The following is a 46,908-nucleotide window of genomic DNA, read 5'->3' on the forward strand; positions in this document are numbered from 1 at the left end:
TTATTAATTCTAATTTATATATATTAAATAAATTTCTTTTATTATATCCTAGTTTATAACCTTATTAGATTCTATGTCAATATTTTGTTCACAAATTGTTAACATTTATTTTTTATATAAAAAAGATTGCATAAATGAAGGTATGAATATTACAATCATATTCATACCTTAAATTTGATGCAACCTTTAATAAATAAATTTTATAATAATATTATTTTCAATATAAATACTACTGCTAAAACATACATTACCCAGGAAATTTTTACTTTATCTCCCTTTTTGTTGAATAAATTATATAATAAATTAATTATAACGTATGATAATATTCCAAGAGTTAGACCATCACCAATACTATAAGTTAAAGGCATAGCTGCAATTGTTAGAAATGCTGGTACTCCTTCTGTTATATTATCAAAATCTATCTCCTTAATAGCTCCAAGCATTAAATAACCAACATAAATTAACGCAGGTGCAGTTGCACAACTAGGAATAGCTATAAATATTGGTGAGAAAAACATAGCAATTAAAAACAATACTCCTGTTGTAATAGAAGTAAATCCTGTTCTCCCCCCAGCAGCAACACCAGTAGAACTTTCAACATAAGTAGTAACTGTAGATACTCCTAATACTGCTCCTGCTGTAGTTCCTATAGCATCCACTAAAAGAGCTCTTCCGGCATTTGGCACATTACCTTCCTCATCTAACATCTTAGCCTTAGAACAAACACCAACTAAAGTTCCTACTGTATCAAAGAAGTCTACAAATAAGAAAGTAAATACTACAGTAATAAACATTCTAATATTTTCACCACTAAATACATATCCTAAATCAATTTTTCCTGCAATTTCTCCGATACCTTCAAACTTAAATACACCAGTTGGTAAATAAATTCCCAATGCTGCAGCTGCTTCATTATCAATTAAAGCAAAGCACCATCCTATAATAGCTGAAATTAATATTCCCCAAAGAATAGGCCCTCTTACTCCTTTTTTATCTAAAACAGTTATAATTATAAGTCCTATAATTGTTATTATTACATTTGGCGTAAATACCCCTAATGAAACCATTGTTGATTCATTTGCAACAACTAATCCTGAATTAACCATTCCAATAAATGCTATAAATAATCCAATACCACCTGTTACTGCTAACTTCATATTTTTAGGAATAGCATTTACAACTGCTTCTCTAATTTTAAATAATGATAAAATTATAAATATAATACCCTCAACAAATACAGCTGTTAAAGCAACCTTCCACGAAATTCCCATTTGCCCTACAACAGTATAAGCAAAATAAGCATTTAATCCCATTCCTGATGCTAATGCAAATGGTAAATTAGCAAACAACCCCATAAGTATACATGCTATTGCAGCAGCTAAACATGTTGCTGTAACTAATGGCCCAACAGGCATGCCTGAAGCTGATAAAATACTTGGATTAACTGCAATAATATACGCCATTGTCAAAAATGTTGTTAGTCCTGCTAGCATTTCTTTTTTAATATCAACATTTTTGTTTGAAAAAATAGGTAATAACTTTTCTTTTTTAGTTAAAGTTTGCATTAAAAATCCCCCTTTTTATTTATATATTTAAGTTTAAGAATAAGATAAGGCTAATTAATCCTTGTCTATCCTAAATAACTTCAAAATAAAATAAAAAACTGCAAAGCGCTATCAAGATAACACTTTACAGTTATTTCACATTTTAGAACTCATAGTCATAATTTTTACATCGTAATAGGTATATAATAAATATCCCTGTTTATCATTAGAATACGAGTTATCTTATAGTCAAATTATATCTCATAATTTTCCATAAGTCAATATTTTCCGTATATTCCTATTATTATATTATGTAATATTCGTATTATTAAAATTGTTTCTTAATTTCTTCTTTATCTATTGTGCTATTTATTGCTAAAGCTAATTTTATTCTTGCTTTTTGTCCTGGAAGGGTATCTCCAAAAATCACACCTAGATCTTTAAGCATCTTCCCTCCACCTTCATAGCCATAAGATTCATGAACTCTTCCTTCAAAACATCTAGAAACTACAACTACAGGTATTCCTTTATTTAAGGCTGATTTTATGCCATCTACCATTTTAGGCGGAACATTTCCTCTTCCTAATGCTTCAATAACTATTCCACCATAACCTTTCTCTATTACAAAATCAATAAACGAAGAATCCATATCTGCAACACATTTTATTAATGCAACATCCCTTTTTATTTCTTCTACATCATATTTTTCAGTATTTTTAGTTTCTCTATAAAACATTACTTTATTATTATCAACTATTCCAATAGGTCCAAAATTAGGTGTTCTAAAGGCATTTAACGCCATAGAGTTTGCCTTTGTTACTTCTGATGCTGAATTCAATTCACCATTAAAGCAAACAAGCACTCCTCTTTTCTTTGCATCATCTGAAATAGCAGTACAAATTGATGCTGCTAAGTTTGATGGTCCATCATAGCCTAATTCTGATCCACTTCTCATAGCTCCAGTAATTACAACTGGCTTTTCACTTTTTATAGTTAAATCTAAAAGATATGCAGTTTCTTCTAAAGTATCAGTTCCATGAGTTATTACAACTCCATCAATATCATTTCTATCTAATAAGTCTTTAGTAAATTTGCTTAATTCTAACATAGTTTTAAAAGTCATATGTGGTGATGGAAGGCTTGAAAAGCTATAGGATTCTATATCTGCGAATTCCTCTATTCCTGTAACCATTGACATTATCTCTTCTCCAGTCAAACTTGGTACAGCAGCCTTTATTCTTTCATCCACCTTCATTGATATTGTTCCACCATTAAATACTACTGCTATTTTCTTCATTTTTTCCTCCAGTTTTTTAAATTCTTCATCTACTATCGCAATATAACTAAATTGTTCGTTACGTGGAAGCGAAAAAATGAAATATTTATTTTCCAGTAACCGTGAAATTTTCACCTAGAATTTATATAATTGATTGCGTAAAGTTTGCTAAAGTTTTTAAACTCGCTATTCGCTCAAACAGTAAAAACTTCTTTACGCAACTTTACTCCATCAATTATTAAATTCTACGGCTTAATTTCAATGGTCCTTCCAAATTAATATTTCATTTTTTCTTTTTTTCACGTAACTACCTATAGCATAACACCTTGCAGTTAATGTCTTTTGCTACATGTTATATGACAAGTCGTTAACTAAAAGTATTTTAACCTGGATAAAACAAAACTTTTTAAATTAAAAGATAATTATTCTATCAAAATAATTTATAGCACAGAACATTAACTTTATGAGTATTTCTTTTTTTAATTGCAGACCTAATCTTTAAAGCTAGTGATAGAGAAAAATTAATGATATAACCGGAAGAAAGTATTATATAATAAGCTTTAGCTAATTTTATGGAAATAATAATATAAATTCTTAGCGAAATTATATGACTTAATGGAGGTTATATCATTAATTTTCGGCATCACGGCATTAACGCTTTAGTTCGCAATATTTTTCAGTTTGATTATTGGCAGGTCGACATTTCCTGCATCTCTGTTTACTGAAATCTTCAGCGTATGAGGAGCCCTTTCTCACCTCAATAATCATTGTTATTTACATATACATATTATACATTTTGAAAAAAATTATATCAAATAAATTATTTTTTTCCTTTAATATCAATTAACTTACCACTATAAATTCTGTTCTCTATCTTCTTATCAGTTATTGGGTACATTGTTGTTACATAGATATACTGATTTTCCTTATCTACTTCAACTCCTAAAAGCAAATTAGTATAAACTCTCTTAATAAATTCTACAGCAGTCTGTCCCCCTTCATTTTTATAAATACCAATATAGTCGGGTTCTTCTAATATTTTTTTCATCCACTCAAGAATGCCATCTCTAGTCCTTCTATCTAACTGCCTACCATGCCTCTTTATAATATGCTTAAGCACTCCTGGGGATGCATATATTACTCCAGTAAACTCTATACCTAACTCATTGGCTACTTTTTGCCTTAAATATCCTACTCTTTTATAGGTACAAAATCTGCTTTCCATACTATCCCTCTTCACTATAATATATTAAGCATAATACTATCTGCTTAATATATTCTATTCAGATAATAATGTACTCTACACTAAAATATGAAAAAAATTAGTTTTTTAACTTATTTATAACATAAAAATAACCTACCACTAATTATCTTAGTAGTAGGTTATGTTTATGTTATAGAATTATACAAATCAACCCGCCATTTCCTTCGTTAATAATCTTTTGAAGAGTCTTTTGAATTTTCACTTGAACATCTTCTGGCATCTTATATAATTTATTTTGTAATCCCTCTTTAACTAACACTTCTAAAGACTTACCAAACATATTACTTTGCCATAATGATACCGGGTCTTTATCAAATTGTTCCATAAGAGCATTAACTAACTCTTCACTTTCTTTTTCTGATCCCATTATCGGACTAATTTCAGTTTTAATATCTGCCTTAATGAAATGTAATGATGGAGCACTAGCCTTTAGTTTAACTCCAAACTTAGTTCCTTGTTTAACTATTTCAGGCTCTTCAAATTTCATTTCACTTAATTGAGGTGCAACAAGACCATATCCTGTTTCCCTAACATCAACTAAAGCATCCTTAATCTTATCATATTCACGTTTTGCGATATTTAAATCTTTCATAAGAGCTATTAAATCGCTCTCACTTTCAATTTCAGAATCGCAATTTTCACTAAGTACTTTATAAAAAATAGTTTCACTTGGTTTAAGTAATATTCTTGCAGTCCCTTCACCAAGATTTATTTCACTTAAATCTGATGCACTTAAATTTTCATTTTCTTTGGCTTCACTAAAGGCTGGTTTTATGTCTCTTATTTTATCTACACTTTGACACATTCCCTTAACAATCTTAAAAAATTCTTTTTTCAACCAATGTTCTGGCTCTAAGTTTTCAACCCAAATAGGCATGTCTATATTTATTTCTTTCACAGGGAATTCCTTAAGTACATGCTTAAATAAATTCTCAATATCTTTTTCTGTCATATTATAAACATCCATAACCTGAACTTCTACATCATACTTTTTCTCTAGCTCACTCTTTAATGCATCTGTTTCAGGAGAGTTTATGTTTTTGGTATTAAGTACAACTATGAAAGGTTTATTAATTGCTTTAAGCTCTTCTACTACCCTTTCTTCAGCCTCTAAGTATTCCTCTCTATCTATCCCTGTAATGCTACCATCAGTAGTTACTAAAAGTCCAACAGTTGAATGATCTGTTATAACCTTTCTTGTCCCTATTTCAGCAGCATCTTCAAATGGTATTTCATATTCATACCATGGAGTATTAACCATCTTAGGTTCTTCATCTTCTAAATATCCTAAAGCCCCCTTAACTATATACCCCACACAATCTACCATTCTAACCTTTAATTTAATATCCTCATCAATAGTTATTTCTACAGCCTCATTTGGAACGAATTTAGGTTCCGTAGTATGGATAGTTTTACCTGATCCACTTTGTGGCAATTCATCCTTAGCTCTTTCCTTTTTATAAGCATTATCAATCTTTGGTATAACCATAAGGTCCATAAATTTTTTAATAAATGTAGACTTTCCAGTTCTAACTGGTCCAACAACACCTAAGTATATGTCACCTTGAGTCCTTTCTGCAATATCCTTATATATATTGAAATCGCCCATAAGTACACCCTCCTATTTATTTTTAACACTATATATATATTCCTAATCCAAAAAAAGTATACTATTTTTTAAACTTTATTCCTTTAAATCAAAATTTTAATTTTTAGGATTCTTGTACTAAAGTTAACTTTCTTCTTAAGTATCTATATACTTAACAATATGTTACAATCTAACTATTTATGATGTACTTTTAAATTTTATTTTTACATAATACAATATTATTTTTATTACTATCTTAATCTACTAGTAAAGCTAAGTAAAAATCCCATTACACCTAATAAATTCTAATAAAAAAGGTGAAATTACAGTTTTGTAATTTCACCTTTTTATTAATAGTTTTCAGCTTTTTTATCTCTTTCTAATAGCTCACCAACCATTTTCTTTGCATCTTTACCTTCAAAAAGAACTTTATAAAGAGCATCTGTTATTGGCATTTCAACATTTAACTTTTCTTTTAAATTATAAAATGCATAACAAGCTTTTATTCCTTCAACAACCATTCCTACTTCTTCTACTGCTTCTTCTCTAGTTTTACCAGTTCCTATTAAGTAACCAGCTCTTCTATTTCTTGAATGCATACTAGTACAAGTAACTATTAAATCTCCCATACCAGTAAGACCTAAGAATGTTTCAATTTTTCCACCAAGCTTAGTACCTATTCTTACTATCTCAGCCATACCTCTTGTCATTAATGCCGCCTTTGTATTATCTCCATAACCTAAACCATCACATATACCAGCAGCAAGAGCTATAATATTCTTAACAGCTCCTCCAACTTCAACTCCAACTAAATCATCATTAGTATATACCCTAAATGTTTTAGTCATAAATAAATCTTGAACTTCTTCAGCTACTTTCATATTTCTAGCTGAAGTAAGTACAGTGGTTGGAATATTAAATGCAACCTCTTCTGCATGACTTGGACCAGATAATACTACAACAGGGTTTGCAACCTCTTCTTCAATAACTTCAACTAAAGTTTTATTAGTACCTTCTTCAATTCCCTTTGCAATGCAAATTACAGGTATTGTTTCATCTATTAATCCTTTAAGGCTTCTAGAAGCACTTCTTATTACATGGGATGGAACAGCTAATACTACATAATCACTATCTACAATAGCTTCTTCCAAAGTATTATAAGCCGTAACATTTTTAGGCACATCTAATCCCTTAATAAACTTATCATTTCGTCTGTTTATATTAATATCCTCTACAACAGTGTTATCTCTATCGTATACCGCTACTGTATTTCCTTTGTTTGCTAATAAAATAGCTAAAGAAATCCCGAAACTTCCTCCGCCTAAAAAAGTCACTTTACTCATAATTAACTATCCTTTCTCTCCCTATATTCTATTTGTATTCCAGTTCCACTGAAATCAAAATTATCCCTTAATTGATTCTCTAAATATCTTTCATATGAGAAATGTCTTGCATTTACATCATTAACAAAGAATACAAACTTTGGTGGTTTTGTAGCTACTTGAGTAGCATAATATATCTTTAATCTCTTTAATGCTACAACTGGCGGCTCTTTCATTAATATAGCTTTACTAATAACATCATTTAATACACCAGTTCCAACTCTCTTATCATAATTATCATAACACTCTTTAGCAACTTCAAGAACCTTATGCGCTCTTTGTCCTGTTAATGCTGATATAAATAAGAACTTAGCATACTTTATAAACTTAAGTTTGCTTTGTAAATCTTTCTTATAGTTATCCATTGTCTTATCATCTTTTTCAATAAGATCCCACTTATTAACTATAACCATTATAGCTTTATTTAACTCATGAGCAAATCCTATAATCTTTTCATCTTGCTCTGTTACACCTTCTGTTGCATCTATCATCAATATACAAACGTCAGCTCTTTCAACTGCAGCAAGTGTTCTAATAACTGAATATCTTTCAATTTCTTCTTTAACTTTGCTCTTTCTTCTAAGACCTGCAGTATCAATTAAAGTAAACTTTCCAAGTTCATTTTCAATTTTACTATCTATAGCATCTCTTGTAGTACCAGCTATATCAGATACTATTAGTCTATCCTCACCTAATAATCTATTTATTAATGATGACTTACCTACATTAGGCTTACCTATCATAGCAATTTTTATGTCTTCTTCTTCTTCATCTTTACTTCCAATAGAATTAAAGTGAGATACTACCATATCAAGCATATCTCCAAGACCTTTTCCTTGACCTGCTGATATAGCAACTGGATCACCTATACCTAAATTATAGAATTCCCAAGCATTTTCTTCATCCTTTAAGTTATCAATTTTATTAACAACTAATACAACTGGTTTTTTAGATTTTCTAAGCATTGTAGCAACTTCATTATCAGCTGCTGTTAAACCTTCCTTACCATCAACTACAAACATTATAACGTCAGCAGTTTCTATAGCGATATTTGCTTGTCTTCTCATTTGTTTAACTATTATATCTTGATTTTCTGGTTCTATACCACCTGTATCAATCATAGTAAAAGTATGATTTAGCCATTCAGCTTCTGCATATACTCTATCTCTTGTTACACCTGGTGTGTCTTGAACTATTGAAATTCTTTTTCCTGCTAATTTATTGAATAATGTAGACTTACCTACATTTGGTCTTCCAACTATAGCTACTATTGGTTTTGCCATTATTCTTCTTCCTCCTGACACGCATCATTTATTATGCTTACTATATCTTCTCCTGTATGATCACATACAAGAACCTTAACACCTAATTCTCTTTCTATATCATCTATCTTTGTATCATCTAACATAATATATTCAGCCGGCCCTAGCTCATATCCTTTTCTAAACATATTATTAGGCATAATTAAGTACTCGCTATTAATCTTTCCTTTTAATTGTCCTATAATATCAGTTCCTGTAAGAAGTCCTGCAACAGTTATTGTTTCTCCAAAGAAATGATTAATAATTTTATATGTATCTATTTTAATATTAGGGTTAACTTTCATTAACTTTTTCATTCCATTACTTACTTCATCAAAAGCAAGTTGTCCTGTTGGAATTGAAAAAGTTCCTTTTATATTTTTATTTAAATCTTGAGCAGTATAGTTTATGGCTTCTCTAAAGCATCTAATCATACCTATTCCATCTTCTATTTGCTCATATCCATTATAAAAATCTTCTTCAGGCACATCTATACCTGAAACTAAATAAAACTCATCAGAAAATCTTACAAATGGGTCATTTATTTCTTCCATAAACTTCTTTTGAAGCTCCATGACCATTTCTAATTCTTTTCTTGCTGATTCTTTATTAAATGTTTTTACTTGAACTAATCCTTCTCTATATTTAGTAACTCCAATTGGTACCACTGCAATATTGGCAACTGATGGATATAATTCATATAATTCGGCAATAGTTCTTTTTAACTCTTCTCCATTATTAACTTCTGGTATAAGAACTATTTGACAATGCATTTCTATCCCTGCATCTGCAAGTTTTTTCATTCTTTCATATACTGACCCAGCAAATCTATTACCAAGCATTTTAACTCTTAAATCTGGATTTGTTGTATGCACTGAAATATTTATAGGGCTTATTCTATATCTTATAATTCTTTCTATATCCTCATCCTTCATATTTGTTAAAGTAACAAAATTACCTTGTAGGAAGGAAAGACGTGAATCATCATCCTTAAAATAAAGTGTTTCTCTCATACCTTTTGGATTTTGATCTATAAAGCAAAACATACATTTATTACTACATCTTTTCGCTTTATCCATAATACCGCCACCAAATTCAAGACCTAGTTCTTCTCCATAGTCTTTTTCTATTTCATAGTCCCAAATCTCTCCATTCGGTTTTTGTATTTCTAATACTATTTCTTCATCGTTAGTTAAAAACCTGTAGTCTATAATATCAACTATCTTTTCTCCATTTACTGATAATAAAATATCATTTTCTTCAATGCCGACTTCTTCAGCAATACTATCAGGCATTACACTTGTTATTACATTCTTCATAATGTCCACTCCTATAATTACCTATCATCTCTATGATATATTAACCTAATAATTTTATTCAGTCAACTAACAGTTAATTTAATTGCTGAAATTAAATTTTAAAATACCTATATATAATTTTTCAAATTATTAAATAAAAAAAGAATATAGGTTACCCCATATCCTTTATTATTACTCATTTAAGTCTACATAATCACCTTTGGCAGAAAAAATTATCCACTCACAAATATTTGTTACGTGATCTCCAACTCTTTCAAGGTATTTAGACGCAAATAATATTTGAGCTCCTTTGTTGATTATAGTCTCATCCTTTGCCATCTTCTTTAACATATCGTTAAATAATCCACGGTATAATATATCAACTTGATCATCCATCTTACATATCTCATAAGCTGCATCTACATCTCCTGCAACAAATGCTTCAATAGATTTATTAATCATTTTTCTTAATATATCTACCATTTGCCAAATAGGTTCACATTCTTCACCTAATACATCTAGTTCAACTCTTTTAGCAATCTTACATATATCAACTGCATAGTCAGCCATTCTCTCTAAATCTGTTACTATTTTAGAAGTTGTAAATACCTTTCTTAAATCCGTAGCAACTGGTGATTCCATAGCCATGAACTTTAAACATTGTTCTTCGATTTTTCTATTTAACTCATCAACTTTATCGTCATTTTCCATAACTTGCTTTACAAGTTGCATATCTTTATTTTTAAAAGCTTCTATACTATTATATATTTGCTTTTCAACTAAACTCCCCATTTCAGCAAGTTCGGATCTTAATAACTTCATTCTCTTGTCTAAAAGATTTCTTGTCATAATCTCACTCCCTATCACAAATTGAATTTTATCCAAATCTTCCAGTTATATAATCCTCAGTTCTCTTATCCTTAGGTCTGTAGAAAATATCTTCTGTTTTACCATATTCAACAACTTCTCCTGATAAGAAGAATGCAGTCTTATCAGCAATTCTTCCAGCTTGTTGCATATTATGAGTAACAATTACAACTGTATATTGCTTCTTTAATTGATCCATAAGTTCTTCCATTTTATTAGTTGAAATCGGATCTAATGCTGATGTAGGTTCATCCATTAAGATTATTTCTGGATATACAGCTATAGTTCTAGCTATACATAATCTTTGTTGTTGTCCTCCTGAAAGTCCTAAAGCAGATTTTTTTAATCTATCTTTAACTTCATCAAAAAGCGCAGCTCCTCTTAAGCTTTTTTCAACAATTTCATCTAAAGTCTTTTTATCTTTTATTCCATGTATTCTAGGTCCATAAGCTATATTATCATAGATTGACATAGGAAATGGATTCGGTTTTTGGAATACCATTCCAACTTTTTTTCTAAGGTCTATTTCATCATAGTCCTTATATATATCTTTCCCATCAATTAAAATTTCACCATTAATTTTAACACCTTCAATTAAATCATTCATTCTATTTAAAGTTCTTAAAAATGTAGATTTCCCACATCCAGAAGGTCCTATTAACGCTGTAACTTTTTTTGATTCTATATCTAAATTAATATTCTTTAATGCTTTATTATCACCATAAAATAATTCTAAGTTTCTAACTTGAATTTCTGGCTTTATTATATTTGACATATTTACACCTCAAAATCCTATGATTTTCTTTAATCTATATATGTAACTTCTTAGAATTAAGAAGCTACAAATTTAATGTATTACTTTAATACTATTCTAACATTTCATTTAATATTACTATAATTTATATTTTCTAATAATTTGCTTTATTAAATTTCTTACTAACAAATTTCGCTAATAGATTTAACACTAAAATCATTACAATTAAAACTATCCCTGCTGCTGCCGCAGAAGCAATATCTCCCTTTTCCTTAGTTTCAAGGAATGCATGAACAGTTAAAGTTCTACCGCTTGACATTATACTTGTTGGTATTTTATATACTGTACCTGCTGTTAAGAATAATGCTGCTGACTCTCCAATTACACGCCCCATAGAAAGTATTACACCTGAAAGTATACCTGGTATAGCGCTTGGGAGTATTACTTTATATAAAGTTTGGAATCTTGTTGCTCCAAGTCCAAGTGATGCCTCTCTATATGATGGAGGAACTACTTTTAAAGCTTCTTCTGTAGTACGAATTATTACAGGTAAAATAATTATTGAAAGGGTTAATGATCCTGCTAAAAGTGAATAACCAAACTTTAATGCACTTACAAAAAATGCTGCTCCAAATAATCCATAAACTATTGATGGTATTCCAGCCAATGCTTCTGTTGAATATCTAATTACTCTAACAAGCTTTCCTTGCTTTGCATACTCTTGTAAGTAAACAGCTGAAAGTACTCCTATTGGTGTTGCTATAAGCAATGATAATCCTACAGTATATAATGTAGAAATAATAAATGGCTTTATTCCACCACCACCTGATGGTTTATACTCCCCAAATAAGTAATTTAAATTTATTAATTTATAACCTTTTATAAATATGAATCCTATTATAAATACTAAAATTCCAACTGTTATTATTGCTGATAAATATAATAATATCTTTAAGATATTTTCTTTTATTTTTCTCATTTTTATTTACCTTCCTTACTAGAAAGTTTTGAAATTACTAGGTTTAATATTAAGATAAATGCAAACAGTACAACCCCTGTTGCAAATAACAATTCTTGATGTGATTGTGTTGCATATCCCATTTCTAAAGCTATATTACTTGTAAGAGGTCTTACCTTATCAAAAATAGATGTAGGTATTTGAACAGAGTTACCTCCAACTAAAATTATAGCCATTGTTTCTCCAATTGCTCTACCGCAACCTAATACTATTGCTGCAAGTATACCTGATTTTGCTGCAGGTACTACTACCTTAAAAGTTGTTTCTATATGTGAAGCTCCAAGTCCTAGCGAACCTTCTTTATAACTTTTTGGCACAGCCTTTATTGCAGTAGTTGAAACTGAAATTATTGTAGGTAACATCATAACTGCTAATACAATAATTACTGCTAATAAACTTTGTCCCTGTGGTAAATTAAAAGTATTTTGTATCCATGGAACAATTACTGCTAAACCAAATAATCCATATAATACAGATGGTATTCCAGCTAAAAGTTCAACTGCTGGAATTATAATTTTAGATATCCCTTTTGGTGCTATTTCTGCAATAAATATAGCAGTTAGTAATCCTATTGGTACTCCAATTATTAGAGCCCCTAGTGTACCCAAAACAGATGCTATTATCATCGGTAATATTCCATATTTTTGGTTTTCAGATGTTGGATACCACTCTGTTCCAAAAATAAATTCAGTAAATGATTTTCCTTCTGCGAAAAACGGTCTTAATCCCTTATAAAATACAAATCCTATTATTAATATTAAGCTTATTACTGCAATAAGTGCACACACTAGAAATATTGCTCTTGTAACTTTATCTATAATATATTTACTTTTATTATTTTTATTTTCCTCTACCATTTTAGTCCTCCTAATGGTAATAAAACACTTTGATTTATTTATATAGTAAAAATGCCTCAATACCAGAGGCATCTTTAAAGTTGTTTTAAAATTACTCTATTGTTATTAATTTATTTTCTTCTACTATTTGTTGTCCTTCAGCACTTAATGCGAAGTCAATTAATTTTTGACCATTTTCTGTTAAGCTATCTTCTTTAGTTATTAATATAAATGGTCTTGAAAGTTTATAGCTACCAGCTTTAACATTGTCAGCTGTTGGTTCTACTCCATCAATACTTAAAGCAGATACAGTATCGTCGATGTACTCAAAAGAAGCAAATCCTATTGCATTTTTATTTCCAGCAACTGTAGTTTTAACAGATCCACTACCATCTGAAATTGTAGCATCTTTTAGTAACTCTTCTGATTCATAACCAACTATTTCTTGGAATGCATCTCTTGTTCCTGAACCTTCTTCTCTTGAAACTACTACTATTGGAGTATCATCCCCACCTAATTCTTTCCAGTTAGTAATTTCTCCTGTATATATTTTTTTAACATCTTCTAAAGATATGTTTTTAACTGGATTATTTGGATTTACTAATAAAGCAATTCCATCATATGCTACTATTGTTCCTTGAACTGACTCTTTTTCTTCATCTTTTAATTCTCTTGAAGACATTCCTATTTCTGAAATTCCAGAAATAACATCTTTTATTCCAGCTCCTGAACCATTTTGTTGTATTTCTAATGTTACATTACCGTTTTCTTCCTCATATTTTTCTTGAATTTTTTCCATTAATGGACCTACTGAAGTTGACCCTGAGATTGAAATTGTTATTGCATCTTTGCTAGAAGCTGTATTATTTCCTTCTCCGTTTGATCCACAACCTACAAATGTTGCGCCAATCATAGTTACCAATAAAGCTCCTACCATTAACTTCAACTTTTTACTTCTCATTTTTATTCCTCCACTTTCATAAATGAATTTTTTATTCATATACCTTACACAAATAATATTATTCCTCTAAAGTTAAAGTAATATTACTTAAATGTTAAATAACGTTATGTAATTGTTAAGAGAATGTTAAATGTGTATATTTTTTGTCATTTTAAATATAATATTGTAAAAAAAATAAGATAAAAATACATTAAATATTCTTACCTTATTTTTATTTACAATTTTCTTATATTTTATTATTAAATTTCTTATTTATTTTTATCTTTACAGTAAATGTACTTCCAACCCCTAATTTAGACTGAACTATGATATCCCCATTAAACAATTTAACAATATGCTTAACAATTGCAAGCCCAAGCCCCGTTCCCCTTGTTGATCTTGATTTATCCACTCTATAAAATCTTTCAAATATTCTTGGTATATCATTTTCAGGAATTCCTATACCATTATCAATTACTTTAAAAACAAAATATTCATTCTCAGAAGTTATAATAATTTTAACATTTCCAGTTTCATTAGAATATTTTATGGCATTTTCTATTAAATTTAAAGCTAACTGATGGAATTTGTCCTCACTTCCAATAATTTCATTATTAAATTCATTTATAAATTCTATCTTAATCTGTTTTTTCTCAGCCTGCTTTCTAACTATATCAATTATATTTTCTATAACTTCTTTTGGCCTAAAGTTACCACTCTCCATTTTATGAAGCTTTTCAATATTGGAAAGTATTAAAATATCATTAATTAAATTAGTTAACCGCTCTGCTTCTTTGTCAATAATATTTAAAAACTTATTCTTCGTTTCAGAATCATCAACATATCTTAAAGTTTCAGAAAATCCTTTAATCGATGTTAACGGCGTTTTAAGCTCATGGGAAACATTAGCAACAAATTCACTTCTCATATTCTCAAGGCGCTTAATATCTGTAATATCCTGAATAGCTATTACTATACCTATTTGATTTTTTGATCCACTTATAATAGGAGCTTTTTTTACCCTTATCTCCCTTTCTACAGGATGAAATAATTTTATCTCCTTAGTATTTATATCAGGTAATTCTCTTATAAAATTAATAAAATCATAATCAATAACACAAGCTGATATCTTTTTTCCTATTACATCTCCCTGTAAATCAAATATTTTTTTGGAATATGGATTACTTAATATAATTTTTTCATTATTATCTAATGCTATTACTCCACTTTCCATACTCTCAAGTATGGCCTCAAGCTTATTTTGTTTATCTAAGGAATCATTTATCTTAGTTTCTAATTGATCCGCCATATTATTAAATGTTTGTGCCAATAAACCAATTTCGTCATAATTCCCAATTATTGCTCTTTTATTTAAATTACCATTTGCAATTTTAGCTGTTACTTTTTCAAGTTCTTTAATTGGATATACAATTATTTTAACTAGTTTTACTGCTAGTGCTAATGACAATAAAAATACTGCAATTACGATAGCAATATAATACTTTAATGCCCCTAACGTAACTATCTTTATATTATTAACAGGAACTGAACTTCTAACAACTATATCTTCATTTATCTTAGTTGCATAATATACCATATCAACAGATAATGTTTTACTAAATCTAACACTAGTTCCTGTCCCATTACTGAATGCCTCTATAATTTCTTCCCTATCTTTATGATTATCTAAGATTGATGTCTCATTATCAAATATTACATCTCCATCTTTATTTACCACCGTAAATCTAACGGAATTACCTTTGAATTTATATATAGACAAATCCTCATTAGTATAATCACCCCTTGAAAAGCATACATTATATATAGATAATACTTCCTTTGCATCATTTATATTATTTATATTTAATAATACAATAAAGGAGCTTGTCACTATAATCAATGCAAATATAACTGTAATTACTACTGATGTTATAATACGTTTTTTCATAGAATACTAATTAGGGTTAAATCTATACCCTACTCCTCTTATAGTTTCAATTAGCTTAGGATTTTTATCATCCAGCTCTATTTTCTTTCTTAAATATCTTATATGAACATCAACAGTTCTTGTTTCACCTATATATTCATATCCCCATATTTTATCTAACAAAGTATCTCTAGTTAAAATTTTCCCTTTATTTCTAATTAAAATTTCAAGAAGTTCAAACTCCTTAAGTGTTAAATCCAGTTTTTTATCGTTAACAAGAATCTCTCTCTTATCAAAATCAGCAGTTAAATTTCCAAAAACTAAAACATTACTTTCTGGTTCTGAAATAGAAAATCTTCTTAATACCGCCTTTACTCTTGCAAGTAGTTCTCTTACAGAAAAAGGCTTAGTAATATAGTCATCTGCTCCAAGCTCTAAACCTAATATCTTATCAAGTTCTTCACTTTTTGCTGTAAGCATTATTATTGGAGTATTTCTAATTTCACTATTACTCCTAACATCTTTACAAACATCATATCCATCTTTTCCTGGTATCATTAAATCTAATAAGATTAAATTTGGCTTTTCTTCAACTGCAAGCTTTACGGCATCATTCCCATTATTTGCTGTAATTACTTTATATCCATTACTGGTAAGATTATAACTTATTAATTCTGCAATATGTTCTTCATCATCTACTACTAATATTTTTTCATTTGCCATTCCTATCACCCCAACAATTTATTTAATATATGAAAATGAAAATAATCTTCCATATGTCCCATTACTTGCTCTATAAGAAAATAATTTATTTTCTTTTTCGCAATGAGTACATAAATTGAAGGAATAAATATTCTCACCTTTAATGCCAATATCCTTTAAATCTTCTTCAATACACAGCTCCATACTTAAATTTCTACCATTAAAAAGTTTTTCACTAGATACATTAAATTTAGAAATGAACTTCTCCTTTAATTCTTCTGAAACTTCATAACAACATTGTCTAATATGAGGCCCTATATATGCTTTTATATTTTTCACATCACAATTAAAATTCTTAATCATCTTCTCTACAGCATTCTTGCTTATATGATTAAAGGTTCCCTTCCATCCACTATGTATAGCTGCTATAGTAGATGTACTTTCATCAACAAGTATTACCGGAACACAATCAGCAGTAAATGCTCCAATAATTACTGACTTTTCATTAGTAACTATGGCATCGCCTTCATTTTCAATAAAATCTTTTTGTCTTTTATCATAAACTAAAACTTTATCACTATGTATTTGTTTTATATACTGAACTTCATCAACTCCAAAATCATCTTTAAGTGATAGTAAATTATTAACTCCTTCCTCTGTATGTCTGTTAAAGCTTCTGTCCAATTTTGCATTAGAAAATACAATATTAATATTTTCACCTTCTAATATCCAAAAATCCTTAAATTCCCTAAAATCATTAATATTTAATTTTTTCATAATCCACCTCTAAATTTTCCTAAATGTATTTTATCATTTAATATTAACTTTTACCATTTATTATGTATATTTTTTAACATGATTTTAACTTTATTCATACATTTAATCAATAATAATTATAACATAAAAAAAGACTACCTTTTAGGCAGTCTAATTAATTTTTATTTGTCATTAACCCTTTAATTTCATCTAAAAAAGTGTTAATATCTTTAAACTCTCTATATACAGATGCAAATCTTACATATGAAACTTCATCTATAGCTTTTAATCTATCCATAACCATTTCACCAATAACTCTAGATTCAACTTCAGTAAGCATATTATTTGAAATACTCTTTTCAATATCCTCTGCTAATTCTTCTATTTGTTTTCTAGAAATGGGTCTCTTTTGACAAGCAATAATAAGCCCATTTACAATCTTTTCTCTGTTAAAATTTTCTCTTGTTGAATCTCTTTTTACCACTAAAATTGGAATATCCTCAATTTTTTCATATGTAGTATACCTTCTTCCACAACTAGTACACTCTCTTCTTCTTCTAATTGTTGTATTATCATCTGTAGATCTTGAGTCTACAACCTTACTTTCATCAAAAAAACAAAAAGGACACTTCAAACAAATCACGCCTTTCTCCTATAGTTATATTTGTATTATACAATCTTTTTTTATTTTATTCTATATTTTATTTTCATCTGTATTTAATTGTATACCTGAAGCATCAACAATTAGCACATCAATTCCTATTTTAACTACTTTTTCCCACGGTATCTCTATATCATCTTCCTTTGAAAACCACCCTTTAGAACTAGATGGTAAAAATAATGAAACTACTTTATTATTAGATAAATCAACTTTATAATCTCTAACATATCCTAATTTACTCCCTGTTGACACATCTATAACTTCCATACTTCTTATAGCATTTACTGAATATAAAATTAAATCATCTTCCATAACTATCCCCACCCCTTAAATATGTATTTAAATCATTTACCATAATTATATATATGATATAGCCTCTTATTTTATTAAAATAATTTTTATACACCTAAATTATGATGCAACTTAGAATTAAAAAATTAGAATTTCAATAAAAAAAAGGACCCTTAGGGTCCTATACATATTTCTTCATGTGTTTCAATGCTGTTTTTTCTAATCTTGAAACTTGAGCCTGAGATATGCCAATTTCATCTGCAACTTCCATTTGTGTTCTTCCATTAAAAAATCTTAATGTTAAAATTAATTTTTCTCGATCATTTAATTTTTTCATAGCTTCTTTTATAGATATATTCTCTAACCAACTATCATCACTATTTTTAGAATCACTTATTTGATCCATTACATAAATAGCGTCACCTCCATCATGATATATTGGTTCAAATAAAGAAACTGGATCTTGAATTGCATCTAAAGCAAAAACTACTTCCTCTCTTGGTATATTTAGTTCTTTAGCAATTTGAGAAACTGTAGGTTCTTTGTTATTATCCTTAATAAGCTTATCACGTACAAGCAAAGCCTTATATGCAATATCCCTTAAAGATCTACTTACCCTAATAGAGTTATTATCTCTTAAATATCTTCTTATCTCACCTATTATCATAGGTACTGCATAGGTAGAAAACTTAACATTTTGTGATAAATCAAAATTATCGATAGATTTCATTAATCCAATACAACCTACTTGAAATAAATCATCTACATTTTCCCCTCTATTATTAAATCTTTGAATAACACTTAAAACTAACCTTAAATTTCCCTTAATAAATGTTTCTCTCGCTTGTGTATCTCCGCTTCTCATCTTTAATAAAAGCTCTCTTTTTTCCTTTTCCTTTAGTACTGGTAATTTTGAAGTATTTACTCCACAAATCTCAACTTTGTTAATAATCAAAGTTAATCACTCCTTCAGAAGTAATAACATACTGCATTTAAAATTATTTCCGTTAGAGGATTCTTTTATACTAAAGACAACCTAAATCATTTTATTTATTTCTTTTTTTAATCTACTTATTATTTTCTTTTCTAATCTAGAAATGTATGATTGAGATATCCCAAGGATGTCTGCAACTTCTTTTTGCGTCTTTTCACTATGTCCAGAAAGCCCAAATCTTAATCGTACTATTTCTTTTTCTCTTTCGTTTAAATTTCTTAAAGCTAAAAATAATAATTGTTTATCTACTTCATCTTCAATTAAATTATACACAGTATCATTTTCAGTTCCTAAAATATCAGATAAAAGTAATTCATTTCCATCCCAATCTATATTTAATGGCTCATAAAAAGATACTTCAGCCTTCACTTTACTATTTCTTCTTAAATACATTAATATTTCATTTTCAATACACCTTGATGCATAAGTAGCTAATTTAATTTTCTTTTCTGGATTAAAAGTATTTACAGCCTTAATTAATCCTATAGTTCCTACAGAAATTAAATCTTCAACACCTACACCTGTATTTTCAAACTTTCTTGCTATATATACAACAAGTCTCAAATTTCTTTCTATAAGTGTATTTCTGACACCTTCTCCACCAGTACTTAGTTTATCAACTAATTCTTCCTCTTCATCCTTCTTTAATGGAGGTGGTAAAGCATCATTACCTCCTATATAATCTACTCTTTTCCTAAAAATATTAAACTTTGATAAAAATTTATTAATAAATAAAACTAACTTCCCCATATCTACTATACCTCCTATACTATACCTCTTGATAATAAGGCTTGAAATTCATCTTCCTTACTTAATTTTCTTTCACACCCACATATTATAGCTTCTACCTTTCTCCAATTATTTGCTTCTTCATTTCTAATCATTATATTTTGTCCTTTAAAGCCTCTTACTTCACCTACTTCATTAATAGTGTCATACTTTATAATAAACTTCTTATCATCAGCTATTTCAAATTGATTAAAATAAGTATTTTCAACTATTATACAAGGCAAATTAGTTACTGGCTCCCTTAATTCATTTCCAGTATCTAAAAATCCTTTTACTAGTACTGTTCTTGTTCCTTCTGTAATATATATATCATATAAAAAGTTCTTTACCATTGCTCTATCTTTAAGTAAGTCTACAATTCGAGTTATAAATATAAAAGTAATAGCCACCGATAAAACTATAAATTTGGCTGAATTATTTTTAATAACAAACTCTTGTCCAACTAAATATGTATTTTGCATTTGTACTGTGCTAAAACATATACCACTTAACATAAAGGCTAGCATAAAAAATATTACAACTGATTTAAAAATAAATTTTAAATTTCTTTTTTCCATAGAAATATATATCATAATCGTTGGAACTAATATTTTTAATACTACAGAACTTAAAATCTTTACATTACAAAAAATAACTAACCCATATATGCCACCTAATAAAGCCGCTAAATATACATTTCTTTTTTTATAATCCAGCCTCAATAGCTTAAAAGTAAGTAGCAATAAGAATAAATTGATTATTATATTTTCTAATAAATATATATCAATATAAACTTCCATATACTCACCCCCTCAATATATAAATTATACCTTTATATGTATTTTTTTTTTGTCACATTGAAGGAGTTTAAACCAAGTTTTAAACCAACTTTTTTTACATTTTACCCCCTGTTTTTTCTTTATAAATTTTAATATTTTTTTTATTTCTTTTTTTTATGTCTTTTTATGCAAACAATATAAATATTTTAATAACAAAAAAAATAGATAGATGATGTAATTTCTATTTACTTCATCTATCTATTTATATTAATAAAATTTTATTACTTTCTTGATCTTAAGAAACTTGGAATATTTACACTTTCTCTATCTAAATCTAATAAAGGATCAGTATAAGATGTTGTAGGTTCTTCCTCTCTCTTTACAGTTTCAACTGTCTTAGGTTCTATTCTAGATTCACTAGTACTTGATACAATATTACCATTATCTTCTTCAAATCCTGTTGCAATTACAGTTAATCTAATTTCATCATTTAAACTTTCATCAATAACTGCTCCAAATATGATATTAGCGTCTACATCAGCTGCTTCTCTAACAATTTCAGCTGCTTCATAAACTTCTATAGCACCTAAATCAACTCCACCTGTAAAGTTAATTATAACTCCTGTTGCACCATCAATAGAAGTTTCTAATAATGGAGATGATATTGCCTGTCTAACTGCATCTTGCGCTTTATTATCACCTTTCCCATAACCAACTCCCATATGAGCTAATCCTTTATCTTTCATTACTGTTTCAATATCAGCAAAGTCAGCATTAACTACCCCTGGGATTGTGATAAGGTCAGATATCGCTTGTACACCTTGTCTTAAAACACCATCAGCTAATTTGAAAGAATCTAATAATGTTGTTTTCTTATCTGCCATAGCTAAAAGTTTTTCATTTGGAATTATAACTAATGTATCAACATGTTGTTTTAAGTTTTCTAATCCCATTTCAGCATGTCTCATTCTTCTCTTTCCTTCAAATGGGAAAGGCTTAGTAACTACACCTACTGTTAAGATATTCATAGACTTAGCAATTTCAGCAACTACTGGAGCGGCACCTGTACCAGTTCCACCACCCATACCAGCAGTTATAAACACCATATTAGCACCTTTTATCGCTTCTGCTATTTCTTCTCTACTTTCTTCAGCTGCCTTTTTACCAATTTCAGGATTAGCCCCAGCACCAAGTCCCTTAGTAAGCTTTTCACCTATTTGAATCTTAGTGTTTGCTTGTGAAAGCAATAATGCTTGCTTATCCGTATTTACAACAATAAACTCAACATTCTTTAACCCTTCAATTATCATTCTGTTAACGGCATTACCACCGCCACCACCACAGCCTATTACTTTTATATTAGTTAATTCTTGCATATCTAATTCAAAATCTAACAAAATAACTCCTCCTTAAAACTCTCTCTATTAGTAATTTAAATACTTTCATAAAATTAACTTCACTAATTCATTTTGCAACTATAACTTAAAATAAAAAATTATTTAGTAATTTAATTTTACATCATTAAATATATGTTAACAATAGCAAATTGCAATTGTTGAAGAATTTTGTAATGATTTCTTCACTTTTGTAAAAAATAAGTATCTAAATTTGCCAATTTATCCTAGTTAGTCTAAAATTAAATTTCTTCGGCTAAAATATAATTAATTTATTAAGACAATATTATATTTTAATGCTTTCATAAATATAATTCAACGTATTTTTAAAAATCCCTCTATTTTTTAACATATTTTTAAAATTTTATAATATAAAAGAGCGTAAAAATTTACGCCCCTCTACTTTTTTATAAAATCATCATTCTTTTTAAAGTTTCTCTATCTACAGCATATGTCATTGCCGTCTCCATTGAAATAACACCTTTCTTATATAACTCAGAAATTGCCATATCCATAGTTTTCATCCCATATTTATTACCAGTTTGAACTGCCGATTCAATTTGCTGAGTTTTTCCTTCTCTAATAAGATTCTGAATTCCAGGAGTTATAACCATTACTTCAAGGGCTGCAATTCTTCCATCTCCATTTATATTAGGTAATAATTGTTGTGAAATAACCGCTTGTAATACTGATGCCAGTTGAATCTTTATTTGTTGCTGCTGGTGTGGTGGAAATACATCTATTATTCTATCAATAGTCTTTGGTGCTCCAATAGTGTGCAATGTTGATAAAACTAAATGTCCAGTTTCTGCAGCTGTAATAGCTATAGAAATTGTTTCTAAATCTCTCATTTCTCCAACTAAAATAACATCTGGATCTTCTCTTAAAATTGCTTTTAATGCACTTTTATAACTTTTACTATCTTTCCCGATTTCTCTTTGATTTATTATGCACCTATTATGTTTGTGTAAATATTCTATAGGATCTTCCAATGTTATTATATGCGCTTGTCTCGTATTATTAATTTCATTTATCATAGCTGCTAAAGTCGTACTCTTACCGCTACCTGTTGGTCCTGTTACTAATACAAGTCCTCTCTTTTTTTTAACTATTTCTTTAAGAACTGTTGGATGTCCTAGCTCATCTAATGTAGGTATTTTAAGTGCAATAACCCTTATTGCTATAGCGTCGCTATTTCTTTGTTTAAAAATATTAACTCTAAATCTACCTACTCCTTGAACAGAATAAGATGTATCAAATTCACCGATTTTCAAATATTCATCATATTTTTCACATAAAATTTCCTTAGAAAACTCCTCCATATCATGTGGTAATAATTTATCTACCCCAAGCTGAATAAGGTTTCCATTACTTCTTATAGTAGGCGGTAACCCAACTGTTAAATGTAGGTCAGATGCATTCATTTCTATAGTTTTACTTAATAGTTCTTTTAATAAATACATTTTTTTCTCCCTTTTTTATTTCATCTATAGGTATATTTTAATTCTATTTTATTAAAATATATTAAAAATTTCAACTTTTTCAATAAATTTATTATTGTGTGGTTATTTAAATGTTAATTCTTTCTTCAGTTTTTTTAATGCTTTTTTTTCAATCCTTGAAACATAAGATCTTGATATTCCAAGCAAACTTGCTATTTCTCTTTGGGTTTTGCACTTTCCATCAATTAGCCCATATCTCATTTTAATAATTTCTCCTTCTCTCTCATTTAAAGAAGTATTTATTTTAGAGTACAAAGCTTTAATTTGTAAATTAGTTTCAACTTTATCAATAACAGAATCCTTATCACTACTTAATACATCTATTAAGCTTATTTCATTTCCTTCTTTATCTACTCCAATTGGATCATGAAGAAAAGTTTCTCCTTTTTGCTTTTTACTACTTCTAAATAGCATTAAAATTTCATTTTCAATGCATCTAGATGCATATGTAGCTAATCTTGTACCCTTCGATGCATCAAATGAATCAATAGCCTTAATTAAACCAACTGTACCAATAGATATAAGTTCATCTATATCTTTATTAGGTATTTGATATTTTTTCACAATATGTGCAACTAATCTAAGGTTTCTTTCTATTAACACACCTTTAGCTTTTTTATCACCAGCTTTTAACAATTCTAAATACTTCTGCTCTTCTTTTTCATCTAAAGGCTGTGGAAACGTATTATTACCTGAAATATATCCAGCCAAAAACACATTAGTACACAATAATTCTAATATATTACCAATAACTATCACTAAGCTTCCTCCTAGTAGTGCTTATTATATAATATGATAGTTTTTGAAAATATTGCTTAAAGAATTTAAATTAATTTTCTTGACAACAATTTAACTAAATTCTTCGTTAAAGCTTAAGTGCCGTGATGACGAAAATTAATGATATTACCTCCAGGAATTAGTGTAATTTTCGTTAAGAATTTAATTATTTTCTCCGGAAAAAGTGCTAAAGCTTCGAAAGTCACTTTGTTCCCTCAGCTTCTTAACGCCCTTTTTCCTCCCAAAATAATTAAATTCTAAAACTTAATTACAATATTCCTTCCGATAATATCATTAATTTTTCTCTATCACTAGCTTTTAAGCTAAAGGATACAATTTCTTGCGTAACCACCTTAAGAATTAACTATAAAGTGTGTAGTATAAGCATATATATGGAGAAAGAAAAATGAAATATTTATTTGGAGGTATCATTGAAATTAAGCCGTAGAATTTAATAATTGATGGAGTAAAGTTGGCGTTAAGAAGTTTTTACTATTTGAGCTAACAGCGAGTTTAAAAACTTTAGCAAACTTTACGGAATCAATTATATAAATTCTAGGTGAAAATTTCACCTTTACCGGAAAATAAATATTTCATTTTTCGCTTCCATGTGGATGCGCAATATTATTCCATTAGAGATTTAATAATATCTCTATAAATAGGTGCAGCTGTATTTCCTCCACCTAGATCATTTCCATTTGCATCTACACCATTTATATTAGGTGCTACAACAACTAATGTGTACATTTTATCATTTAACTCAAAATATCCAGCAAACCAACCGTGAGTAGTGGCACCACCTTCACCTGTAGCAGTACCTGTTTTCCCACCTTGTGTTATACCTTCTATTTTAGCTGCTGAACCAGTTCCTTTCCAAATAACATCATACATACTATTTTTAACTAATTTTGATGTAGTCGAAGTAAATATTCTATTTTCTTCATTTTGAATACTTTCTATAACATTATTGTCTTCATCAACAATAGCCTCTATAAGTGATGGTTTAATATATATTCCATCATTTACTACAGCATTAATAGCTCCTGCAATTTGAAGCGGTGTTACTGTAATGCATTGACCTATTGCAAAGTTACTAATTCCATCACTAGGTTTAGCCATTACCCCTATAGCTTCTTCTCTATTTTCTCCAGCTAGCCCTAGTACTTTATTATACAATCCTAAATTAGTAGTGTATTTTAACATCTTTTCATAACCTATCATTTGACCTATCTTTGCAAATATATCATTACATGAAACCTCAAAAGCTTGATTTACTGTTAAATTTCCATGAGCATATGATTTACCTCCATTACTACAAATCTCACCACTACAATAAAAGGTATCATCCATATTAATTAATCCTTCATTTAAAGCAATAGCTTCTGTTATAACTTTAAATATAGATCCAGGTTCAAGACCTAATTGTCCTATACCTAAATTAACATTTGCTTCAGATTCATCCTTCTGCACCATAGCTTTTATTTTCCCCGTGCTGGATTCTAAAAGAACTACCCCTACATTATCTAGATTACTATAATTATCACCATTTAAGACATCTTTTATTTTATCTGACCAAGCTTCATCAATAGTCAACCTTATATTTTTATTATTTTCCCCATAATTTGTCTCATTGCTCTTATATATAGATTTCTCATCTAAATGGAAGCCTATTGTTGGTCTTTTATTATCTTTAATTATATCTAAAATACTCTCTTCAAATGAATCTTCTAATGCGTTATCTTCATTTATAGATGCAATTATATTTTCTACACTCCATCTTTCCTTTAAATCTAACTCATTATAAACATAAGTATATATTCCCTTTATATCATTTAACTTGTTTATCTTTTCATAAGTCTCCTTGGTTATAGTATAATAAAGCTTCCCACTTTGGTTCATTATATCAGTAAAATTAAACTCTTCATCTTCTGACTTCATTATAAAATTTAAAGCTAATAAATCTTGTAATGTTTCTTCATAGTTATTTAATTTAAAAGGCTTAGTATCAAGAACCATAATATACTTATTTTTATAGTTTATAAGGCTATTTCCATTTGTATCAAATACCTTATAATTAGTATCACTAGTATATTCCACTTGATGATTTTCAAGTTCCCCTTGAACAGAAGTTGTTGGATATATCATTAATACATATAATCTTATAGTTAAAGCAATAAAAATGCTGAAAAACACAATGCAAACAATTAGTGATTTTTTATTATCAATTTTATATCTATACAAAAAAACACCTCCTTTAGCTAAATTCTAGACTAAAATGAGGTGTTTTATTCAAATTACTTAAGTATATCTCTAATTTTTGCCATTAATAAATCTATTGCAACATAATTATGTCCACCTTCTGGAATAATTATGTCAGCATACTTCTTTGATGGCTCTGTAAATTGAAGATGCATAGGTCTAACAATGCTTAAATATTGATCAACTACTGATTCAACAGTTCTCCCTCTTTCATTGATATCTCTTACTAATCTTCTTAAAATTCTTATATCAGCATCAGTATCTACATAAACTTTTATATCTAGAAGATCTCTTATTCTTTCATCCTCTAATATTAAAATACCTTCAACTAAAATTATATCTCTTGATTCTACAGTAGTAGTTTCTTTAGCTCTATTATGAACAGTAAAATCATAACTTGGCTTTTCTATAGATTCTCCTTTTATCAACTTCTTTAAATGCTCAACTAATAAATCATTATCAAAAGCCATTGGATGATCATAGTTAGTCTTAACTCTTTCCTCCATAGATAAATGACTTTGATCTTTATAATACATATCTTGTTGTATCATTGCTATACAATCTTTTGAAAAATTAGAATATAAAGCATCAGCTATTGTACTTTTACCTGATCCTGTTCCTCCAGTAATTCCTATTAAAATAGGTTTATTCATTTGTTAGGCCTCCTTAGTTATTATTAATATTAATAACGTTGTTTGCTTTTACAAGCATATCATTAACTTTTAATGGTGTATCTACCTTAATAGTAAACATCATATGTGCTCTATTTGCAACATCTGTTTTTCTATCTTTATCTAAATCATACATATCTTCAAGCTTAATCTTAAAGTATGGTACATCTGGTCTTAAAATTTCAACTTCTTCACCTTCAAATACTCTATTCTTTTGAAGTACTGTTGCAGTCTTAGTTTCAGGATCATAAGATTTTACCATACCAACAATTTCATAATCTCTAACATATCCTGCATCGTCATAATTTTGTTCTCCATTTATACCTAAATAGAATCCAGTATGATATGGTCTATGACTTACTTTTCTAAGCATATCCATCCATTCATCTTTAAATTTATAATTAGATGGGTTTTCCCAATAACTATCTAAAGCTTCTCTATATGCTTTAACAGTAGAAGCTACATAGAATTCGCTTTTCATTCTTCCTTCTATTTTGAAAGAATAAATACCACTCTTTACAAGTTCAGGTATGTAGTGAATCATACATAAATCTTTTGAATTCATTATATATGTTCCATTATCATCTTCTATAACAGGATAATATTCACCTGGTCTAGTTTCTTCAACTAAATGATACTTATATCTGCATACATTTCCACATATACCCTTATTAGCATCTCTTTTAATCATATAATTTGATATTAAACATCTTCCAGAATATGCAACACACATTGAACCATGAACAAATGCTTCAATATCACATCCCTTTGGAATATTTTCAGTTATTTCATTTATTTCTTTAAAAGTTAATTCTCTTGCTAATACTATTCTCTTAACACCTAAATCATACCAGAATTTAGTTGCCATCCAGTTAACTGTATTAGCTTGTGTACTTAAATGTATTTCTAACTCTGGTGCAACTTCTTTACATATAGCAATTAATGATGGATCAGCAACTATAACTGCATCTATACCTATATCATAAAGTCCTTTAATATATTCTCCTGCTGAAGATAAATCATGATTTCTTGCAAAAACATTTAATGTTACATAAATTTTCTTTCCTCTATCATGACAATACTTAATTCCTTCAATCATTTCTTCATTTGAAAAATTATTTGAAAAGGCTCTAAGATTTAATTTACCTCCACCTATATATACGGCATCTGCTCCAAAGTCTATAGCTATCTTTAGCTTTTCTAAATTACCAGCTGGCGCTAATATTTCAGGCTTTCTCATTGTATTCCCTCCTTTAAGTTAATCCTCAAATTTTTTATTTGATTAGATCAACTTACTCCTACTTAAGTAGGTCCTTTCTTCTTGTAATTGCAATTCCATCACCCATAGGAATTACTGATGTTATTAAACTATTATCTTGTGATACTAAATCTAGATAAGTTCTCATTCTTTTAACTATAGTTATCTTTCTTCTCTTAACTAATTCATCACTTGCAACCATACCTCTAAATAAAACATTATCGGCAATTATTATACCATCCTCTTTTAAAAGTCTTAGGCAATGTGGTAAAAAGTGATTATAATGTCCCTTACCTGCATCCATAAAAATTAAATCATATGGTTCTTGTAACTTCTCTAATATCTCAAGACAATCGCCCTCTTCAATAACTATCTTATCTTCAAGTCCAAAAGATTTTATATTTTCTTTTGCATACTTTATCATTTCTTCACTTCGTTCTATGGTAGTTATATGAGGATCTGTTCCTGCTGCATCATGCATTATAATTGCAGAATAACCAATTGCAGTACCAAGTTCTAATATTCTTAATGGTTTTTTCATACTAACCATAAACTCTAAGAATTTTATTGTTTCTTTTTGAGCTATAGGCACACCATTTTCTTTAGCAAATACTTCTAACTCTTTTATTCTTCCTTCACTTTCTGGTATTAATCCTCTTATATATTCTTCCATATAATCGTAGGTAATTCCACTCATACTAAACCTCCGTATATGTTAATATCCTAATTCTTCTTTTTTCTTTAAAAAGTCATCATAATTATCAGTAAAATAATGTTCATCATCTGATGCTAATAGATAAAATAAATAATTTGTAGTAGCTGGATTTAATGCAGCTTCTATAGATGGAGCACCAGGGTTACATATTGGACCTACTGGTAATCCTTTATGCAAATATGTATTATACTTTGATTCAATTGCTAAATGTCTGTTTCTTACATTCTCTATATAATATCCATGTGCATAAATTACCGTTGCATCAATTTGCAATGGCATATCTTGGTCTAATCTATTATAAATTACAGATGCTATTAAAGGTCTATCTTCATCCACTCTTGCTTCTTTTTCAATAATAGATGCTACATTAATTACCTTTTCAATATCATCTTCTTTAATATCAAGCCCTTCTGTTATTTTACCCCATACTTCTTCAAATCTCTTTATCATTGTTTCTATTATGTATTCTGGTTGAACTCCAACTTCAAAATTATATGTATCTGGGAATAAAAAACCTTCTAAATTATATCTTTTATCTGGATTATCCTTTACATAAGATGGCAACGGATAACTTTTTACTGCATTTAAAAATTCATCTTTTGTGCAAACACCTTTTTCTTCAACTCTAGCTGCTATATCTTCCACGTTAAATCCTTCTGGAATAGTTATAGTTATTGCATTTGCATTATTGGTATCCTTTAAAGTTTTAGCTATATCATTTATTGACATACTTTTATCTAAAGTATGACTTCCTGGAATCACTTCTAAATCAAGTCCTGTTAATTTAGTATAAATTTTTATTATAAGTGGACTTTTAATCTTATTTTCACTAGAAAGCCTATTTATAATACTATAAAAACTATCGCCCTCTTGAACATTTACTACTTCTGAGTCCGAAATTTTAAGTGGTTTTTTAACTGTTGATATAAATACAGAAGCTAAAGCTATTATAATAATTAATAATAAAATAATTAAAGTTCTTCTAGTATTTTTAGCTCTTTTCCTTCTTAAAGGTCTGCCAGTATTTTTAGCTTTTTTTTTCGTTAAAGGTCTACCGGTATTTTTAGTTCTTTTTTTCATAAATACCCCCTGTATTTAAAAGTGAATAGCTAAATACTTTAGCTATTCACTATTATAATACTTTTATATGAAATTATAAACAATTTACATAATTATTTTTTACTTCTGCTTATCATTCTCTTTCTTTCAGCAGCATCTAAGTATCTCTTTCTAATTCTAATGCTTTCTGGAGTAACTTCAACTAACTCATCATTTGCTATAAATTCAATTGATTGTTCTAATGTTAATGTAGTAACTGGTACTAATTTAACAGCATCATCAGATCCTGAAGCTCTTGTATTAGTTAATTTCTTACCTTTACAAACATTTATATCTAAATCTTCAGCTCTAGAACATTCTCCAACAACCATACCTTGATATACTGGTGTTCCTGGAGTTATGAATAATTTTCCTCTTTCTTGAGCATTGAATAATCCATAAGCAATTGCTTCACCTTGTTCAAATGATACTATTGAACCTCTACTTCTTGATTCGATTTCTCCCTTATATGGAGCATATCCTTCAAATACATGGTTCATGATACCATTACCTTTTGTATCTGTCATAAATTCATTTCTAAATCCTATAAGACCTCTTGCTGGAATTACGAATTCTAATCTAGTATATCCATTAACTGCTGATGTCATATTAACCATTTCAGCTTTTCTTGGTCCCATTTTTTCCATAACAGCACCCATGAACTCTTCTGGTACGTCTATAGTTAAGTATTCCATTGGCTCTAACTTCTTACCATTTTCTTCTTTAAAGATAACAGTTGGCTTAGAAACTTGTAACTCAAATCCTTCTCTTCTCATTGTTTCAATAAGAACTGATAAGTGAAGTTCTCCTCTACCTGATACTTCGAAGCAATCTGGAGTTATTTCTTTAACTCTTAAACTTACATTAGTTTCTAATTCCTTCATTAATCTATCTCTTAAGTGTCTAGATGTAACGAATTCACCTTCTTTACCTGCAAATGGTGAGTCATTAACCATGAAATTCATGTTAAGTGTTGGCTCATCTATTTCAACGAATGGTAAAGCTTCTGGATTAGATGCATCAGCTATAGTTTCTCCTATATTAGCATCCATAATACCACTTACTGCAATAATATCTCCAAGACCAGCTTCTTCAACTTCTTCTCTCTTTAATCCATTATAACCAAATACAGCAGTTATTTTATAGTTTGCCTTACTTCCATCTTGTCTAACTAAAGCAACATTTTGATTTTTCTTAACTTTCCCTCTATGTACTTTACCAATTGCAATTTTACCAACAAAGGCATTACTATCTAAAGTTGTAACTAGCATTTGGAAAGGTCCATCTATATATCCCTTTGGTGGTTCAACATGTTCTATAATAGTCTTAAATAATGGTTCCATTCCCATATTTGTATCTTCTACATTATATCTTGCAAAACCTTCTCTAGCAGAAGCATATATAATTGGGAAGTCTAATTGTTCATCATCAGCACCTAATTCTAGGAATAAATCAAATACTTCATCAATAACTTCTTCTGGTCTAGCATTTGGTTTATCTATCTTATTTATAACAACAATTGGCTTTAACTTTAGCTCTAAAGCTTTCTTTAAAACGAACTTTGTTTGTGGCATTGGTCCTTCATAAGAATCAACAACAAGTAAAACTGAGTCAACCATCTTAAGTACACGTTCAACTTCTCCACCGAAATCAGCATGTCCTGGTGTATCAACGATGTTTATTTTTATTCCATCGTACATAACTGCAGTATTTTTTGAAAGAATTGTAATTCCTCTTTCCTTTTCTAAATCATTAGAGTCCATTACTCTTTCATCCATTTTTTCATTTGATCTAAATACGTGACTTTCTTTAAACATAGCATCAACTAATGTTGTCTTACCATGGTCAACGTGAGCTATTATTGCTATATTTCTAATATCGTCTCTAGTTATTAATTCCATTTAATTTCCTCCATCAACTTTTATTAATGAATTTAAAATATTAATATTTAAATCCATTTTTATTTTAAAGGCTTATCTTACTTTTGAAGTAAAGCAGGCTAAAGGTAATAAAACCTCTGCTACGCTATATCATTGAAAGTTCAAATTACTAAATATAAAACTTAGCTTTTTACTTTTGTAAACCTATAAATATTTTGCCCAAAAAGAAAATTGGATACACTCGTATCCAATTCCCAAATCTATCAATTATTCTACTATTAACTTTGTTACTTGTCAACTAGTACTTATATTTCCATAATGATTGGTAAAATCATAGGTTTTCTCTTAGTCTTTTCATAAAGATAAGATCTAAGTTCATCTCTTACATTTGACTTTAATGTTGCCCAATCACTTATATTCTTTTCTTCACAATCAAGCAAAGTATTTCTAACAATATCTCTTGCTTCATCCATTAAACTTTCAGATTCTCTTACATAAACAAATCCTCTTGATATAATATCTGGACCTGCAACTATAGTTTTGTTTTCTTTAGATAAAGTCACAACTACTGTTAATATACCATCTTGAGATAAATGTTTTCTATCTCTTAATACTATATTTCCAACATCTCCAACTCCAAGTCCATCAACAAATATTTGTCCTGAAATAACACTTCCGTTCTTTTTAATACCATTTCTAGTAACTTCAATTACATCTCCAACATCAGGTATAACTACATTTTTAGAATCTAGTCCTAATTTTATAGCTAATTCTCCATGTTGTTTTAAGTGTCTATATTCACCATGAACTGGTATAAAATGTTTTGGTCTAACTAAAGTTTGCATAAGCTTTAACTCTTCTTGGCAAGCATGACCTGAAACGTGGATATTCTCCTGTGATCCATATATAACTTCTGCACCTTTTTTAAATAATTGATTAATAACTTTTGATACAAGCTTTTCATTTCCTGGAATTGGTGTTGCTGAAATAATTATTGTATCACCTTCAACAATATTTACTTTTCTATGCTCTGAGGCTGCCATTCTTGATAATGCAGACATTGGCTCACCTTGACTTCCAGTAGTTATAATAACAACTTGATCATTATTATACTTATTAATTTGATCAATAGATACTAATGTATCTTTATCAACTTCAATATAACCTAATTCTATAGCTACATTCATTATATTTTCCATACTTCTTCCGGAAACAGCAACTTTTCTGCCATATACTGAAGCAGCATCTATTATTTGTTGAATTCTATGAATATTTGATGCAAATGTTGCAATAATTATTCTTCCTTTAGTTTTTCCGAATATTCTCGTTAAACTTTCTCCAACAATTTTTTCTGAGTTTGTATACCCAGACCTTTCAACATTTGTAGAGTCTGCCATCATTGCAAGAACTCCTTTTTTACCTAGTTCTGCAAATCTTGCAAAATCCATAGGTTCACCATCAATTGGTGTATAATCCACCTTAAAATCTCCTGTATGAAGTACAACTCCTAACGGAGTGTGTACTGCAATTGCAACAGAATCAGCAATTGAATGGTTAGTTTTTATAAACTCTACAGATACTGAATTTAATCTTATTACATCTCTTGGTTTTACTCTTACAAGTTCTGTTGAACTTAATAAACCATGCTCTTTAAGTTTAGTTTCTACTATTCCTAATGTTAATTTTGTTCCATATACCGGAACATTTAATTGTTTTAAAACATATGGTAACGCTCCAATATGATCTTCATGACCATGAGTTAAGAATATTCCTGACACCTTTTCTTTATTTTTTATAAGGTACGTTATATCAGGTATAACCAAATCTATTCCGAACATATCTTCATCTGGAAACTTAAGTCCACAATCTATTACAACTATATCATTTTTATATTCTATGGCTGTTAAATTTTTTCCGATTTCATTGACCCCACCTAAAGGAATAATCTTAACCTTTGCTTTTTCATTTTTCATATGTCCCCTCCTTCTCTTTTCCATTATGTATTTCAAAGTATATAACTACTCTTTAAAATATCCCTTTAATCACCTTTTTGTTTTTCGCAACATTTAGAACATATCCCAAAAAACTTTACACTATGATCTAAAATTTTAAATCCATATGTATTTTCAATTCTATCTTCAAGCTCATCTAAAAGATCATCTTGAACCTCAAATACAGCTTTACATTCATTACATACTAAATGATGATGTCTATGTTCCTCTTCACTATGAACAAGTTCATATCTACTGCATCCATCATTTAAATCCAACTTAAAAATAACACCGATCTCTTCTAATAATAATACAGTTCTATATACTGTTGCTAAACCTATATCAGGACATATTTTCTTAACTTCATCATAAATTTCTTCTGCGGTTAAGTGTTCTCCCTCTTTTTCAATGATTACATCTACAATAGCTCTTCTTTGAGGCGTTAACTTATACCCTTTTTGTTTTAGATTTTCTTTTAATAATTCAATATCTATATTAACTGTGCTCATATACTTAACACCTCATTTCTTTTTTATTCTTCGTCCATGAAAATAGTATTGTAAGCTTCTTCTATAGCCGCTAACTCTACTTCATCTTCAATTAATTCAAAGATATCATTATCTTCTTCATCTTTTATTACTTTTAAAGCAAATGGATTTTCATCTTCATATCCTTGTTCTTGAACTATAACATACTCACTTTTCTCTTCCGTCTCAGGATTTACCATATCAAAGAATGCTATTACGTTTAAATTTATCTCATTTCCATCTTCATCAAATAATTGTATAGTTTTTAAATCTTTTTCCATTTTATAGACTCCTTTTTCATCTAAATTGTTTATTATATTATTACATAAAATATTAAAACTGAAAATATCTTAATTTAATTAGTAGCAAATTAATCTCCCTTTGGTAGACTATTTACTTAGTCTCAACTTATCAAGATATCCTTGCAATATATATGTTGCTGCTATTTTATCTACAATTTTCTTTCTTTTATTTCTTGAAAGATCTGCTTCTAGCATGGCTCTATGTGCAGCTACTGTTGTTAGTCTTTCATCCCACATTTCTATTGGTAATCCAGTCTTTTCTTTTAATAACTCTGAAAACTCAAGAGCTTTTTCTCCTGCTTCACCGATAGTTCCATTCATATTTTTAGGCAAACCAACAACTATAGTTTCTACGCCATATTCATTACATATTTTATGTATTTCTTCTAAATCTTGTTCCTTTTTAGTACGTCTTATTGTTGTAATTCCTTGTGCTGTCCAGCCTAAAGGATCGCTTAAAGCAACTCCTATAGTTTTTGATCCCATATCAAGTCCTAATATTCTCATAGAAACTCCTTTGTTTAATTAAGTAATTAAGAGTTTATCTTTGGTAAATATTAACGTTTCCACAAATAACCCTTAATGTTTTTTTGAACCAATAACCTGTATTCAAAAATTAATTTCTTAATTTATTTATTTTTATCAAATTAATTTTTAATAAATAAAAGTGCCCGATTAACGGGCACCTTTTATTTTATTTCTAGATAAGATTTTATTACCTCTTCAAGTATTTCATCTCTTTCAAGTTTTCTAAGTAAAGCTCTTGCTCCGTTATAACTAGTAATGTAAGAAGGATCCCCTGAAATTAGATAACCTACCAATTGATTTATTGGGTTATATCCCTTTTCCTTCAATGCTGTGTATACATCATTTAAAATTGATTTAGTTAAATCTTCTTTGTTAATGTTTAAGTCAAATTGCATTGTTCTGTCAAGATTATTATCCATACCGTTTGCTGCTTTCTTAGCAGCTTCACCCCCTTACGAAAGTTTTTTATTTATTTTTAATCATTAGAAATTTTTATACAACTTTATTATTTATATTATACCCTAAATTAACATAATTGTATACTCTCTAAAAAACTATTTTACTAAATTTTCTATTGTTTGGAAAGCAACTTCTATAGATTGTGGTATATTTTCTGGTTTCTTACCACCGGCTTGAGCCATATCTGGTCTTCCACCTCCGCCACCACCAACAACAGTAGCTACCTCTTTAATAATTTTACCACAATGTATTCCCTTATCTAATACATCCTTAGTTGCCATAGTAACTAAATTAACTTTATCTCCTAATTTACTTACTAATACTACAACACCTGAATTCATCTTACTTCTAATTTTATCTGCTAAATCTCTTAAAGCATTTCCATCTACACCTTCAAGTCCATAAGCTATAGCTTTAACTCCATTTATTTCTCTAGCAGAGTTTAAAATATCATCTAATGCTCCACTTGTAAGTTTAGATTTAAGTTCAGCAATTTCTTTATCTTTTTCCTTAAGCTCTGAACTTTGAGTTGATATTTTCTTTAAAACATCTTTTTCAGTACACTTAAGTGCTGCACAAGCTTCTTTTAATAATCTTTGCTTTTCTTCCATGTATTTTATAGCAGCTCTTCCTGTTAAAGCTTCTATTCTTCTGATACCAGCAGCAACACCTGTTTCAGAAACTATTTTAAATAATCCTATTTCTCCAACATTAGATACGTGAGTACCTCCACAAAGTTCTTTAGAGAACTCTCCTGCAGCTACTACTCTTACCTTATCTCCATATTTTTCATCAAATAATGCTGTTGCTCCAGATTCCTTAGCCTCTTCAATTGTCATAAGCTTAGTTTCTACAGTATCAACTTCCATTATCTTATCATTAACTAAATCTTCAACTTTTTGAATTTCTTCAGCTGTCATAGCTTGGAAGTGAGTAAAGTCGAATCTTAATCTTTCATTATCAACAAAAGAACCTGCTTGGTGAACATGAGATCCAACAACTTCTTTTAATGCAGCTTGTAGCATATGAGTTGCTGTATGGTTTTTACAAACACTAGATCTTCTTACTTTATCTACAGTTAAAGTAACTTCTTCACCACTTTTTATGCTTCCAGTTTTAACTTCAACATAATGAACAGTCTTTCCACCAACATTTTTCTTAGTATTATATACATAAGCTGTTCCGTTAGCTGCTGCAATCATACCAGTATCACCAATTTGACCACCCATTTCAGCATAGAAAGGAGTCTTATCAGTTAAGATGTAACCTTTATTACCTTCAGTTAATTCATCAACAAAAGCTTCATCAGTTGCAAGAACTACAACTTTTCCAACACCTTCTGTAGAAGTATATCCTGTAAATTCAGTTTCAACATCAGCTTTTACTTTATTTATTGGATTTTCATCAGCTCCCATGTAAGAAGTTTCTCCTCTTGCACTTCTAGCTCTCTCTCTTTGAGCTTCCATTTCCTTTTTAAATTCTTCATGATCAACAGTCATTCCTTTTTCTTCAAGAATTTCTTCTGTTAATTCTAATGGGAATCCATAAGTATCATATAATTTAAATGCTTTTTCTCCAGAAAGTACTGTAGATTTAGCTTCTTCTAACTCTTTAATATATCCATTTAAGATGTTCATTCCACCATCAATAGTTTCATTAAATCTTTCTTCTTCTAAAGTTATTATCTTAGTTATATAGTCTTTATTTTCAACTAATACTGGATAATTTCCACCATAGTTTTCAACAACAGCATCTACAACATCTTTTAAGAATAATCCCTTAATTCCAAGTAGTCTTCCATGTCTTGCAGCTCTTCTTAAAAGTCTTCTTAAAACATATCCTCTACCTTCATTACTTGGTTGAACACCATCTGATATAAGCATAGTTACAGCCTTAACGTGGTCTGTTACTATTCTTAATGATACATCGCTATTAGCATCTTTTCCATATTCTACACCTGATAAAGAAGATACCTTATTTAATATATTCTTTACTGTATCAATTTCAAATATGTTATCAACACCTTGCATTATAGTTGCAATTCTTTCAAGTCCCATACCAGTATCTATATTTTTGTTCTTTAATGGAGCATAGCTTCCATCTTCTTGTTTATCAAATTGAATAAATACTAGGTTCCAGAATTCAACTATTCTATCAGCATCAGAAGCAGCTACAAAATCATCTACGTTTGTAACAGGAGCTACATCTACACCTCTATCGAAGTGAATTTCTGTACAAGGACCACATGGACCAACTGTTCCAACTTCCCAGAAGTTATCGTCCTTACCTAATCTAAATATTCTATTTGGATCTATATCTGTTTTAGTAGTCCAAATTTCATATGCTTCATCATCTTCTAAATAAATTGTTACATATAACTTATCTTTAGGTAATTTTAAAACTTCTGTTACATATTCCCATGACCATGGAATAATTTCATTTTTGAAGTAATCCCCAAATGAGAAGTTACCTAACATTTCAAAGAAAGTACCATGTCTTGAAGTCTTTCCTACATTTTCTATATCACCAGTTCTAATACACTTTTGACAAGTTGTAACTCTAGTCTTTGGTGGTTTTTGTATACCTGTGAAATATGGCTTAAGTGGTGCCATACCTGCATTTATTAATAATAAACTGTTATCATTCTTAGGTACTAATGGAAAACTTTCCATTCTTAAATGTTCCTTAGATTCGAAAAAGCTAATAAAACTTTCTCTTAATTCATTTGCTCCCATGAATTTCATGATTTTTTCTACCTCCAACTTTCTTCTATTAGTAATTTAATTATAAATTAAACTAATTCTTAAATTTTATTTATATTTGGGAATTCAACCAATAAAAAAAGTCTCCATCCCTAAAGACAAAGGGACGAAAACTTATAATTTCCGCGGTACCACCCTAATTATGTATATAAATATACATCACTTAAAGTAAAAAAAGCTCCAAGATAGCTTCAATATGCTAAATAAGAAGTTTTCACCACCCACTTCCTCTCTTAATATTTACATCATATTTACTCATTCTTTTCATCGCTCTATGCTATAGATTTATGACAAAATTATATTTCATTTAAGTATTTCTGTCAATAAACTTTAGCAAGTATGACTATAAGTAACTTTAAAATCACAAAGTTCCCTTCAAAAGAACCTCGTTACCCCCTTAACTATTAGAATTAACTTTGACTAACTAAATCAAAATTTATAGCCTCACTTAAAATAAATAATAGTCTATATCATCATATATAACCTTAATAATTACGGCAATTGGAACAACTAAAACCATACCTATTACTCCACCTATTTTCTCACCTAATATTAATAAAATAATAATTATTATAGGATGCATATTAGTACTATCCCCTGTTATTTTAGGTGCTAAAAAGTTACCTTCTACTTGTTGTATTAAAAATACTCCTATAGCTGCTAATAATCCCTTTGTAACAGATCCTGTAAGAGCCATAAAAATTATAGGAACCCCTCCAATAATAGGGCCAAAGTAAGGAATAATATTAGCAATAGCATTTATTATAGATAATACTAAAGGAAATTTTATTCTAAGTACTAATAATAAAACAAATGATAATACTCCAATTATTAATGATAATAAAAGCTGACTTAATATGTATCTACTTAGTATTTTATCAATATTATTATTTATATTTTTAATTAAAACTCTTTTGTCTGTTGGGAAAACTAATAATAATTTATTATATATTAAATGTCCATCAGCTAATAAATAATAAGTTGTAATTGGTACAACTGCAAGGCCAATAATGTTCTCTCCAATAGAAATCATATTATCTACTAAATTAGTTGATGCACTACTTAGAACCATATTTATTTTTTCGCCAACTTGTATGTATATAGTCTCAAAAATCGGTAACCTATCTAATTTAAATCTACTTGCCAAAGCTAGAATATACTCTTCTATACTATCTAGCATAATTCCAAAATTCCCACTTTCATTTAGTATAGATGGAACTATACAATACAAAAGTCCAACAAATGCCAATAAAAATAATAATATAATTAAAAGAGAACTTTTTTTAGCTGATATATTCAATCGATCACTTAAATAATTTCTTAACGGCTTTAAAGTATATGAAATTATAAATGAAATTACTAATAAATTAACAACATCCCTTATAGGAGTAAAATATATATATACAACAATACTAAGTATTATAAGAATTATTGCTATTATTGTTTTATAAATTAAATTTTTATGCTTTGCTAACATCCTTAGAGCCTCCTAAGTTATGAGGTAAAGTTTTAAGCTTAATACGCTCATTTCCATTGTATAAAATATAATCATCAGATAAAATGCAATGTTTTAATGTTATAATTTCCTTCCCTTTAAACATCTTATCAAATATTCCTGAACTAATAATTAAACCTTTTATACTAAATTCTTCTTTATCTATTATTAAATCTTCAAGCACTCCAATTAACTTATTATTTGCATTTATAATATCTATAAATTTAATTTTTTTAAATTTTAATCCCTTAAATTTTGATGTTTCTTTAATTCTCATTACTTTATCTATAGATACTATTGCATCACTAGAAACAAAAGTATGTTTTTTTATTATAGATGCTGGTGAAATTGTAAATCCTTCTATAATTCCTTTATTAAAATCTATAGAAACATCCTCTACAACACCAATATATTTATTTTTAGAATCATAAACCTTCATTAAATAAAAATCTCTCCACTTAAACATTACTTCACCTCTAAAAATATAATAACCATAGTATTTGCAAATACTATGGTTATTATTAGTAAAATTTGTACATTTTTTATGTTTCACTCTATTTTTTATTAAATATTTATATAGAAAAATTATTAATGAATAATATCCACAAATGTACCATTTATAACTTCTATTAAATCCATTGGAGATAATTTAATTTGAAGCCCTTTTTTCCCTCCACTGACACAAACCTTTTCTAAGTTTTTCGCCTCTTCATAAATAAAAGTTTTATAAAGCTTCTTCATACCTACAGGAGAACATCCCCCTCTTATATATCCTGTATATTTATTAATATCTTTAACATGAATCATTTCAACCTTCTTTTCACCTGCTACCTTAGCTGCCTTCTTTAAGTCTAACTCTTTATCAACTGGTATAACGAAAACATAAAATTCTCTACTTACACCTTGAGTCACTAAAGTTTTATAAACCTCTTTCACATCTTGCCCTGTTTTTTCTGCAACAGATACTCCATCTATTTTATCGTCTGAAATATCATAAGTAATTACTTCATAATTTATTTTATCTTTATCTAAAATTCTCATTGCATTAGTTTTTTGAATTGCCATTTTCCGCACTCCCTCTAAGTTAATACTTTACTTATTATTATACTTAAAATGATATTAATGGCAAATTAAAACAATATTATTATAAAAAAAACATAAAAACTACTTCACTACCTGTTTCCATTTATTACACCTAACTTATAATCTTGAGGTGATATTCCAACATTTTTTCTAAATACATTACTAAAATAATGTTGTGTACCATATCCAATTAACTTTGCAATTTCACATAATTTCAATGATGGATCTCTCATTAAAATTATTGCATTTTTTATTCTTACATTAGTTAAATAATCAGCAAAGGTCATTCCAAGTTCTCTCTTAAATAATCTAGTAAGATATGTTTGACTAATCCCTAAACTATTTGCTATTTCTGATATTGATAAATCTTCATTATTATAATTTCTATTTATATACTTTTGTACTTCAATAACTACAGGTGTTTTCTTACTCTTATCAATTAATCTATTACATAAAGATTTATAAACAATATTAACTTGAACTGGATCATTACGTAAAAATGATGCACATATAACTACATTTATATTAAGATATTTATTGATCATATTTTCTAACTCATTAACAGCACCATGCCAATACTTTATTGGATTTATATCACACAAAATAACTACTTGCTTTTTAGAATCAATAAATACATTCAAATTTTCAAATTTATTCATTATATCACTTGCAATATTATATATACCATAACTTAATAAATCTACCTTCTTTTCATCTTCAATAATTTCCTTATCTTTTATTAAAGGTTTAACTATTATTAACCCCATTGAATTAGTATATTTAATATTAAAATATCTCATGTCCTTCTCAACTTCTGAACTTCTAACTTTTCCCTTCATCCAGTCCTTAAGAAAGCTTTCTTTTAATTTATAAAAATTTTTATCTAGTTTCTTATTTTCAAGTTTATTCTCTTCTTTTTCTCTTCTACTTATAAATTCATTCTCAGATTCTCTAATAATCTCAAACTCTGAATTTTTCCAGTCAATAATACTGTCTATATCTCCTCTAATTTTTGATTCATCATCACATATTAAAACTTTCACTAAAATAACCCCCTAAAACTTTATTTTAATATTAGAAATAATAACTAAAATAGATGTAATATCTTCTATATCTAGTAAACCTTTTCGCGAAGATTATATACTTTAATATTTCATTAATTTCCCCCATAATATTTTCTCATATTTAATTTCTAGCATTATTGCTAATCCCATAATATCTATTATGCTACTAGTAACATCTTTAATATTTTTAACATCCACTATATATATAATTTTAGTAATCTGAAAATATACTACCTTATTATTATTATTTATATATTTCCCATCATTATTAACTATTAATATACCTAAATTTATATTTGTATTTTCTATTTTCCTTCTTTATATCTTAATGTAATTTCCATTTTATGTAAATATTATCTAATATCTTTTCTTTTTTCTTAATACAAATAAACTTAATAAAATAACTCCCATAAAAATTTAAACATAAAAACCTCTATTTTTATTGTCCTTAACAAAAGACATTGTAAAAATAAAGGCTTTTCTATAACTCTTTTAAATACTTTATATTGTTTTATAATTATTTTCCAAGTCTATCTTCATTTTCTTTAAATATAACTTCTTTATTATTAGTTACATATTTTTTATAAAAATTAAAACTTATAAATAGTGCCATTAAATATATCATTCCTTTAAATCCCCCAGCATTTACTCCTACAAATATAGCTATTAAAACACTTAACGGAGATAGCTCTAATGATGATGATAGAAGCTTAGGTTCTAATATATTTCTGGTAATCATAATTCCACAAAATAAAATAATTAAAAATATAACAGTAAGATACTTTCCACTAAAAAAATAAATTACTACAAGTGGTAAAAATACTATTATCATACCTACAACAGGTAGCAAATCTAGTATCATACATATTATGCTTAATAACAATGTATATGGTATTCTTAATATATTAAACCCTATAAAGGTAATTATAAATGTACATAAAACTAATATAGAATAAGTACCTATATATTTAAAAACAACATCTTTAATTTCTTTTATAATCTTCAAAAACTTATCAAATTCATTTTCACTAATATACTCAGTATTTTTTATACTTGAAGAATCATTTTTAATAAATTTCTTAAGAAAAACAAAACTAGATAATATTGCAAAAATTATTACGGATATAATATATGGGAAAGCTGAAATTACCCCTATTATGTAATTTACAATATTCATACTAAAATCTAAAGCATAATTTGATATATCTGATATAAATTTATTTATATTAAGTTTTAAGCTTTCTAAAATAGATTCATCTATATTTTCAAAAGCTGATAGTGAATCTTGAACAAATTTATTTATCTCTGATCCATTATCATATAAATACTGATAGCCATCAGTTGCTAAATCTTTAATTTCAGAACAAAAATACATTATGCCAAATCCTAATAAAGTTACTGTAACAGCATAAAATACCAGAATTGAAATACTAGCTGCAAAATTTCCTTCTATATTAAATTTCTTAATAAGAGCCTCTGTTGGTTTTTGCAAAATTGAAGCCGTTATTAATCCAATTATAAATGGAATTGTATATTTTAAGGTTCCGATAACAATTGAAAAAGAAATAGTAAATACCAAGAAAAAGATAATCAAGCTCAAAAAAGGCCTTATCTTCTTGGCTACTAAGGATACATACTCCATTTTTATCACCTCCACCTTTTATATTAAAATTAAAAGGAGCTAAATTAAGTAGCTCCTTTATATATATATATTATTAAATTATTTTTAAATAAACATGTTTAAAACTTTGTTTTATGAATAATGAACTTCTATCCCCCTTTACTAATGTATTAGATAGATTGGATCATCTCCTTCTTTAAAACATTTATAAAGTTTAATTTTAGCATTAATTAAAAGCCTATTTTTAAGCTTTACGCACGCCTCCTCTCTATCATATTTGTTCATAAACTGAACATCATCCAATAACGACATTTAGAAGCACCACCCCTTTAGCTTTTATAATTATAAAACCTATAGATTCTAGTAGTCATAAAACTTTCCTTTCGGCTACTATAAATATAGTATACATCTTAAATTAATTTTTGTAAATATTTTCCTATATTTTTTTAGTAAAAAATCATTAAACTAACATAATTATTAGCTTAATGATTTATTTTAACTACATATATCTGACATCTCTAAATCAACCTTTTGCATAATATCATTTTTTAAATTAAAGTCATCGTAATAAGCTTCATATATTTCTTCATCATATTCTACTTTAGGAATAATAAGAGTTATCTTTGTCCCAACCCCTTCTTCACTTTCAAGTTTAATTTCTCCATTAAACTTATTTACTATTTCCTTAACTATATTAAGACCTAATCCAGATCCCTCTTTATATGCACCTTTACTTGCTTTAATCCTTTCATATCTATTAAAAATATACTTTTGTTTTTCTTTTGGTATACCTATACCAGTATCCCGAATTTCTACAATAATATTCTTTCCTCTTGCTCCAACAAAAACATTTATCATACCATTTTCTTTATTATATTTAATAGAATTTGATAGTATATTTAAAATTCCTCTTTCAATTAAATCCTTATCTGCTAAAACAAAAAACTCCTCTTCTTCAGTATCAAAAACAACCTCTATTCCTCTCATTTCAGCGTAAGATAATATTGACATTGTGGTATTCTCAACAATAGAAACTATATTTAAACATTTTAACTTCAACTTATAATCCTGTTCTGTTAATTTACTTGAATCAATAAAGTTATCTATTAATCTTATTAATCTATAACAATTTTGTTTAATTATAGAATTAAATTTTAAAATTTCATTTATATCATTACAATCTCTCTTAAGATCTTGCATTTGTATTGCAGAATAAATAACATTTACTGGAGTTTTAAATTCATGAGAAATATTAGCTAGTAACTCTTTCTTTATCTCATCCTCTTCATTTTTTCTTTTTAATTCAGCCAACTTTTCTTCTAGTGTATTAGATTTAATCATTAAATCATTATATAAAACCTCATGTGGTTTTCTAATAACTTCTAATCCAATAATCTTAAATACATAATAATCTCCTATAAATCTTATGAACAAGGCTATTAAAAAGCTAATAATATTATATTTTTCTAAAGTAAGACCTACAAATATAGCCAACACAATTCTAAAAGCAGAATATTCTATTAAATCTAAAAATATACCTTTAGAAAATTTTTCTTTATTTTTTCTAATCATAAACAATAATAATATATACAATAATATAATTACTATTTCTCCTATAACCTTAGTTTCATTAAGTCCCTGGAATTCTAATTCCTTTAACAAAGGTAATTTACTTCTAAAAGCTAAATATGCAGCTACTAAAGTTGCTATTATAACATTTATATAAAGATTTTTTATATTTCTTTTTTTATCTATATTTAAAAATGATAATATAAATACTAATACTTCAAATATAGAAATTATGTAAAACATTCTACTAAGTTTACCATATACCAAAGCATTTTCAAAATTATCCTTTAATGTAAATATATTAGAAACTGACAAAACTCCAACTCCTGAAAACCCTATAGATAAATACTGATATATATTATTAATATATTTTCTTCTATTCAATGACAATATAAATATACTAGCAGTATAAAAACAGAATGTTCCTAGTAGTACAATTTGCATAAAAGTAATGATATTGAAGTTTTTATCTATTAAAAGACTATAACCACCACACATTACAAGAACCATTAAAACAGTAACTATTTCTTTCATTCTTAAAAAAGCTCTTTGTTTATCCCCCATTTTCTCCTAAACCTTTCTTTAAAAAATATTATTCCCAAAACAAATACATAATTTTTCCTTTATTACTATTTTATATAATTTTTTCTTGTTTGAAAACCTTTTATTTGTCTTTTTTTGAAATTTTATAAATTTCATTAACTTTTTCATTAAACTTTTTTGAAACTTAGAAATTTTTATCTGTATTGATAATATATAGTTATTGTTATAGAATATTATTTATATACAAATTTAAGAAATACTTTCTTGGAGGACTTTTTTATGAATAATTTTCTTCTTATATTATTTTTAATTATCTTTGTTGGAATACCTGCTTATTATGTAACAGTTCTATATTCTATTTATTATAAAAAAATATTTAAAAACAAAGCTAATTTAAAATTTGAATACAATACTAGTTCTTTAAATACTTATATTCCATCTATTATTTTATTGATTGTTAGTGT

Annotated in this window: 43 protein-coding genes and 1 other annotated feature; of the genes, 1 reads left to right on the forward strand and 42 read right to left on the reverse strand. The window is 28.2% G+C overall.

Annotated elements, in window-relative coordinates; translation table 11 throughout:
* Positions 1-200: 200 nt before the first annotated feature.
* The 42 genes from EJJ37_RS03640 to EJJ37_RS03840 form a co-directional block, all read right to left on the reverse strand.
* On the reverse strand, positions 201-1,565 hold the full coding sequence (locus EJJ37_RS03640) for an NCS2 family permease (protein WP_133014230.1): 1,365 nt from the start codon (positions 1,563-1,565) through the stop codon (positions 201-203).
* Between the two features lie 307 nt (positions 1,566-1,872).
* A complete protein-coding gene (locus EJJ37_RS03645; protein WP_133014231.1) occupies positions 1,873-2,841 on the reverse strand; it encodes an asparaginase in 969 nt (322 codons plus the stop codon).
* A 799-nt stretch (positions 2,842-3,640) separates the two neighbouring features.
* Entirely contained in the window at positions 3,641-4,045 is a 405-nt protein-coding gene (locus EJJ37_RS03650; protein WP_133014232.1) for a PBECR3 domain-containing polyvalent protein, read from the reverse strand.
* Between the two features lie 169 nt (positions 4,046-4,214).
* Positions 4,215-5,693, reverse strand: a complete 1,479-nt coding sequence (gene spoIVA, locus EJJ37_RS03655) for a stage IV sporulation protein A (protein ID WP_133014233.1) — start codon at positions 5,691-5,693, stop codon at positions 4,215-4,217.
* Between the two features lie 329 nt (positions 5,694-6,022).
* A complete protein-coding gene (locus tag EJJ37_RS03660; RefSeq protein ID WP_133014234.1) occupies positions 6,023-7,015 on the reverse strand; it encodes an NAD(P)H-dependent glycerol-3-phosphate dehydrogenase in 993 nt (330 codons plus the stop codon).
* Between the two features lie 2 nt (positions 7,016-7,017).
* Positions 7,018-8,337, reverse strand: a complete 1,320-nt coding sequence (der, locus tag EJJ37_RS03665; protein ID WP_133014235.1) for a ribosome biogenesis GTPase Der — start codon at positions 8,335-8,337, stop codon at positions 7,018-7,020.
* A complete protein-coding gene (locus EJJ37_RS03670) occupies positions 8,337-9,674 on the reverse strand; it encodes a DUF512 domain-containing protein (protein WP_133014236.1) in 1,338 nt (445 codons plus the stop codon). Before EJJ37_RS03670 ends, der begins: the two co-directional genes overlap by 1 nt.
* Positions 9,675-9,845: 171 nt before the next feature.
* Positions 9,846-10,502 carry a phosphate signaling complex protein PhoU gene (gene phoU, locus EJJ37_RS03675; RefSeq protein ID WP_133014237.1) on the reverse strand — a complete coding sequence of 219 codons (657 nt, stop codon included), beginning with the start codon at positions 10,500-10,502 and terminating at the stop codon, positions 9,846-9,848.
* Between the two features lie 28 nt (positions 10,503-10,530).
* Complete coding sequence (pstB, locus tag EJJ37_RS03680) at positions 10,531-11,295, reverse strand: phosphate ABC transporter ATP-binding protein PstB (RefSeq protein WP_133014238.1); 765 nt, start codon at positions 11,293-11,295, stop codon at positions 10,531-10,533.
* Positions 11,296-11,428: 133 nt separating this feature from the next.
* Positions 11,429-12,253, reverse strand: a complete 825-nt coding sequence (gene pstA / locus EJJ37_RS03685; RefSeq protein ID WP_133014239.1) for a phosphate ABC transporter permease PstA — start codon at positions 12,251-12,253, stop codon at positions 11,429-11,431.
* Between the two features lie 2 nt (positions 12,254-12,255).
* Complete coding sequence (pstC, locus tag EJJ37_RS03690; RefSeq protein ID WP_133014240.1) at positions 12,256-13,149, reverse strand: phosphate ABC transporter permease subunit PstC; 894 nt, start codon at positions 13,147-13,149, stop codon at positions 12,256-12,258.
* 91 nt (positions 13,150-13,240) lie between these two features.
* The gene (locus EJJ37_RS03695; RefSeq protein WP_133014241.1) at positions 13,241-14,089 is read right to left on the reverse strand and encodes a phosphate ABC transporter substrate-binding protein; all 849 of its coding nucleotides are present in this window, start codon (positions 14,087-14,089) and stop codon (positions 13,241-13,243) included.
* A 226-nt stretch (positions 14,090-14,315) separates the two neighbouring features.
* Complete coding sequence (locus EJJ37_RS03700) at positions 14,316-16,016, reverse strand: HAMP domain-containing sensor histidine kinase (RefSeq protein ID WP_133014242.1); 1,701 nt, start codon at positions 16,014-16,016, stop codon at positions 14,316-14,318.
* Between the two features lie 6 nt (positions 16,017-16,022).
* Positions 16,023-16,718, reverse strand: a complete 696-nt coding sequence (locus tag EJJ37_RS03705) for a response regulator transcription factor (RefSeq protein ID WP_133014243.1) — start codon at positions 16,716-16,718, stop codon at positions 16,023-16,025.
* Between the two features lie 18 nt (positions 16,719-16,736).
* Positions 16,737-17,474, reverse strand: coding sequence for a peptidoglycan editing factor PgeF (gene pgeF, locus EJJ37_RS03710; RefSeq protein WP_133014244.1), 738 nt, complete (start codon positions 17,472-17,474; stop codon positions 16,737-16,739).
* A gap of 154 nt (positions 17,475-17,628) precedes the next feature.
* Entirely contained in the window at positions 17,629-18,087 is a 459-nt protein-coding gene (nrdR, locus tag EJJ37_RS03715; RefSeq protein WP_133014272.1) for a transcriptional regulator NrdR, read from the reverse strand.
* Between the two features lie 60 nt (positions 18,088-18,147).
* Entirely contained in the window at positions 18,148-18,426 is a 279-nt protein-coding gene (locus EJJ37_RS03720; protein ID WP_133014245.1) for a YlmC/YmxH family sporulation protein, read from the reverse strand.
* A 160-nt stretch (positions 18,427-18,586) separates the two neighbouring features.
* The gene (gene sigG, locus EJJ37_RS03725) at positions 18,587-19,360 is read right to left on the reverse strand and encodes an RNA polymerase sporulation sigma factor SigG (protein WP_133014246.1); all 774 of its coding nucleotides are present in this window, start codon (positions 19,358-19,360) and stop codon (positions 18,587-18,589) included.
* Between the two features lie 81 nt (positions 19,361-19,441).
* Positions 19,442-20,149: an RNA polymerase sporulation sigma factor SigE gene (sigE, locus tag EJJ37_RS03730; RefSeq protein ID WP_133014247.1), complete on the reverse strand. Its 708-nt coding sequence runs from the start codon at positions 20,147-20,149 to the stop codon at positions 19,442-19,444.
* A gap of 14 nt (positions 20,150-20,163) precedes the next feature.
* A complete protein-coding gene (locus tag EJJ37_RS03735) occupies positions 20,164-20,967 on the reverse strand; it encodes a sigma-E processing peptidase SpoIIGA (RefSeq protein WP_133014248.1) in 804 nt (267 codons plus the stop codon).
* Between the two features lie 260 nt (positions 20,968-21,227).
* The gene (gene ftsZ, locus EJJ37_RS03740; protein ID WP_133014249.1) at positions 21,228-22,343 is read right to left on the reverse strand and encodes a cell division protein FtsZ; all 1,116 of its coding nucleotides are present in this window, start codon (positions 22,341-22,343) and stop codon (positions 21,228-21,230) included.
* A gap of 404 nt (positions 22,344-22,747) precedes the next feature.
* Positions 22,748-23,803 carry a type IV pilus twitching motility protein PilT gene (locus EJJ37_RS03745; RefSeq protein ID WP_133014250.1) on the reverse strand — a complete coding sequence of 352 codons (1,056 nt, stop codon included), beginning with the start codon at positions 23,801-23,803 and terminating at the stop codon, positions 22,748-22,750.
* A gap of 102 nt (positions 23,804-23,905) precedes the next feature.
* Positions 23,906-24,601, reverse strand: coding sequence for an RNA polymerase sporulation sigma factor SigK (gene sigK, locus EJJ37_RS03750; RefSeq protein WP_133014251.1), 696 nt, complete (start codon positions 24,599-24,601; stop codon positions 23,906-23,908).
* Positions 24,602-25,243: 642 nt separating this feature from the next.
* Positions 25,244-26,860: a peptidoglycan D,D-transpeptidase FtsI family protein gene (locus tag EJJ37_RS03755; RefSeq protein WP_243124831.1), complete on the reverse strand. Its 1,617-nt coding sequence runs from the start codon at positions 26,858-26,860 to the stop codon at positions 25,244-25,246.
* A 53-nt stretch (positions 26,861-26,913) separates the two neighbouring features.
* Positions 26,914-27,531 carry a uridine kinase gene (gene udk / locus EJJ37_RS03760; RefSeq protein ID WP_133014252.1) on the reverse strand — a complete coding sequence of 206 codons (618 nt, stop codon included), beginning with the start codon at positions 27,529-27,531 and terminating at the stop codon, positions 26,914-26,916.
* A 13-nt stretch (positions 27,532-27,544) separates the two neighbouring features.
* Positions 27,545-28,789 carry a peptidase U32 family protein gene (locus tag EJJ37_RS03765; RefSeq protein ID WP_133014253.1) on the reverse strand — a complete coding sequence of 415 codons (1,245 nt, stop codon included), beginning with the start codon at positions 28,787-28,789 and terminating at the stop codon, positions 27,545-27,547.
* A gap of 58 nt (positions 28,790-28,847) precedes the next feature.
* Positions 28,848-29,504: an O-methyltransferase gene (locus EJJ37_RS03770; RefSeq protein ID WP_133014254.1), complete on the reverse strand. Its 657-nt coding sequence runs from the start codon at positions 29,502-29,504 to the stop codon at positions 28,848-28,850.
* A gap of 18 nt (positions 29,505-29,522) precedes the next feature.
* On the reverse strand, positions 29,523-30,602 hold the full coding sequence (gene mltG / locus EJJ37_RS03775; RefSeq protein WP_133014255.1) for an endolytic transglycosylase MltG: 1,080 nt from the start codon (positions 30,600-30,602) through the stop codon (positions 29,523-29,525).
* A gap of 92 nt (positions 30,603-30,694) precedes the next feature.
* On the reverse strand, positions 30,695-32,521 hold the full coding sequence (gene typA, locus EJJ37_RS03780; RefSeq protein ID WP_133014256.1) for a translational GTPase TypA: 1,827 nt from the start codon (positions 32,519-32,521) through the stop codon (positions 30,695-30,697).
* A 284-nt stretch (positions 32,522-32,805) separates the two neighbouring features.
* Positions 32,806-34,473 (reverse strand): ribonuclease J, encoded by a 1,668-nt coding sequence (locus EJJ37_RS03785; RefSeq protein ID WP_133014257.1) that lies wholly within the window; start codon positions 34,471-34,473, stop codon positions 32,806-32,808.
* Between the two features lie 65 nt (positions 34,474-34,538).
* A complete protein-coding gene (locus EJJ37_RS03790; protein ID WP_133014258.1) occupies positions 34,539-35,000 on the reverse strand; it encodes a Fur family transcriptional regulator in 462 nt (153 codons plus the stop codon).
* A 23-nt stretch (positions 35,001-35,023) separates the two neighbouring features.
* Positions 35,024-35,299: a DUF1292 domain-containing protein gene (locus tag EJJ37_RS03795; protein ID WP_133014259.1), complete on the reverse strand. Its 276-nt coding sequence runs from the start codon at positions 35,297-35,299 to the stop codon at positions 35,024-35,026.
* A gap of 108 nt (positions 35,300-35,407) precedes the next feature.
* Positions 35,408-35,827: a Holliday junction resolvase RuvX gene (gene ruvX / locus EJJ37_RS03800; RefSeq protein WP_133014260.1), complete on the reverse strand. Its 420-nt coding sequence runs from the start codon at positions 35,825-35,827 to the stop codon at positions 35,408-35,410.
* Between the two features lie 182 nt (positions 35,828-36,009).
* Positions 36,010-36,267, reverse strand: a complete 258-nt coding sequence (locus EJJ37_RS03805; RefSeq protein WP_133014261.1) for an IreB family regulatory phosphoprotein — start codon at positions 36,265-36,267, stop codon at positions 36,010-36,012.
* Between the two features lie 135 nt (positions 36,268-36,402).
* Positions 36,403-39,051, reverse strand: a complete 2,649-nt coding sequence (gene alaS, locus EJJ37_RS03810) for an alanine--tRNA ligase (protein ID WP_133014262.1) — start codon at positions 39,049-39,051, stop codon at positions 36,403-36,405.
* A gap of 117 nt (positions 39,052-39,168) precedes the next feature.
* Positions 39,169-39,346: a binding site (T-box leader), on the reverse strand.
* Positions 39,347-39,517: 171 nt separating this feature from the next.
* Positions 39,518-40,546 (reverse strand): AI-2E family transporter, encoded by a 1,029-nt coding sequence (locus EJJ37_RS03815; RefSeq protein WP_133014263.1) that lies wholly within the window; start codon positions 40,544-40,546, stop codon positions 39,518-39,520.
* Complete coding sequence (locus tag EJJ37_RS03820) at positions 40,530-41,030, reverse strand: PRC-barrel domain-containing protein (protein WP_133014264.1); 501 nt, start codon at positions 41,028-41,030, stop codon at positions 40,530-40,532. Before EJJ37_RS03820 ends, EJJ37_RS03815 begins: the two co-directional genes overlap by 17 nt.
* Positions 41,031-41,152: 122 nt before the next feature.
* Positions 41,153-41,629: a Cys-tRNA(Pro) deacylase gene (gene ybaK, locus EJJ37_RS03825; RefSeq protein WP_133014265.1), complete on the reverse strand. Its 477-nt coding sequence runs from the start codon at positions 41,627-41,629 to the stop codon at positions 41,153-41,155.
* Positions 41,630-41,736: 107 nt separating this feature from the next.
* On the reverse strand, positions 41,737-42,690 hold the full coding sequence (locus tag EJJ37_RS03830; protein WP_133014266.1) for a response regulator transcription factor: 954 nt from the start codon (positions 42,688-42,690) through the stop codon (positions 41,737-41,739).
* A 538-nt stretch (positions 42,691-43,228) separates the two neighbouring features.
* Positions 43,229-44,353 carry a sporulation integral membrane protein YtvI gene (gene ytvI / locus EJJ37_RS03835; RefSeq protein ID WP_133014267.1) on the reverse strand — a complete coding sequence of 375 codons (1,125 nt, stop codon included), beginning with the start codon at positions 44,351-44,353 and terminating at the stop codon, positions 43,229-43,231.
* Between the two features lie 141 nt (positions 44,354-44,494).
* On the reverse strand, positions 44,495-44,644 hold the full coding sequence (locus EJJ37_RS20045; protein ID WP_166484651.1) for a hypothetical protein: 150 nt from the start codon (positions 44,642-44,644) through the stop codon (positions 44,495-44,497).
* A gap of 183 nt (positions 44,645-44,827) precedes the next feature.
* The gene (locus tag EJJ37_RS03840; protein ID WP_133014268.1) at positions 44,828-46,465 is read right to left on the reverse strand and encodes a sensor histidine kinase; all 1,638 of its coding nucleotides are present in this window, start codon (positions 46,463-46,465) and stop codon (positions 44,828-44,830) included.
* Between the two features lie 258 nt (positions 46,466-46,723).
* Between EJJ37_RS03840 and EJJ37_RS03845 the strand changes: the two genes are divergently transcribed.
* Positions 46,724-46,908, forward strand: a 185-nt coding sequence (locus EJJ37_RS03845) for a hypothetical protein (RefSeq protein WP_133014269.1), incomplete at its 3' end; no start/stop codon positions are given.

This window comes from Clostridium cuniculi, from assembly GCF_004353185.1.
Taxonomy (GTDB): domain Bacteria; phylum Bacillota; class Clostridia; order Clostridiales; family Clostridiaceae; genus Clostridium; species Clostridium cuniculi.

What these genes read in the sequence shown, in the direction of transcription:
- typA (WP_133014256.1), bottom strand. Translation starts at nt 32,521, where the DNA reads ATGGAATTAATAACTAGAGACGATATTAGAAATATAGCAATAATAGCT.
- EJJ37_RS03735 (WP_133014248.1), bottom strand. Translation starts at nt 20,967, where the DNA reads ATGGAAGTTTATATTGATATATATTTATTAGAAAATATAATAATCAAT.
- EJJ37_RS03840 (WP_133014268.1), bottom strand. Translation starts at nt 46,465, where the DNA reads ATGGGGGATAAACAAAGAGCTTTTTTAAGAATGAAAGAAATAGTTACT.
- ruvX (WP_133014260.1), bottom strand. Translation starts at nt 35,827, where the DNA reads ATGAGAATATTAGGACTTGATATGGGATCAAAAACTATAGGAGTTGCT.
- EJJ37_RS03765 (WP_133014253.1), bottom strand. Translation starts at nt 28,789, where the DNA reads ATGAGAAAGCCTGAAATATTAGCGCCAGCTGGTAATTTAGAAAAGCTA.
- EJJ37_RS03695 (WP_133014241.1), bottom strand. Translation starts at nt 14,089, where the DNA reads ATGAGAAGTAAAAAGTTGAAGTTAATGGTAGGAGCTTTATTGGTAACT.
- ybaK (WP_133014265.1), bottom strand. Translation starts at nt 41,629, where the DNA reads ATGGCAATTCAAAAAACTAATGCAATGAGAATTTTAGATAAAGATAAA.
- EJJ37_RS03670 (WP_133014236.1), bottom strand. Translation starts at nt 9,674, where the DNA reads ATGAAGAATGTAATAACAAGTGTAATGCCTGATAGTATTGCTGAAGAA.
- EJJ37_RS03650 (WP_133014232.1), bottom strand. Translation starts at nt 4,045, where the DNA reads ATGGAAAGCAGATTTTGTACCTATAAAAGAGTAGGATATTTAAGGCAA.
- pstC (WP_133014240.1), bottom strand. Translation starts at nt 13,149, where the DNA reads ATGGTAGAGGAAAATAAAAATAATAAAAGTAAATATATTATAGATAAA.
- ytvI (WP_133014267.1), bottom strand. Translation starts at nt 44,353, where the DNA reads ATGGAGTATGTATCCTTAGTAGCCAAGAAGATAAGGCCTTTTTTGAGC.
- EJJ37_RS03745 (WP_133014250.1), bottom strand. Translation starts at nt 23,803, where the DNA reads ATGTATTTATTAAAAGAACTATTAAGTAAAACTATAGAAATGAATGCA.
- EJJ37_RS03770 (WP_133014254.1), bottom strand. Translation starts at nt 29,504, where the DNA reads ATGAGTGGAATTACCTACGATTATATGGAAGAATATATAAGAGGATTA.
- EJJ37_RS03640 (WP_133014230.1), bottom strand. Translation starts at nt 1,565, where the DNA reads ATGCAAACTTTAACTAAAAAAGAAAAGTTATTACCTATTTTTTCAAAC.
- EJJ37_RS03645 (WP_133014231.1), bottom strand. Translation starts at nt 2,841, where the DNA reads ATGAAGAAAATAGCAGTAGTATTTAATGGTGGAACAATATCAATGAAG.
- EJJ37_RS03705 (WP_133014243.1), bottom strand. Translation starts at nt 16,718, where the DNA reads ATGGCAAATGAAAAAATATTAGTAGTAGATGATGAAGAACATATTGCA.
- EJJ37_RS03815 (WP_133014263.1), bottom strand. Translation starts at nt 40,546, where the DNA reads ATGTTAGCAAAGCATAAAAATTTAATTTATAAAACAATAATAGCAATA.
- EJJ37_RS03785 (WP_133014257.1), bottom strand. Translation starts at nt 34,473, where the DNA reads ATGAAAAATGAAAAAGCAAAGGTTAAGATTATTCCTTTAGGTGGGGTC.
- pstB (WP_133014238.1), bottom strand. Translation starts at nt 11,295, where the DNA reads ATGTCAAATATAATAAAGCCAGAAATTCAAGTTAGAAACTTAGAATTA.
- EJJ37_RS03700 (WP_133014242.1), bottom strand. Translation starts at nt 16,016, where the DNA reads ATGAAAAAACGTATTATAACATCAGTAGTAATTACAGTTATATTTGCA.
- EJJ37_RS03795 (WP_133014259.1), bottom strand. Translation starts at nt 35,299, where the DNA reads ATGGAAAAAGATTTAAAAACTATACAATTATTTGATGAAGATGGAAAT.
- EJJ37_RS20045 (WP_166484651.1), bottom strand. Translation starts at nt 44,644, where the DNA reads ATGTCGTTATTGGATGATGTTCAGTTTATGAACAAATATGATAGAGAG.
- alaS (WP_133014262.1), bottom strand. Translation starts at nt 39,051, where the DNA reads ATGAAATTCATGGGAGCAAATGAATTAAGAGAAAGTTTTATTAGCTTT.
- pstA (WP_133014239.1), bottom strand. Translation starts at nt 12,253, where the DNA reads ATGAGAAAAATAAAAGAAAATATCTTAAAGATATTATTATATTTATCA.
- mltG (WP_133014255.1), bottom strand. Translation starts at nt 30,602, where the DNA reads ATGAAAAAAAGAACTAAAAATACCGGTAGACCTTTAACGAAAAAAAAA.
- pgeF (WP_133014244.1), bottom strand. Translation starts at nt 17,474, where the DNA reads ATGAAAAAATTAAATATTAATGATTTTAGGGAATTTAAGGATTTTTGG.
- der (WP_133014235.1), bottom strand. Translation starts at nt 8,337, where the DNA reads ATGGCAAAACCAATAGTAGCTATAGTTGGAAGACCAAATGTAGGTAAG.
- EJJ37_RS03790 (WP_133014258.1), bottom strand. Translation starts at nt 35,000, where the DNA reads ATGAGCACAGTTAATATAGATATTGAATTATTAAAAGAAAATCTAAAA.
- udk (WP_133014252.1), bottom strand. Translation starts at nt 27,531, where the DNA reads ATGAATAAACCTATTTTAATAGGAATTACTGGAGGAACAGGATCAGGT.
- EJJ37_RS03820 (WP_133014264.1), bottom strand. Translation starts at nt 41,030, where the DNA reads ATGTTTAAGTGGAGAGATTTTTATTTAATGAAGGTTTATGATTCTAAA.
- spoIVA (WP_133014233.1), bottom strand. Translation starts at nt 5,693, where the DNA reads ATGGGCGATTTCAATATATATAAGGATATTGCAGAAAGGACTCAAGGT.
- phoU (WP_133014237.1), bottom strand. Translation starts at nt 10,502, where the DNA reads ATGACAAGAAATCTTTTAGACAAGAGAATGAAGTTATTAAGATCCGAA.
- EJJ37_RS03720 (WP_133014245.1), bottom strand. Translation starts at nt 18,426, where the DNA reads ATGGAAGATGATTTAATTTTATATTCAGTAAATGCTATAAGAAGTATG.
- sigE (WP_133014247.1), bottom strand. Translation starts at nt 20,149, where the DNA reads ATGGGGAAGTTAGTTTTATTTATTAATAAATTTTTATCAAAGTTTAAT.
- EJJ37_RS03660 (WP_133014234.1), bottom strand. Translation starts at nt 7,015, where the DNA reads ATGAGTAAAGTGACTTTTTTAGGCGGAGGAAGTTTCGGGATTTCTTTA.
- EJJ37_RS03805 (WP_133014261.1), bottom strand. Translation starts at nt 36,267, where the DNA reads ATGGATAATAATCTTGACAGAACAATGCAATTTGACTTAAACATTAAC.